This is a genomic window from Tessaracoccus terricola (assembly GCF_054776555.1).
Map to the genome: position 1 here is coordinate 674,263 of NZ_BAAHBS010000005.1, position 55,370 is coordinate 729,632.

Annotated in this window: 53 protein-coding genes, 3 tRNA genes and 1 pseudogene (2 of these 57 only partly in view); 29 read left to right on the forward strand and 28 right to left on the reverse strand. The window is 68.3% G+C overall.

Going from position 1 to position 55,370, the window contains the following annotated elements:
• Positions 1-602: the start of a sugar ABC transporter ATP-binding protein gene (locus ACYU7G_RS13070; RefSeq protein ID WP_461108505.1), read on the reverse strand. It extends 922 nt beyond the left edge of the window; the window shows 602 of its 1,524 coding nt (coding positions 1-602); its start codon is at positions 600-602; its stop codon lies off the left edge, out of view.
• A gap of 131 nt (positions 603-733) precedes the next feature.
• Between ACYU7G_RS13070 and ACYU7G_RS13075 the strand changes: the two genes are divergently transcribed.
• Positions 734-1,927 carry an ROK family protein gene (locus tag ACYU7G_RS13075; RefSeq protein ID WP_461108506.1) on the forward strand — a complete coding sequence of 398 codons (1,194 nt, stop codon included), beginning with the start codon at positions 734-736 and terminating at the stop codon, positions 1,925-1,927.
• Between the two features lie 54 nt (positions 1,928-1,981).
• On the opposite strand, the gene ACYU7G_RS13080 is transcribed toward ACYU7G_RS13075, so the two are convergent.
• Together ACYU7G_RS13080 and ACYU7G_RS13085 are read right to left on the reverse strand one after the other, a co-directional pair.
• A tRNA-Lys gene (locus ACYU7G_RS13080) sits at positions 1,982-2,054 on the reverse strand.
• A gap of 21 nt (positions 2,055-2,075) precedes the next feature.
• A complete protein-coding gene (locus tag ACYU7G_RS13085) occupies positions 2,076-2,816 on the reverse strand; it encodes an NRDE family protein (protein WP_461108508.1) in 741 nt (246 codons plus the stop codon).
• A gap of 49 nt (positions 2,817-2,865) precedes the next feature.
• On the opposite strand from ACYU7G_RS13085, the gene coaBC reads away from it, so the two are divergent.
• Positions 2,866-4,065 carry a bifunctional phosphopantothenoylcysteine decarboxylase/phosphopantothenate--cysteine ligase CoaBC gene (coaBC, locus tag ACYU7G_RS13090; RefSeq protein ID WP_461108510.1) on the forward strand — a complete coding sequence of 400 codons (1,200 nt, stop codon included), beginning with the start codon at positions 2,866-2,868 and terminating at the stop codon, positions 4,063-4,065.
• On the opposite strand, the gene ACYU7G_RS13095 is transcribed toward coaBC, so the two are convergent.
• From ACYU7G_RS13095 to ACYU7G_RS13110, 4 genes are read right to left on the reverse strand one after another with little or no spacing between them, the layout of a single operon-like run.
• The gene (locus ACYU7G_RS13095; protein WP_461108512.1) at positions 4,062-5,675 is read right to left on the reverse strand and encodes an ABC transporter permease; all 1,614 of its coding nucleotides are present in this window, start codon (positions 5,673-5,675) and stop codon (positions 4,062-4,064) included. The genes coaBC and ACYU7G_RS13095 overlap by 4 nt on opposite strands.
• Positions 5,672-6,589, reverse strand: a complete 918-nt coding sequence (locus ACYU7G_RS13100; protein ID WP_461108514.1) for an ABC transporter ATP-binding protein — start codon at positions 6,587-6,589, stop codon at positions 5,672-5,674. The genes ACYU7G_RS13095 and ACYU7G_RS13100 overlap by 4 nt, the downstream gene beginning before the upstream one ends.
• On the reverse strand, positions 6,586-7,233 hold the full coding sequence (locus ACYU7G_RS13105) for a TetR family transcriptional regulator (protein WP_461108516.1): 648 nt from the start codon (positions 7,231-7,233) through the stop codon (positions 6,586-6,588). Before ACYU7G_RS13105 ends, ACYU7G_RS13100 begins: the two co-directional genes overlap by 4 nt.
• Before the next feature lie 30 nt (positions 7,234-7,263).
• Entirely contained in the window at positions 7,264-7,776 is a 513-nt protein-coding gene (locus ACYU7G_RS13110) for a GNAT family N-acetyltransferase (protein ID WP_461108518.1), read from the reverse strand.
• Between the two features lie 32 nt (positions 7,777-7,808).
• Here ACYU7G_RS13110 and ACYU7G_RS13115 point away from each other — a divergent pair, with 32 nt between their 5' ends.
• Positions 7,809-8,429, forward strand: coding sequence for an alpha/beta hydrolase (locus ACYU7G_RS13115; RefSeq protein ID WP_461108520.1), 621 nt, complete (start codon positions 7,809-7,811; stop codon positions 8,427-8,429).
• Between the two features lie 17 nt (positions 8,430-8,446).
• Here the strand turns inward: ACYU7G_RS13115 and ACYU7G_RS13120 are convergent, their stop codons facing one another.
• The 4 genes from ACYU7G_RS13120 to orn form a co-directional block, all read right to left on the reverse strand.
• Positions 8,447-8,902 (reverse strand): ATP-binding cassette domain-containing protein, encoded by a 456-nt coding sequence (locus tag ACYU7G_RS13120; protein ID WP_461108522.1) that lies wholly within the window; start codon positions 8,900-8,902, stop codon positions 8,447-8,449.
• Positions 8,899-9,567, reverse strand: coding sequence for a FadR/GntR family transcriptional regulator (locus ACYU7G_RS13125; RefSeq protein ID WP_461108524.1), 669 nt, complete (start codon positions 9,565-9,567; stop codon positions 8,899-8,901). Before ACYU7G_RS13125 ends, ACYU7G_RS13120 begins: the two co-directional genes overlap by 4 nt.
• A gap of 113 nt (positions 9,568-9,680) precedes the next feature.
• Positions 9,681-9,753, reverse strand: a tRNA-His gene (locus tag ACYU7G_RS13130).
• A 79-nt stretch (positions 9,754-9,832) separates the two neighbouring features.
• Complete coding sequence (gene orn / locus ACYU7G_RS13135; protein WP_461108526.1) at positions 9,833-10,462, reverse strand: oligoribonuclease; 630 nt, start codon at positions 10,460-10,462, stop codon at positions 9,833-9,835.
• 69 nt (positions 10,463-10,531) lie between these two features.
• Between orn and ACYU7G_RS13140 the strand changes: the two genes are divergently transcribed.
• Positions 10,532-10,604: transfer RNA gene (locus ACYU7G_RS13140), tRNA-Arg, on the forward strand.
• A 1-nt stretch (position 10,605) separates the two neighbouring features.
• Positions 10,606-10,962: an arsenate reductase (glutaredoxin) gene (gene arsC / locus ACYU7G_RS13145; RefSeq protein ID WP_461108528.1), complete on the forward strand. Its 357-nt coding sequence runs from the start codon at positions 10,606-10,608 to the stop codon at positions 10,960-10,962.
• A 15-nt stretch (positions 10,963-10,977) separates the two neighbouring features.
• Here arsC and ACYU7G_RS13150 read toward each other — a convergent pair whose 3' ends face one another.
• Positions 10,978-11,577, reverse strand: coding sequence for a 2'-5' RNA ligase family protein (locus ACYU7G_RS13150; RefSeq protein WP_461108530.1), 600 nt, complete (start codon positions 11,575-11,577; stop codon positions 10,978-10,980).
• Positions 11,578-11,721: 144 nt separating this feature from the next.
• Between ACYU7G_RS13150 and ACYU7G_RS13155 the strand changes: the two genes are divergently transcribed.
• The 9 genes from ACYU7G_RS13155 to ACYU7G_RS13195 all read left to right on the forward strand — a co-directional run bounded on the left by ACYU7G_RS13155 (position 11,722) and on the right by ACYU7G_RS13195 (position 21,551).
• Complete coding sequence (locus tag ACYU7G_RS13155; RefSeq protein WP_461108532.1) at positions 11,722-12,387, forward strand: biliverdin-producing heme oxygenase; 666 nt, start codon at positions 11,722-11,724, stop codon at positions 12,385-12,387.
• Positions 12,387-12,896 carry a DedA family protein gene (locus tag ACYU7G_RS13160; protein ID WP_461108534.1) on the forward strand — a complete coding sequence of 170 codons (510 nt, stop codon included), beginning with the start codon at positions 12,387-12,389 and terminating at the stop codon, positions 12,894-12,896. Before ACYU7G_RS13155 ends, ACYU7G_RS13160 begins: the two co-directional genes overlap by 1 nt.
• A 37-nt stretch (positions 12,897-12,933) precedes the next feature.
• Positions 12,934-14,280 (forward strand): PrsW family intramembrane metalloprotease, encoded by a 1,347-nt coding sequence (locus ACYU7G_RS13165; RefSeq protein WP_461108536.1) that lies wholly within the window; start codon positions 12,934-12,936, stop codon positions 14,278-14,280.
• On the forward strand, positions 14,277-16,001 hold the full coding sequence (locus tag ACYU7G_RS13170; protein WP_461108538.1) for an ABC transporter: 1,725 nt from the start codon (positions 14,277-14,279) through the stop codon (positions 15,999-16,001). The genes ACYU7G_RS13165 and ACYU7G_RS13170 overlap by 4 nt, the downstream gene beginning before the upstream one ends.
• Positions 16,001-17,602, forward strand: a complete 1,602-nt coding sequence (locus ACYU7G_RS13175; RefSeq protein WP_461108540.1) for a GTPase — start codon at positions 16,001-16,003, stop codon at positions 17,600-17,602. The genes ACYU7G_RS13170 and ACYU7G_RS13175 overlap by 1 nt, the downstream gene beginning before the upstream one ends.
• Positions 17,603-17,679: 77 nt before the next feature.
• Positions 17,680-19,362, forward strand: a complete 1,683-nt coding sequence (gene ettA / locus ACYU7G_RS13180; RefSeq protein WP_461108542.1) for an energy-dependent translational throttle protein EttA — start codon at positions 17,680-17,682, stop codon at positions 19,360-19,362.
• Between the two features lie 9 nt (positions 19,363-19,371).
• Complete coding sequence (locus ACYU7G_RS13185) at positions 19,372-20,298, forward strand: ion transporter (protein WP_461108544.1); 927 nt, start codon at positions 19,372-19,374, stop codon at positions 20,296-20,298.
• A 26-nt stretch (positions 20,299-20,324) separates the two neighbouring features.
• Positions 20,325-20,786 (forward strand): alternative ribosome rescue aminoacyl-tRNA hydrolase ArfB, encoded by a 462-nt coding sequence (arfB, locus tag ACYU7G_RS13190; RefSeq protein WP_461108546.1) that lies wholly within the window; start codon positions 20,325-20,327, stop codon positions 20,784-20,786.
• A gap of 24 nt (positions 20,787-20,810) precedes the next feature.
• Complete coding sequence (locus tag ACYU7G_RS13195; protein ID WP_461108548.1) at positions 20,811-21,551, forward strand: class I SAM-dependent methyltransferase; 741 nt, start codon at positions 20,811-20,813, stop codon at positions 21,549-21,551.
• Between the two features lie 16 nt (positions 21,552-21,567).
• Here ACYU7G_RS13195 and ACYU7G_RS13200 read toward each other — a convergent pair whose 3' ends face one another.
• Both ACYU7G_RS13200 and ACYU7G_RS13205 read right to left on the reverse strand, forming a co-directional pair.
• The gene (locus ACYU7G_RS13200) at positions 21,568-24,423 is read right to left on the reverse strand and encodes an FAD-binding and (Fe-S)-binding domain-containing protein (protein ID WP_461108550.1); all 2,856 of its coding nucleotides are present in this window, start codon (positions 24,421-24,423) and stop codon (positions 21,568-21,570) included.
• Positions 24,424-24,428: 5 nt separating this feature from the next.
• On the reverse strand, positions 24,429-24,878 hold the full coding sequence (locus tag ACYU7G_RS13205; RefSeq protein ID WP_461108552.1) for a MarR family winged helix-turn-helix transcriptional regulator: 450 nt from the start codon (positions 24,876-24,878) through the stop codon (positions 24,429-24,431).
• Between the two features lie 151 nt (positions 24,879-25,029).
• Here ACYU7G_RS13205 and ACYU7G_RS13210 point away from each other — a divergent pair, with 151 nt between their 5' ends.
• Together ACYU7G_RS13210 and ACYU7G_RS13215 are read left to right on the forward strand one after the other, a co-directional pair.
• Positions 25,030-26,808: an AMP-dependent synthetase/ligase gene (locus ACYU7G_RS13210; protein WP_461109591.1), complete on the forward strand. Its 1,779-nt coding sequence runs from the start codon at positions 25,030-25,032 to the stop codon at positions 26,806-26,808.
• A gap of 2 nt (positions 26,809-26,810) precedes the next feature.
• Positions 26,811-27,659 (forward strand): acyl-CoA thioesterase, encoded by an 849-nt coding sequence (locus ACYU7G_RS13215; RefSeq protein WP_461108554.1) that lies wholly within the window; start codon positions 26,811-26,813, stop codon positions 27,657-27,659.
• On the opposite strand, the gene ACYU7G_RS13220 is transcribed toward ACYU7G_RS13215, so the two are convergent.
• Complete coding sequence (locus ACYU7G_RS13220) at positions 27,656-29,251, reverse strand: xylulokinase (protein WP_461108556.1); 1,596 nt, start codon at positions 29,249-29,251, stop codon at positions 27,656-27,658. The genes ACYU7G_RS13215 and ACYU7G_RS13220 overlap by 4 nt on opposite strands.
• Positions 29,252-29,425: 174 nt before the next feature.
• Between ACYU7G_RS13220 and ACYU7G_RS13225 the strand changes: the two genes are divergently transcribed.
• From ACYU7G_RS13225 to ACYU7G_RS13235, 3 genes are read left to right on the forward strand one after another with little or no spacing between them, the layout of a single operon-like run.
• Positions 29,426-30,154, forward strand: a complete 729-nt coding sequence (locus ACYU7G_RS13225) for an L-ribulose-5-phosphate 4-epimerase (protein WP_461108558.1) — start codon at positions 29,426-29,428, stop codon at positions 30,152-30,154.
• 1 nt (position 30,155) lies between these two features.
• Entirely contained in the window at positions 30,156-31,664 is a 1,509-nt protein-coding gene (araA, locus tag ACYU7G_RS13230) for an L-arabinose isomerase (RefSeq protein WP_461108560.1), read from the forward strand.
• Positions 31,664-32,659, forward strand: a complete 996-nt coding sequence (locus ACYU7G_RS13235; protein WP_461108562.1) for a LacI family DNA-binding transcriptional regulator — start codon at positions 31,664-31,666, stop codon at positions 32,657-32,659. The genes araA and ACYU7G_RS13235 overlap by 1 nt, the downstream gene beginning before the upstream one ends.
• A 14-nt stretch (positions 32,660-32,673) precedes the next feature.
• On the opposite strand, the gene ACYU7G_RS13240 is transcribed toward ACYU7G_RS13235, so the two are convergent.
• The 7 genes and pseudogenes from ACYU7G_RS13240 to ACYU7G_RS13270 all read right to left on the reverse strand — a co-directional run bounded on the left by ACYU7G_RS13240 (position 32,674) and on the right by ACYU7G_RS13270 (position 35,274).
• Positions 32,674-32,871, reverse strand: a complete 198-nt coding sequence (locus ACYU7G_RS13240) for a VOC family protein (RefSeq protein ID WP_461108564.1) — start codon at positions 32,869-32,871, stop codon at positions 32,674-32,676.
• A gap of 52 nt (positions 32,872-32,923) precedes the next feature.
• A pseudogene (locus ACYU7G_RS13245) lies at positions 32,924-33,004 on the reverse strand (VOC family protein); the annotation flags it as partial.
• A 2-nt stretch (positions 33,005-33,006) separates the two neighbouring features.
• The gene (locus ACYU7G_RS13250; protein WP_461108566.1) at positions 33,007-33,159 is read right to left on the reverse strand and encodes a VOC family protein; all 153 of its coding nucleotides are present in this window, start codon (positions 33,157-33,159) and stop codon (positions 33,007-33,009) included.
• 54 nt (positions 33,160-33,213) lie between these two features.
• Positions 33,214-33,522 (reverse strand): DUF5655 domain-containing protein, encoded by a 309-nt coding sequence (locus tag ACYU7G_RS13255; protein ID WP_461108568.1) that lies wholly within the window; start codon positions 33,520-33,522, stop codon positions 33,214-33,216.
• A gap of 263 nt (positions 33,523-33,785) precedes the next feature.
• Complete coding sequence (locus ACYU7G_RS13260) at positions 33,786-34,202, reverse strand: ketopantoate reductase C-terminal domain-containing protein (RefSeq protein ID WP_461108570.1); 417 nt, start codon at positions 34,200-34,202, stop codon at positions 33,786-33,788.
• On the reverse strand, positions 34,199-34,570 hold the full coding sequence (locus ACYU7G_RS13265) for a 2-dehydropantoate 2-reductase N-terminal domain-containing protein (RefSeq protein WP_461108572.1): 372 nt from the start codon (positions 34,568-34,570) through the stop codon (positions 34,199-34,201). The genes ACYU7G_RS13260 and ACYU7G_RS13265 overlap by 4 nt, the downstream gene beginning before the upstream one ends.
• Positions 34,571-34,635: 65 nt before the next feature.
• Entirely contained in the window at positions 34,636-35,274 is a 639-nt protein-coding gene (locus tag ACYU7G_RS13270) for a LysE family translocator (protein ID WP_461108574.1), read from the reverse strand.
• Positions 35,275-35,341: 67 nt separating this feature from the next.
• Here ACYU7G_RS13270 and ACYU7G_RS13275 point away from each other — a divergent pair, with 67 nt between their 5' ends.
• Positions 35,342-35,857, forward strand: coding sequence for an Lrp/AsnC family transcriptional regulator (locus tag ACYU7G_RS13275; protein WP_461108576.1), 516 nt, complete (start codon positions 35,342-35,344; stop codon positions 35,855-35,857).
• Positions 35,858-36,006: 149 nt separating this feature from the next.
• A complete protein-coding gene (locus ACYU7G_RS13280) occupies positions 36,007-36,537 on the forward strand; it encodes a GNAT family N-acetyltransferase (RefSeq protein ID WP_461108578.1) in 531 nt (176 codons plus the stop codon).
• A gap of 449 nt (positions 36,538-36,986) precedes the next feature.
• On the opposite strand, the gene ACYU7G_RS13285 is transcribed toward ACYU7G_RS13280, so the two are convergent.
• Positions 36,987-38,099, reverse strand: a complete 1,113-nt coding sequence (locus ACYU7G_RS13285) for an ROK family transcriptional regulator (RefSeq protein ID WP_461108580.1) — start codon at positions 38,097-38,099, stop codon at positions 36,987-36,989.
• Between the two features lie 64 nt (positions 38,100-38,163).
• Here ACYU7G_RS13285 and ACYU7G_RS13290 point away from each other — a divergent pair, with 64 nt between their 5' ends.
• The 5 genes from ACYU7G_RS13290 to ACYU7G_RS13310 all read left to right on the forward strand — a co-directional run bounded on the left by ACYU7G_RS13290 (position 38,164) and on the right by ACYU7G_RS13310 (position 44,099).
• Positions 38,164-40,335 carry an alpha-galactosidase gene (locus ACYU7G_RS13290; protein WP_461108582.1) on the forward strand — a complete coding sequence of 724 codons (2,172 nt, stop codon included), beginning with the start codon at positions 38,164-38,166 and terminating at the stop codon, positions 40,333-40,335.
• Positions 40,336-40,365: 30 nt separating this feature from the next.
• Entirely contained in the window at positions 40,366-41,652 is a 1,287-nt protein-coding gene (locus ACYU7G_RS13295; protein ID WP_461108584.1) for an ABC transporter substrate-binding protein, read from the forward strand.
• Between the two features lies 1 nt (position 41,653).
• On the forward strand, positions 41,654-42,586 hold the full coding sequence (locus tag ACYU7G_RS13300; protein ID WP_461108586.1) for a carbohydrate ABC transporter permease: 933 nt from the start codon (positions 41,654-41,656) through the stop codon (positions 42,584-42,586).
• Positions 42,586-43,473 (forward strand): carbohydrate ABC transporter permease, encoded by an 888-nt coding sequence (locus ACYU7G_RS13305; RefSeq protein ID WP_461108588.1) that lies wholly within the window; start codon positions 42,586-42,588, stop codon positions 43,471-43,473. The genes ACYU7G_RS13300 and ACYU7G_RS13305 overlap by 1 nt, the downstream gene beginning before the upstream one ends.
• A 254-nt stretch (positions 43,474-43,727) precedes the next feature.
• Entirely contained in the window at positions 43,728-44,099 is a 372-nt protein-coding gene (locus tag ACYU7G_RS13310; protein ID WP_461108590.1) for a hypothetical protein, read from the forward strand.
• Between the two features lie 88 nt (positions 44,100-44,187).
• Here ACYU7G_RS13310 and ACYU7G_RS13315 read toward each other — a convergent pair whose 3' ends face one another.
• From ACYU7G_RS13315 to hrpB, 4 genes are read right to left on the reverse strand one after another with little or no spacing between them, the layout of a single operon-like run.
• A complete protein-coding gene (locus ACYU7G_RS13315; protein ID WP_461108592.1) occupies positions 44,188-45,510 on the reverse strand; it encodes a LamG-like jellyroll fold domain-containing protein in 1,323 nt (440 codons plus the stop codon).
• 30 nt (positions 45,511-45,540) lie between these two features.
• Positions 45,541-46,533: a family 43 glycosylhydrolase gene (locus ACYU7G_RS13320; protein ID WP_461108594.1), complete on the reverse strand. Its 993-nt coding sequence runs from the start codon at positions 46,531-46,533 to the stop codon at positions 45,541-45,543.
• Positions 46,534-46,567: 34 nt separating this feature from the next.
• Positions 46,568-48,097: an alpha-N-arabinofuranosidase gene (locus ACYU7G_RS13325; protein WP_461108596.1), complete on the reverse strand. Its 1,530-nt coding sequence runs from the start codon at positions 48,095-48,097 to the stop codon at positions 46,568-46,570.
• A 45-nt stretch (positions 48,098-48,142) separates the two neighbouring features.
• Positions 48,143-50,794 (reverse strand): ATP-dependent helicase HrpB, encoded by a 2,652-nt coding sequence (gene hrpB / locus ACYU7G_RS13330; RefSeq protein ID WP_461108598.1) that lies wholly within the window; start codon positions 50,792-50,794, stop codon positions 48,143-48,145.
• Positions 50,795-51,170: 376 nt separating this feature from the next.
• Between hrpB and ACYU7G_RS13335 the strand changes: the two genes are divergently transcribed.
• Genes ACYU7G_RS13335 through ACYU7G_RS13345 form a run of 3 tightly spaced genes read left to right on the forward strand, consistent with a single transcriptional unit; the run spans position 51,171 to position 54,375 of the window.
• Positions 51,171-52,064: a carbohydrate ABC transporter permease gene (locus ACYU7G_RS13335; RefSeq protein WP_461108601.1), complete on the forward strand. Its 894-nt coding sequence runs from the start codon at positions 51,171-51,173 to the stop codon at positions 52,062-52,064.
• 1 nt (position 52,065) lies between these two features.
• A complete protein-coding gene (locus tag ACYU7G_RS13340; RefSeq protein WP_461108603.1) occupies positions 52,066-52,959 on the forward strand; it encodes a carbohydrate ABC transporter permease in 894 nt (297 codons plus the stop codon).
• A gap of 45 nt (positions 52,960-53,004) precedes the next feature.
• Positions 53,005-54,375 carry an ABC transporter substrate-binding protein gene (locus tag ACYU7G_RS13345; RefSeq protein WP_461108605.1) on the forward strand — a complete coding sequence of 457 codons (1,371 nt, stop codon included), beginning with the start codon at positions 53,005-53,007 and terminating at the stop codon, positions 54,373-54,375.
• 123 nt (positions 54,376-54,498) lie between these two features.
• Here the strand turns inward: ACYU7G_RS13345 and ACYU7G_RS13350 are convergent, their stop codons facing one another.
• A protein-coding gene (locus ACYU7G_RS13350; RefSeq protein ID WP_461108607.1) for a LacI family DNA-binding transcriptional regulator crosses the window boundary here: on the reverse strand, positions 54,499-55,370 show its 3' portion. It continues 154 nt past the right edge of the window; only the last 872 of its 1,026 coding nucleotides appear in the window; its start codon lies off the right edge, out of view; it ends in the stop codon at positions 54,499-54,501.

The window sequence follows — 55,370 nt, forward strand, 5'->3', positions numbered from 1 at the left end:
ACGGCCACACCGGCGGCGGTGAGTTCCCGGACCACCCCGAACAACTGCTCCACCTCTGCGGAGTCCAGCACGGCCGAGGGCTCGTCCATCACCATGACCTGCACGTCCCTAGAGAGGGCACGGGCCATGCTGACGATCTGCTGGCCGGCGGCGGAGAGGAGGCCGACCTCGGTGTTGGGCCGGATGTCGCTGTGGCCCAGTTGCCGCAGGAGCTCGGCGGTGCGTTCGCGCGTCGCCCGGCGATGCGAGAACCCGAAGGTGCTGAGCTCGTGTCCGAGCATGACGTTCTCGGCCACGGAGAGACCCGGCACCAGGTCCAGTTCCTGGTACATGGTGGCGATGCCGACGTCCATGGCCGCCTGCGGGTGTGCGAACCGCACCTCGTCGCCCCGCCAGAGGATCTCGCCGTCGTCGGGGGAGTGGACGCCCGCGAGCACCTTGATGAGCGTGGACTTGCCCGCACCGTTCTGGCCGAGGAGGCAGTGCACCTCGCCCGCGCGCACGTCCAGGTCCACGCCGCCCAGCGCGACGACGCCGGGGAACCGCTTGACGACCCCTCGCATTTCCAGCAGGGGCGGACCATCTGCTCGACCTTGAGACATGTGTCCCAGCCTGTACGCACTTTTGGTGCCTGTCAAGCATAAGTTGAGATTGAGCAGGCAAAAGCCGTTCGCATGCGACACGTCTTCGTCGTCTATGGCGCGGTAAGTTTCGGTGTGGTTCACTGCTTGCCATGCCAGTCCGGGCCAATGCGCGCACACCTGCCGAAGCGGGGCCGTCCGACCTCACGCTGCAGGCGCGTGAGGCCGCCGACGTGCTCGGCGCCATGTTGGACGCTCGCGCCCGGACCCGCTCGGAGATCGCGCGGGTAACGGGGCTGGCGAGGTCCACTGTCGGGACCCAGATCGACGCGCTGCTGGCGCTGGAACTGCTGACGCCGGTGGGCGAGGCCGTCTCCACCGGCGGCAGGCCTCCCGCCCAGTTCCGGTTCAATCCCTCGGCCAGGGTGGTGCTCTGTGCGGACATCGGCGCGAGCCACGCCACCGTCGCCCTCACCGACCTCGCCGGTCGGCCCCTGGAGCGGGCGACCGGCCCCATCGAGGTGGGAGCGGGACCCCAGGTGGTCCTGCAGTGGGTGCTGGACCAGGGTGAACAGCTGCTGGACAGTAGCGGGCGCCGTGACCAACTCGTGGGGGTGGGGATCGGCGTCCCCGGGCCCGTGGAGCACTCCGTCGGCAGGCCCGTGCGGCCACCGATCATGCCCGGCTGGGACAACTTCGACATCCCCGGGTTTGTGTCCCAGCAGTTGCCGGTTCCGGTGCTCGTGGACAACGACGTGAACCTCATGGCGCTCGGGGAGCACATCCTCGTGCACCGCAACGTGGAGCACCTCCTGTTCGTCAAGGTCGCCACCGGGATCGGGGGAGGCATCATCACCGGTGGCAAGCTGCACCGCGGCGCGAAGGGTGCCGCCGGTGACCTCGGCCACATCTCGACGCCGTCGGGCGGTGACGTGATCTGCCACTGCGGCAACACCGGCTGCCTCGAGGCGGTCGCCGGCGGCCCGGCCATCGCGGCGCGACTGCGCGCGAAGGGGCTCGAGGTCCACAGCCTGGTGGAAATCCTCGAACTCGTCGAGGCGGGCAACGGCGCCGCCGCTGCAGAGCTGCGGGAGGCCGGCCGCATGATCGGCGACACCCTCGCCGCCTGCGTGAGCCTCCTGAACCCGTCGGTGATCGTGCTCGGCGGGGTGCTCAGCCGCGCCGGTGACCACCTGCTCGCCGGAGTTCGGGAGCGCGTCTACACCCGCTCCCTGCCGCTGGCGACGGGTGAGCTCCAGATCCTGACCTCCGGAACCGGACGGGACGCCGCGATCGCCGGCGCCGCGGTGATGGTGACCCAGCACGTGCTGGCGCTGAACAGCTGACCCGCCCGGGAAAAACAAAAAGCCCCGACGCGATGTCGGAGCTTCCTGCTTCGGTACACCACCAGGGACTCGAACCCTGAACCCATTGATTAAGAGTCAATTGCTCTGCCAGTTGAGCTAGTGGTGCTTGCTTGGCCGAGAAACAACTTTACTGGCTCTTCGGCGAAATGTGAAATCGGCTGCTCCAGGACCCCGGTTCGGCGAGTTCGACGTAGTCAGCGGCCACATCGGCAGATGTCACGGTGGCCGTGCACAGGAGCAGGGAGAGGGTAGGAATGCCGTAGGGGCGGTTGTCGCGGATGATGGCCGCGTCGTCGGTGGCGGGCAGTCGGCCGGAGCGCTCCAGGACCTCGGACCAGGGCCCGAACCAGTCCTGCTCCTCGCCGGCGTCGGCCCGCTCGGCGGCCTCCCGGAACTCCGGCAGCCAGCGCGGGACGCGGGTGAAGGACTCGTCGTTGGGGAGTTCGCTGTTGACCAGCATGTGGACGCCGGGTTCGAGGTCGCGCTCGGTCAGGGTGGCGCCGTCGGAAAGGGTCAGGGTCACGCGGCCGCCGGCGACGGTGACCAGGTTGTAGGCCTGGGTGCGGCGCTCGGGATCCGGCTCCCGCTCGGTCACGGCGTCGAGCACCACCTCGCCCCGGGAGGCCAGGCCCGGCTGAGGGGCCGGCCCACCGACGTTGAGCAGCACGGCGAGTCGGCCCTGCGAGGGGAGGGTGGCCAACCAGGCACCCCCGGCGCGGGCGTCCTGCACGCCCAGCACGCCGGGATGGGTGCTGGGCCAGTGCTCACCGAGTGCCCGCCACGGCCTGCCCGGGTCCTCGTCCCGGACGGCCAGGATGCGGGTGGGCAGTTCCGGGTTCTCCGGGACCTTCACGACGACGGTGCACATGCCTCGTTTCTACTCCATCGCGCAACCGCCGGTGTGGAACGATGGGCGCATGTTCGTTGTCGTCGGAGTCACGGGCGGGATCGCCGCCTACAAGAGCGTCCAGCTGGTGCGACTCCTCGTGCTTGAGGGGCACGAGGTCCACGTGGTGCCCACCGAGGACTCGTTGCGGTTCGTCGGCATCACCACCTGGGAGGCCATCAGCCGCAACCCCGTCACCACCTCCGTCCACGACGACGTCGCCCAGGTCCGCCACGTCGCCCTCGGCCAGGCCGCGGACCTCGTGATCGTGGCCCCCGCCACCGCGAACCGGATCGCCAAGATGGCCGCCGGGATCGCCGACGACCTGCTCGGCACCACGCTGCTGGCCACAACCGCTCCCGTCGTCGTTGCTCCGGCCATGCACACCGAGATGTGGAACCACCCCGCCACCCGGGCCAACGTCGCCACCCTGCGGGAGCGTGGCGTGACCATCGTCGGACCGGAGGACGGTCCGCTCACCGGCGGCGACGTCGGCCCGGGACGGATGACCGAGCCCGAGCAACTCTTCGAGCAGGCCCTGGCCGTGGTTTCCGGCAGCGGCGACCTCGACGGACTGCGCGTCGTGGTCTCCACCGGCGGCACCCGGGAGGCCATCGACCCGGTCCGCTTCCTCGGCAACCGCTCCAGCGGCCGGCAGGGCGCAGCCGTCGCCCTGGCCGCCGCCGAGCGCGGCGCGGAGGTCGAACTCGTGGCGGCACACGTCGACGACGGAGTGCTCCCGAGCCATCCACGGATCTCCCTCACCAGGGTGGGCAGCGCCCACGAACTGCAGGAGGCCGTCGTCGGTGTCGCGCGGGAGGCCGACGTGGTGGTCATGGCGGCCGCCGTCGCCGACTACCGCGTGGCCGGAGCCTCCGACACCAAGCTCTCGAAGAAGGGCGACGAGGGCCTCACCCTGGAACTGGTCCAGAACCCGGACATCCTGGCCGGGCTCGTCGCGGACCGCGTCCCCGGCCAGACCGTCGTCGGCTTCGCCGCCGAGACCGCTCCCACCGAGGACGAACTGCTCGAGAAGGGCCGCGCCAAGCGCCGCCGCAAGGGCGTGGACCTGCTCGCGGTCAACGAGGTGGGCTGGGACAAGGGGTTCGAGTCCGGCGAGAACCTGCTCGTGTTCCTCGACGCCTCCGACGCGGAGATCGCCCGCTCCCAGGGCAGCAAGCGCCAGGTGGCCGACGCCCTGTGGGACGCAGTGCTGGCGGTCCGGGGCTAGCGGGACGTGACGTCGCGGCGTCGGAACCCGACCACCGCAACCACTAGCAGCAGCAGGGTGACGGCGCCCATCACCAGCAGGGGAGCGGCCTCGAAGTCGGCCCCCGGCAGCAGCGGCGTGTGGTTGAACGGCGACACGTTGCGCACCCAGTCCGGCAGCCGCAGCAACTCGCCCAGGAACAGCACGAGCACGATCCAGACCACCAGCACCCAGACCAGGCCGGTCAGCCGCGGCAGAGCCCCGTACAGGGCCGCCGCGAACGCGGCGGTCAGCAGGATCGCGGGCAGGAACACCAGCGCCGCCAGCACCATCTCGCCGACCCGCTGCGACTCGCCCGTGCCCGCCCACACCCCGAGGCCGACACCGAGCCCGCTGAGCACGGTGAGCAGCACCGCCTGGGCCCCGACGGTGGCCAGCCAACCGCCGAGGTAGCCGGTGCGGGTGTTGCCGGCCACCAGCAGTTGCTCGGCGCGGCCGGCCTCCTCCTCGGACTTCAGCCGCAGCACCCCGGAGACGGCTGTGACGAGCGGCGCGATCAACACGTAGGTGAGGATGACGGAGGCGAACTCGCCGGTCAGGTCCGTGCCCTCGATCGCGATCCATTCCGCGAGCTGCGGGTTGGAGGCGAGCATGTCGTCGAGTTCGCCGGACAGGGACCCCATCGCCACCGCGAAGAAGAACGCGCCGATGCCCCAGGCGATGACGCCGCCGCGCAGCAACCGGTTGGCCAGTCCCGGGGCGGTTCCCAGCCGGGTCGACGCCGTCGCCGGCCCCGGACGGGTGGGGCGCAGGCCCGCACCCATGTCCCGGCGCTGCGCGAAGGCCACCGCCACGGCGAACAGGGCCACCGTCGCGGCCAGCGAGACCAGCAGGGGCCACCAGCGCAGGTCCACGAACAGCCGCGACTGCTGGGCCCACGCGAACGGCGAGAACCAGCTCAGCCAGGAGCCCGAGTGGTTGATCACGTCGCCGATGCCGCGAACCAGGAAGGCGATCGCCAACGCGGTCATCGCCATTCCGGTGGCGCCCCGGGCATTCTCGGTGAGCTGGGCGAACACAGTCGCCATGCCCGCGAACACCAACCCGGTCACGGCTGCGGCGGCACCGAACGCGACTGCGTCGACGGTGGGCACGGTGTCGAGCCCGGGCAGCAGCAGCCCTGCGGTGGTGGCTGCCCCGGCGAGCACGCAGGCGATCGCGACCGTGACGATTGCCGCGGTGGCGGGTGCGAACCGCCCCACGGGAAGGGACCGGAGCAACTCCAGCCGGCCCGACTCCTCCTCGGCGCGGGTGTGGCGCACGGCGAGGAGGATGGCCATGATGGCCACCGCGATGAACAGGTACAGCCCGAGCTCGTTGGCGAGCATCGCACCGAACGTGTAGTGCTCCATGTCGAAGGCCGGGCCAGTCATCATGATGGTGGCAGGGTTCCCGAGCAGGGCCCCTCTGGCGTCGAGGGACTCCTGGGTGGGGAAGGCCTCGTCGAGGGCCACGACGCTGCCCCAGACGCCCAGGAAGATGGCCACGGTCCAGATCACCAGCCGCAGCCGGTCCAGGCGCAGGTTCAACCTGAGCAGCGCCCCCGTGCCGGTGAAGGGTGAGCCGCTCACCGCGCCCGCGTCCCCTCGGCGACGTCGTCGCCGTAGTGCCGCATGAACAGCTCCTCCAACGAGGGCGGCGCGATGGTCACGTTCTGCACGCCCACGTCGGCCAGCAGCCGCAGGACCTCGTCGCTGTGGGAGTTGTCCACGTCGAAGGAGAAGTGGCCGTTGTCGTGGCTGAGGTCGTGGACGTGCTCGTGGCGGGCGAATCGCTCCGCCGCGTCCGGCGTCGACGTGGTTGCCGTGACCGTGGAGCGGGTCAGGTGCCGCAACTCGGCCAGGGTGCCGCTCTCGACGTCCTTGCCGGCGCGGATGATGGTGACGGTGTCGCAGAGTTTCTCCACCTCGGCGAGGATGTGGCTCGAGAGCAGCACCGTCCGGCCGGCGGCGCGCAGTGCCCGCACCTCGTCGGTGAAGACCGCCTCCATCAGCGGGTCCAGGCCCGAGGTGGGCTCATCCAGGAGGAACAGTTCGGCGTCCGAGGCCAGCGCGGCCACCAGCGCCACCTTCTGGCGGTTGCCCTTCGAGTAGGTGCGGGCCTTCTTGCGCGGGTCCAGTTCGAATCGTTCCAGCAGTTCCTTGCGGCGTGCGTTGTCGGCGCCACCGTGCAGGCGCGTGAGGATGTCGATCGCCTCGCCGCCGGTGAGGTTGGGCCACAGGTTGGTGTCGCCGGGGACGTAGGCCACCAGCCGGTGGATGGCCACGGCGTCGGACCAGGCGTCCCGGCCCAGCACGCGGGCGGTGCCGGCGTCGGCCCGCAGCATCCCCAGCAGCACCCGGATGGCCGTGGACTTGCCCGCACCGTTGGGCCCGAGGAAGCCGGTGACGCTGCCCGTGGGGACGGTCAGGTCGAAGCCGTCCAGGGCCCGCGTGGAGCCGAAGGTCTTCACGAGGCCCGTGGCCTCGATGGCGTGGTCCGTCATGGGTCGCTCCTGTCGGTTGAATCGAGGTAGGCGTCCAGCAGGGAGGAGTCGGTCAGCAGTGGCTCGGTGAACAACTCCAGGAAGGGCAGCAGGATCCGCTCGGTGTAGCGGCGCAGCCAGTGGGGGAGGTCCTCGACGTCGAACGGCTCGTCCTTGGTGGGCAGTTGCAGCAGCAGTGAGCCGAGCGACATCTCCGCCAGCACGCGCGCCCGATCCTCTGGGACCCGGCTGGCCGAGACCGTGCCCGCCGCCACCCCCTCGGCCAGGTAGTCGGCCGCGTCGGCGACGATGCCGTCAACGAACTGCCTCGTCAGCGAGCCCCCTGCCTGCAGGCAGCGCAGCGTGTAGCCGACGATCGGCGCGTACCCCTCCACCTGCGCGAGCTGGGCCAGCATCGCACCCGGCGCGCCGGTGCCCGCCAAGACGCTGGACTTGTTGTGCCGCACGAGTCCCAGCACATGGGCGTCGCAGGACTCGCGCAGCCCGGCGCGGGAGCCGAAGTGGTGCAGGATCAGGCCCGGGCTGACGCCGGCGTCGGAGGCGATGGCGCGCAGCGAGGCGTCCAGGCCGTCGGTGGCGAATCGCAGGATGGCTGCGTCGCGGATCCGAGCCCTGGGTGTCAGGTCCTCGCTGACTGAACGCATGTTCAATAGACTACACGCGTGTTCAGTCCTTCACAATGGCAGGTCCTCAACGGTCAGGGCGAAGCGTTCGTGATCCCGCCAGGCGCCGTCGAGGAACAGCATCCGCGGCGTGAAGCCCTCGTGCCGGAAGCCCAACCGACGCGCCATGGCGATGGAGCGCACGTTCTCCGGGCGGACGTTGACCTCCAGCCGGTGCAGGCCCAGCCCCTCGGGCTCGGGGGCGAGGGCATGGGCGACGACGAGCCCCATTCCCTCGGTCATCAGGCCGGTGCCCGAGTACGGCCGGTAGGACTCGTAGCCGAGGCTGGCGTTCTGGAACCTGCGGCGCACGATGTTGGAGATGTTGACAGTCCCGACGATGCCGCCGTCGTCCTCGCAGATCACAAGGCGGGTGGTGTAGTTCTCCGACTGCCGCGCGAGGATGTCCACCAGCACGTCGGGCTCCGACGGGCTCCAGGGGTTCAGGTCCGCCAGGGAGCGGGCCACGGCTTCGCGATGGGCAGCCAGGTCCGAGGGGACCGGGGGTCGGATCGATACGCGCACCCGACCATCGTGGCACCGGTAGGGTGCGGGACGTGACTGTGAGCATTGATCCAGACGTGGTGCAGTGGCGCGAGGGAACGGCTGGCGAGCTGCTGGTGCTGCTGCACGGCCTCGGGTCCAACGAACTCGACCTCTACGGCCTCGCGCCGCACCTGCCCGAACGCTTCACCGTGGCCTCCCTGCGCGCTCCGCTGCGCTACGGACCCGGGTTCGCCTGGTTCGAGTTCGGTGGCGCCGCCGACCCCGAGGACCACGAACTGATCGACGCTTCTGCCAAGGCCGTGCTGGCCTGGCTGGACCTGCTCGAGCAGGACTTCGACCGCGTCCACCTGCTCGGCTTCTCCCAGGGCGGCGCCGTCGCCGTCCAACTGGCCCGGCTCGCGCCCGAGCGGTTCGCCACCATCTGCCATCTTGCCTCATTCGTCCACCCCGGTAAGCTGCCCGGCGACGCCGCACTGGCCGAGCACGAGCCCCGCACCCGCGTCCTGACCACCCTCGGGGACTTCGACGAGGTGGTCGGCCATGCCCGCGCCGCCCGTTCCGCGTCGTGGCTGGACGAGCACTTCGACGTCGAGCGCCACAACTACCCCCGCGGCCACTCCATCGTCCAGGAGGAACTGACGGACCTGATCGCCTTCCTCGAGAGCGCCTGAACCACCGCGGGGGCCGCCTAGGGTGGTGGCATGAGGCTCCGACCGGGTTTCCTCGCCGCGGCACTGCTCCTCGTCGGGTGCACGGCCGAACCCGCCGAGCCCACGGCGCGGGCGCGCGTTTCGGCCGTCGGCTCCCAGCGGTTCATCAGCTCGATGGTGCCCGTCGCGCCGGTGAGGACCACCTGCTCCACCGTCAGGGCTGACCGAAGGGGATGGCGCGGGTTCACGTGCCCGATGGACTCGCGCAGCCTGCGGATCTCGACGCGTCCGAGCCGGTGGCCCAGCACGTGAACGGAGCCGTGGGTGGGGTGCTTCTCGGCGCCGCACAGGCTGAGGATCGTGCTCTTGCGCGCGCCGTTGGGCCCGATCAGGGCCCAGTGCTCGCCGGCGTGCACCCGCAGGTTGATGTCGCTGAGGATCTCCTTGCCGTCCCGGATGAAGTCGACGCCCTCCAGCCTCAGGATCTCGCTCATGCGATGTCTTCCTTCAGTGCCATCAGATGGGTTCGGCTGAGCTGTCGCGCGAGCTCGGCGTCTCGGGCCGCGACGGCGTCGGCCAGCGAGACGTGGGCGTCGTGGTCCGCGTCGTCGCCGAACTTCGTACGGATCCTGATCATGGCCACCATCGCCTCGCGGACCCGTGGCGTGAGGACGTCGAACAGCTCGAGGGGGACGGGGTTGTGGGCGGCGCTGACCACCGTGCGGTGGAACGCGGTGTCGGCGTCGACGTGGACCTCCGCTTCGTGGCGTTGTTCCTTCCGAGCGGTCAGTGCTTTCCGCATGGCTCGAAGGTCTGCGGGGGTTCGCCGTCTGGCCGCGAGGTCAGCCGCCTCCGTCTCGATCGCGATGCGAGCCTCGATGACGGCGGCGATGTCCGAGCGTCGCAGGACCAGGTCCCAATCGTCGGGGACGTCCAGGGCGGTCACGAACACGCCGGCGCCCTGCCGGGAGGCCAGGACGCCTCGGCCGGCCAGCTGGCGGATGGCCTCGCGGACCGTGGAGCGGCCCACCCCGAGTTGGGGTGCGAGCGTCGTCTCCCCGGGCAGCTTCGCGCCCAGGCCCCACTCGCCGGAACGGACGCGTTCCAGCAGGGCGTCCGCGGCCTGTTCGGCCAGTGGTGCACGCGTGACGCGACTCATCTCAACTTCTCAGCTTGTCTGAGGAGTAAGGCCAAAGTGTAGGACCGCCGTGCGGCAACTGGTGGGTGCAGAAACAACGAGGTCCGAGCCATTTGGCTCGGACCTCGATTCGGGGTGAGTAACGGGACTTGAACCCGCGACATCCTGGACCACAACCAGGTGCTCTACCAGCTGAGCTATACCCACCAAGTTGCCGCCCCAGTGGTGTGGGGCAGCGACGCACAACGATAGCGCATCCGCGCCGGAACAGCGAAACCGGGACTGCTCAGGCGGAGGCGGGTGCTCCGTCGGGGTTGGTCAGCGTGCCCTGGTGCTTCACCGCGATGGCGCGCGCCTCGGCGGAAGTGGGGCCCGGCTGGGGGATGAACACCACCTCGCGGTAGTAGCGCAGTTCCTCGATGGACTCCTGGATGTCGGCCAGCGCTCGGTGGTTCCCCTGCTTCACTGGCGCCTGGTAGACCACCTTGGGGTACCAGCGGCGGGCCAACTCCTTGACCGAGGACACGTCCACGTTGCGGTAGTGCACCCACTGCTCCAGCTCGGGCATGTCCCGGGCCAGGAACGCGCGGTCGGTCCCGATGGTGTTGCCGGCCAGCGGTGCCTTGCGGGCGGTGGGCACGTGCTCCTTGATGTAGGCCAGCGCCTGCGCCTGCGCGTCCTCCATGGTGGTGCCGGACGCGAGCTGGTCCAGCAGCCCGGACTTGGTGTGCATGTCCCGGACGAAGTCGCCCATGTTGGCGAGCTGCTCGTCGGTGGGCTTGATGAGGATGTCCACGCCCTCGCCCAGCACGTTGAGCTCGGCGTCGGTCACCAACACCGCCAGCTCGATGAGGGCATCACCCACCAGGTCGAGGCCGGTCATCTCGCAGTCGATCCACACCAGTTCGTCACTCATGGCCTACAGAGTAGGCGCACGCGCGGACAGTTCGCAGCGCACGTCCGGAGCCAATAGCATTGGTGGCCTGCCCCGGTAGCTCAGCGGATAGAGCAACTGACTTCTAATCAGCAGGTCGCAGGTTCGAGTCCTGCCCGGGGCGCATGGCTGATGTGACTGTGTTCCACAATCCCCGCTGCTCCACCTCCCGTGCCGCGCTCGAGGCCGCCGACGATGCGGGTGTGGCTCCCGACGTCGTGCAGTATCTCAAGGAGCCCCTCGACGAGGCGGGTCTGCGCGCGCTGCTGGTCAAGCTCGAGGACCCCGCCACGGACCTCGTTCGCCGCGACGCCAAGTTCGCCAAGCTCGGACTCACCGACGACGACGTCGCCACGGCGGAGCAGGTGGTCGCGGTGCTGGTGGAGCACCCCGAGCTGATGCAGCGGCCCGTGCTGGTGAAGGGGGAGCGGGCCATCATCGGTCGGCCCAAGAACCGCGTGCCGGAGTTCCTGGCCGACTGAGTTCGAGGGCGTGACCTAACCGGCGAGGCTCCAGTTGGCCAGGTGCGTGAAGTCGAAGATGCCGACCTCGGGGCGGATGGTCACCGAGACCAGGTGTACCTCGGAGACGCGCAGGGTCCCGACTGGGCCGATGGCGGCCAAGCGGGCTGACGCGTCGGCGTCGGGAACGTCGCCGATGGCGTAGGCAAGCGTGACGTGCGGGGCGTGCGGGGCGCTCGGCAACTCGTCGGTCAGCACGGCAGTCACGCCGGAGACCACTGCTGCGTGCAGCGCGTCCCACTCGGCGGACGCGGCGGCGGTGCTCACCACCGCGGTCTCCTCGACGGCCGGCGCACCCAGGGTGAGGTCGAAGGGGGCGACCCGGGCCAGCGCCTCGGTGAGCGTGGCCCCCAGCCGGCTCAGTTCGGCCTGCTTGAGCTCGTCGTCGAACTGCGCCAACCGCTGCAGGGTCAGGTGCAGGTACGGCCGGGGCATGGCAGGCAGTCCTGGGACGTCCTCGAACAGGGACTGGACCTCGGCGAGCCGCTCGCCGACCTCCTCGTCGGGGAGCACGTAGAGGTGTAGCGAGCCGTCGTTGCGTGCCCAGGGTTCCATCTGCTCGAAGAAATTGCGCATCTTGCCTCCTGCGCGGAGCCTACTCGACCCCGCCCGAGCCGCCGCGGCACCGCTGCCATAGGCTTGCGCTCATCGTGAACACCGTTGCGCTACACCATGCTTGCGAAATAGGGTTAGGTGTACCTAAGTGAACAGGAGGTCGCCGTGACCCAGCTCTCTGAGGAACTGCGCGACGCCACCGCCGACGCCCACGCCAGTGCGGAGGGCTCAGACTTCATCACCCGGCTCATGGGCGGCACGCTCGACGTGCGCGCCTTCGTGCTGTTCACCGCCCAACTCCACGTGATCTACGAGGCGTTCGAGGCGACGCTGCACGCCCACTACCTCGAGCACCCCCTCGTCAAGGGCATCGACGACCGCCGCCTGGACCGGCGGGAGGCGCTGCTCGCAGACCTCAACCACTTATACCCCGGGTTCGAGGAGGCCATCGCCGACGGCAGCCTGCCCATCGTTCCCGCCGCCCGCCGCTACGCAGAACTGCTCAACCACGAGCACACTGCGGAGCGCGTCGTCGCCAACCACTACGTCCGCTACCTCGGGGACCTGTCCGGCGGCCAGGCCATCGCCAGCCTCGTTGCCCGGCACTATGACGTCTCACCGGACGGCCTCGGCTTCTACAGCTTCCCCGAGATCGGCAAGCTCAAGGCCTACAAGGACCACTACCGCCAAGCGCTGGACGGACTCGTCCTCGACGACGCCACCCGCTCGGCGCTGCTCGCCGCCGCCGTCGAGGCCTTCACCCTGAACCGCGCGGTCTTCGCGGACCTCGAGGCCGAACTCGCGTCCCGTGACGCGGAAGTGGCCGCCTGATGGAGGAGGCCTTCAGCGGATTCCCCATCGGGATCACGTTCCTGCTGTTCTTCCTCGGGGCCATGGTCCGGGGGCAGGCCACCTACTGGCTCGGGCGCATCGTCACCGAGCAGTCACTCAAGCGCACCCACCCGAAGTCGGGCTGGCGCAAGGGCGTCCACGACTGGCTGCAGGGCGACTCCGTGGCCAGGGGGGCCAAGTTCATCCGCAAGTTCGGGGTGGCCGCGGTCCCGTTCGCGTACGTGACCGTGGGCCTGCAGACCCTGATCATCGCCGCGGCGGGCGTGATGCGGATCAACATCATCGCGTTCACGATCGCCCAGATCCCCGGCTCGCTCGCGTGGGCCACCATCTACACCACCGTCGGCTTCGCCGTCTGGGGTGCGGTATTCGGGGCCATCCAGGGCCACCCGCTGTTCATCGTCCTGCTCGCGCTGTTGGTGGTGGGCGTGGTGGTGGCAATCGTGTTGAAGCGCCGTCGCCGCGCACTGGAGTCGACCGCGGCCTGAACGGGTTGGCAGCCCTGCCCGCTACGCTGTTGCCATCATGAGCACCCTCCAGATCGAGAACCGGGAACGCTGGCTGTCCGGGCTGCCGCCGAAGGCCGGCCCGCAGCGCCCGTGGTACCTGCGGATGTTGCGCAGCCCGAAGTTCTGGCTGGCCCTGGTGCTCATCCCGTTCTACGCGTACTGCCTGTGGGACCAGTACCTGCTGCTCCACCCGGACACCACCTTCCCCGACGGCACGGTGGCGCTGGGGCTGAATCACGACTCGCTGCGCTTCGGCGCGTTCTGGGCCATGTGGACGGCACTGGCCTACTTCCTGCTGTTCCTGTGGCTCGACCGGTTCCGGCCACAACGCCCGCTGATCTGGCTGCTGGCCTTCGGCTGGGGCGCCTGCGCCTCCACCTGGATGAGCATCTACGTCAACACTTGGGCCGGCCAGATGATGGCCACCACCGACGCCAACGCGGACATGGGAACCCGGGCCGCCATCTTCATCGCGCCGTTCGTGGAGGAGGCCACGAAGGCCACCGTCCTGTTCCTGCTGGTGATCCTGTTCCGACGCCGCATCGTCTCGCGCCTGAGCATCGTTTCCCTGGCGGGCCTGTCGGCCATCGGTTTCGCCTTCGTCGAGAACATCATCTACTACGCCCGCTCGCTGGTCTACGCCACCAACACCGTCGGCATCGAGGACCCCTACGGCGAGGTGATGGAACTGGTGATGCTGCGTGGCGTCTACACCTCGTTCGGCCACCCGCTGTTCGGCATCATGACCGCGTTCGGCCTGGCCATCGGACTCGCCGCCCGCAGCAAGATCGTGCGCGTCACCGCCCCGCTGGCCGGTTTCGTCGTCGCGGCCGGCGGCCACATGCTGTTCAACGGGATGGTCTCCACCAACCCCACGTCCGCGCTCAAGACCCAGTGGTACATGGCGCTCGGTCTCGTGGCGGTCATCACGCTGTTCCTCATCCTGGGCGTGGTGGCGCAGGGTCAGCTGGTTCGCCGCCGCCTCGGGGACTACCGCCGCGTCGGCTGGCTCACGGACCGGGACCTCGTCGTCTTCTCCGGCCCGTTCAAGCGCATCAAGCTGCACCTCGCGGGCATCTTCCGCGGACCCCGCAAGTGGCTCGCCACCGCAAGGTTCATGCGCCTGATGACCGAACTCGCCTACCTGCGCGAGGGCCGCACCCGCGGCCTGGTGGCCGAAGCCGGTGACTCCCGCGCCCACGAGATCATCCACGAACTCGAGGAACTGCGCCCGCAGGCGCTCACCGACACCGCGGGCCTCAAGGTCTTCCCGCCGCGCAAGCGCCGCGCCCGCAACGACCTGCCGCCGCCACAGGCTCCCGGCCCTGCGGGCATCGGCGGGAACTGGCCCGCACCGCGATGACCGGTCCGCAGCAACTGGCCACGGCGCTCGAACACCTCGACGCCACGCTGCCCGCTGCCCAGTATCCGTTGCCGCTCGACGGTGCCGCAGACCTGCGCCAACTCGCCTCCGCCCTGGCGAACCAGGTCCGTGACTACCTCCTGCCGCGGGCCGCCAAGCTGGACGCCCCGCTGCTGGCCGTGGTGGGCGGCTCCACGGGAGCGGGCAAGTCCACGCTCGTGAACGCAGTCCTCGGCAAGGCCCTGACCAAGCCCGGCGTGCTGCGCCCCACCACCAAGTCACCCGTGCTGGTCTGCCACCCCGACGATGCCGCCTGGTTCCGCTCCGGCCGGACGCTGCCCGGCCTGGTCCGCAGTGAGACGGAGGTGCACGACTCCCGCGCGCTGCAGATCCTCCCGTACGACGGCCTACCCGCCGGCCTCGCAGTGCTCGACGCCCCTGACATCGACTCCGTCGACGACGACAACCGACGCCTGGCCCGCCAACTCCTGCAGGCCGCTGACCTGTGGCTGTTCGTCACCTCGGCCGCTCGATACGCGGACCTCGTCGGCTGGGAGGTGCTGGCGCAGGCGGCCGCGCGCAACGCCGTCGTCTCCGTCGTGCTCAACCGCTGCCCACCCGAGGCCATGGAGGACCTCAAGTCCCACCTCGGCCAGATGCTGGCCGAACGCGGCGTCCACGCCGCCCGGCTGTTCGCCGTCGCCGAGCACGAGCTCGAGGGCGACGCCATGGTCCCGGCCGCCGAGGTCCAGCCCATCCGCACCTGGCTCGGCTCCCTCGCGGCCGAGAGCGAGGCCCGTGCCGACGTCGCCGTCCAGACCCTCGCCGGCACCATCCAGGCCCTCGACCCCCAACTGCGCACCCTCGCCGACGGCGTCCGCCACCAGGGCGGCGCCGTCGAACAACTCCGCCGGGGCGCCGAGCAGGAGTTCCGCCAGGCCCGCGACGAGATCGCACGCGCCACCAGCGACGGGACGATGCTGCGCGGCGAGGTGCTCAGCCGGTGGCAGGACTTCGTCGGCACCGGCGAGTTCATGCGCGGCGTCGAGAAGCAGATCTCCGCGTGGCGGGACCGCATCACCGGCTGGTTCAGGGGCGAACAGCAGGCCGAGGACGTGCAGGTGGCCATCTCCGACAGCCTCGCCGCCGTCATCGTCGAGCACGGCCAGGCCGCCTGTGAGCAGGCGGTGGCCCGGTGGTCCACCTCGTCGTGGGGACGCGACATCGTCGCCGCCACCCCGGGCCTGGCTCGCCCCACCCGGGACTTCAACGAGACCGCCACCCGCACCATCAGGGAGTGGCAGGCCGGCATCCTGGACCTGGTCTCGGAGCAGGGACGCGGCAAGCGCGTGAAGGCGCGCTTCCTGGCACTGGGCACCAACGCCATCGGCGCCGCCCTGATCATCCTCGTGTTCGCCACCACCGGCGGCCTCACAACGGCCGAGGTCGGTATCGCCGGCGGCACCTCGCTGTTGGCCCAGCGCATCCTCGAGGGCGTCTTCGGGGAGGACGCCGTCCGCCGGCTCGCGCAGCGCGCCAAGCAGGACCTCGACGCCCGCGTGGAGGCGCTGCTGGCCACGCAGTTGGCGCGGTTCGAGGAGGTCGTCGACCAACTCGCGGTGGACCCGGACGCTGCCGCCCGCATCGACGCCGTCGCCGACGAACTACAGGCCGCCAGCCGGGGGGCTTTCGAGGACCTCACCCGTCCGGAGGGGTACTGATGGCGCGCAAGCTCACGGAGCGACTCGAGGTCCTCGAGCGGTTGCGGGAGGCCTGCGAGGGCCGAGTCCCCGACGGGCTCACGGACCGTGCCCGCGCCGTCGTGGAGCGGGCGGGGGAGCGGCTCCGCGTGGGTTCCCAGACCGTGGTGGCGCTCGCCGGCGCGACGGGTTCGGGCAAGTCCTCGCTGTTCAACGCGATCGCCGGACAGCAACTGGCCGTCGAGGGCGCCCGCCGGCCCACGACGTCGGAGACCTTCGCCGTCAGCTTCGGGCCCTCGAACGTCGAGCTGCTCGACTGGCTCGGCATCAAGCGCCGCAGCGAGGTGCCGCCGGTGCACAAGGGCCAGGAGGACCTGGTCCTGCTGGACCTGCCCGACCACGACTCCACCCAGGTGGCCCACCACGCCGAGGTGGACAAGATGGTGCGGCTCGTGGACCAGTTCGTGTGGGTGGTGGACCCGCAGAAGTACGCCGACGCCGCCATCCACCAGCGCTACCTGCGGCCACTCGCGCAGCACCGCGAGGTCATCACCGTGGTGCTCAACCAGGCCGACCGGCTCAGCCGCGACGAACTGGCCGCATGCCTGGCGGACCTGCGCCGCCTCCTCGACGCCGACGGGCTGCACGACGTCCCCCTGCTGGCCACCAGCGCACGGACCGGACAGGGCGTCGACGAACTGCGCACCCGGCTGGCGAAGCTCGCGGCCCGCAAGTCCGCCACCGCGGCCCGGCTCGGCGCCGACGTCGACGTGCTGGCTGCCGAGTTCGAACAGGCCACCGCCGGCGGCAGGCCCGGCTCCCCGGCGGCCGGCACCGTCGCCGCGCTGAACCGCAGCCTGGAGGCCTCCGCGGGCGTGCCCCTGGTCACCGACGCCGTGCGCAGGTCCATGGTGCACCGCGGCACCCTCGCCACCGGCTGGCCGCTGGTGAAGTGGCTGGCCCGCTTCCGCCCGGACCCGTTGAAGCGCCTCAGGATCGGCGGCGGCAAGGTGAAGGGGGAGACCCCGCAGATCACGGAGCGCAGTTCACTCCCCGCACGGGGCAGCGTCGCCGACGCCCAGCTGCGCACCGGACTGCGCACGCTTTCCAACCAGCTGGGCGAGGGCATGCCCGCGCCCTGGCAGCAGAGCGTCCACGACGCCGTCCACACCAACACCGAACTCCTGCCCGACACGCTGGACCGGGCAATCGTCACCGCAGACCTCGGCACCGAACGCACGCCTGTCTGGTGGCAACTCCTGCGCGGGCTGCAGTGGCTGCTGATCGCCGCAGTCGCCGTGGGCCTGCTGTGGCTGACGGCGAACCTGGTGCTCGGCTACTTCGGACTGCCGCCCCTGCCGGGGGTGCCACTGGTGATGCCCAACGGGATCGAGGTGCCGCTGCCGACGGTGCTCGTGTTCGGCGGGCTGCTGGCGGGCCTGGTGCTCTCGGTCGGGTCCCGCGTGTTCGTCGGGCTGGGGGCGCGCTCGGCCCAACGGCGGGCACGGGGCGTGCTGCGCCGTCGCATCGCGCACGTGGCCGAACGCGACGTGCTGGCCCCTGCGCAGGAGGAACTGGAGCGCTACGGGCGGGCCAGGGAACTCGTCGGACGCCTGCGGTAGGTTCTGCGATGAATGGGGATGGTTGCCCTTAGCTGGCATACTGTGCTCCGGTCCCCACAAGAAGGAGAAGCGCCCCCGTGGCTGAGTTCATCTACACCATGTACAAGGTCCGCAAGACCGCCGGCGAGAAGGTCATCCTCGACGACGTCACCTTGTCCTTCTACCCCGGAGCCAAGATCGGCGTGGTCGGCCCCAACGGCGCCGGCAAGTCCACCATGCTCAAGATCATGGCCGGGCTGGAGCAGCCGAACAACGGCGACGCCGCCCTCGCCAAGGGCGCCACCGTCGGCATCCTCCTGCAGGAGCCCCCGCTCACCGAGGGCAAGACCGTGCAGGAGAACGTCGAGGAAGCCGTTGCGGACATCAAGAACAAGATGCGCCGCTTCGACGAGATCGGCCAGGAGATGGCTGAGCCCGACGCCGACTTCGACGCGCTGATGGCCGAGATGGGGGACCTGCAGACCCAGCTCGACGCCGCCAACGCCTGGGACATCGACGCCCGGCTGGACCAGGCGATGGACGCGCTGCAGTGCCCGCCGCCGGAGACCATCGTCGACGTCCTCTCGGGCGGTGAGCGCCGCCGCGTCGCGCTGTGCAAGCTGCTGCTCGAACAGCCGGACCTGCTCCTCCTCGACGAGCCCACCAACCACCTCGACGCCGAGTCCGTGAACTGGCTCGAGGGCCACCTGAAGACCTACCCGGGTGCCGTCCTGGCCGTCACGCACGACCGGTACTTCCTGGACAACGTCGCCGAGTGGATCTGCGAGATCGACCGCGGCAAGCTCCACCCCTACGAGGGCAACTACTCCACCTACCTGGAGACCAAGCGCCAGCGCCTGCAGATCGAGGGCAAGAAGGACGCCAAGCGTGCCAAGATCCTCGAGCGCGAACTCGAGTGGGTGCGCTCCTCCCCGAAGGCCCGCCAGGCCAAGAGCAAGGCCCGCCTCGCCAAGTACGAGGAGATGGCGGCCGAGGCAGAGCGCAACCGCAAGATCGACACGGCCGAGATCAACATCCCCGCCGGGCCCCGGCTGGGATCGGTGGTGCTCGACGTCAAGAACCTCAAGAAGGGCTTCGGCGACAGGGTCCTGATCGACGACCTCTCCTTCACGCTGCCCCGCGCCGGCATCGTCGGCATCATCGGACCCAACGGCGTCGGCAAGACCACCCTGTTCAAGACCATCACCGGCCAGGAGGAGCCCGACGCGGGCACCGTCAAGATCGGCGAGACGGTCAGCTTCAGCTACGTGGACCAGAACCGCTCCGGGATCAACCCCGAGGACAACGTCTGGCAGGTGGTCTCCGACGGGCTGGACTACATCAAGGTCGGCAGCTTCGAGATGCCTTCGCGCGCCTACATCGCCAGCTTCGGCTTCAAGGGGCCGGACCAGCAGAAGAAGGCCGGCGTGCTCTCCGGTGGTGAGCGCAACCGCCTGAACCTGGCGCTCACCCTGAAGCAGGGCGGCAACGTGCTGCTGCTCGACGAGCCCACCAACGACCTCGACGTCGAGACCCTCTCCAGCCTCGAGGACGCACTCCTCGAGTTCCCGGGCTGCGCCGTCGTGATCTCCCACGACCGCTGGTTCCTGGACCGCGTCGCCACCCACATGCTCGCCTGGGAGGGCGAGGACGAGAACGGCGTCCCGCAGTGGTTCTGGTTCGAGGGCAACTTCCAGGACTACGAGGCCAACAAGATCGAGCGCCTCGGCGCCGAGGCGGCGCGCCCGCATCGCACGGCGCACCGTCGACTGACCCGCTGACCAGTTTGGATGGCTCCAACCGCAGCTGACCAGGCCGTGCCACGCAACACGTGGCACGGCCTGGCCGAGCGCATCGCCGAGAGTAGCTGGTTCCGCGGCTTCATCATCTTCGTGATCGTGGTGAACGCCATCTCCATCGGTATCTCCACCTACGACGTCGCCCCGGAGGTGAGGGCGGTGCTGCGGACGGCGGAGGTGGTGTTCCTGTCCATCTTCGTGGTGGAGATGGTGATCAGGCTGGCGGCGTACAAGTTCAACGTGATCGAGTTCTGCCGGGACCCGTTCCGGTGCTTCGAACTGGGCATCGTGGCGGTGTGCTTCCTTCCCGTGGTCACGAGCAGCGTCACACTGCTGCGCCTGGTGCGCATCCTGCGCATCACCCGCCTGATCGGCATCATGCCGGACGCCAAGGTCCTCATCGACGGCATCCGGCGGGCAGGTCCGCCCGCGCTCAGCCTTGGGGCCTTCATCACGCTGCTCTGCTTCCTCTGGGCGGCCATCGGCTGGATGTTCTTCGGCCACCGCACCCCCGACGGCATGCGCGGCTACTTCGACAACATCGGCGAGGGCATGCTCACCCTGTTCGAGCTCCTCACCCTCGAGGGCTGGAACCAGATCCTGCACGACCTGCGCAGCATCACGCCCTGGGCGATCGTCTACGTGATCGTGTTCCTGGTGGTGGGCACCTACGTGGTGGTCAACCTGATGGTGGGCATCATCGTCAACTCGCTCGACGACGCCTACAAGCGCAAGGACCTGGAGCGCGACGACGCCGACCTGCGCAAGACCGTCGCCGAGCTGCACGCCCTGCTGGACCGGATCGAGGCGAAGGCGAACCTGGAGGCCGAGGCGGATGGCTCCGAGGTGCTGAGTCTGCGCCGGATCAAGGAGGGCGGAGACGCTGGACGCGGGGGAGACGGGTCCGACGGCGGCTGAGAACCCCGCATGGGAGTATGGAGACCATGGAAACCTCGCCATACGACCTCTGGTTGGCACCCGGGCCCGGTGTGCCACAGGGTCTGGCGATCCCCGCGGCTGAACTCGTCGAACGATTCTCCCGCTCGTCGGGGCCCGGTGGCCAGGGCGTCAACACCACCGACACCCGCGTCGAGTTGCTGTTCGATCCCGCCGCCTCCGCCACTCTCAGTGAAATCCAGAAGGCCCGGGTGCTCAGCGCGTTGTCCGATCGCCTCGTAGACGGGCAGCTCGTGGTGGCGGCATCCGAGCACCGGTCGCAACTCCGCAACCGGCGGGCCGCGCGGGAGCGGCTGGCGGCGCTGCTGCGCATGGCCGTCGCACCGCCCGGGCCCCAGCGCCGCGCGACGCGCCCGACGGCCGGGTCACGCCGTCGCAGGTTGGACACCAAGAAGCACCGCGGCCGGATCAAGGCTGCCCGGGGCAGGGTCCGCTCCGAGCACGAGTGACTGCAGCCCCGGTAGCTTTCTCCCATGGACAAGACGCTGCTGGCCAAGTCGTTCGAGACGATCGGGACTGACTACGACCGTTACCGCCCCGGCTTCCCGGGGGCGGCCGCAGATTTGCTGGTCCCCGGCCACGTCGGTGCGGTGCTGGACCTGGGGGCGGGCACCGGAAAGTTCACCGAGCTTCTCGTCGGGCTGGCGAACCGGGTGGTGGCCGTCGAGCCGTCGCTGCCGATGCTCGATGTGCTCCGTGCCAAGCTTCCGGGGGTGGAGGCGATGGTCGGCGGCGCCGAGGCGATTCCGCTGCCCGACCACACCATGGACGCGGTGGCGGTGGCGCAGGCCTTCCACTGGTTCGACAGGCAGGCGGCCTGTGCCGAGATCTCACGGGTTCTGGTGCCGGGCGGCAGGCTCGGGCTGCTCTGGAACCGGGGCAACCCGGATTGCACCTGGGATCGGGCGTGCGCCGCGGTGGTCCACCCGGCCGTCACGGGCCAGTCCGACGCCACCGCCGAATCCGCCTCGCACGAACTGCCCGGATTCCAGCTGCTCGAGCACCGGGAGGTGCCGTGTGTAGAGCCGATCAGGCGTGCCGACTACATCGCCCGGTGGCAGACCGTCAGTTCTTTCCTCGTGGCGGACCAGCCGGCGCGCGCGGACATGCTTGCCCAGCTGGACCACATCCTTGACGCCGACCCCGGGACCGCTGGTCGGGACGTTCTCGAGATGCCGCACGTCACGGACGTCTACGTCTACCGCGCAGGCTGACGTGGCAGCGCCGGGATCAGGCGTGGGTGGCAAGCAACTCGGCGAGGCTCATGGACGAGCGGTGCGCCAGTGAGCGCAGCTGGGTCTGGCAGCTGAAGCCGTCGGCCAGGACGATGGCGTCGGGGGCGGCGTCGATTGCGGGTTTCAGGTCATGCTCGAAGACCTTCACGCTCACCTCGTGGTGACCGATCTCGACGCCGAAGTTGCCGGCCAGGCCGCAGCAGCCGCCCACGCGTCGCACGTCAGCGCCGGTGGCTGCGAGCAGCGCGGCGTCGGCCTCCCAGCCGATCACGGAGGCATGGTGGCAGTGGGGCTGGGCGACGATGGTGTGGCCGGACAGGTCGGGCGCCTCGAAGTCGGGGTCATCGGTGAGGAACTCGGCCAGGGTGAGCACCTTGCCGTCGAGGGCCCGGACGTCCGCACTGTCCGGTGCGATCTCGAAGGCGTCGCCACGCCAAACGGCGGTGCACGACGGCTCTACGCCGACGATCGGGATGCCCTTGGCGACGTAGGGGGCCAGTTCGGCGGCGGCGCGCAGGATCTCGCGGCGGGCACCGTCGAGCTGTCCGGTGGAGATCCACGTCAGGCCGCAGCAGGCCGTCTTCTCCAGCACCCGGGGCTGGTAGCCGAGGCGGACCAGCACCTTCACCACCGCCGCGAAGTTGTTGGACTCGAAGCAGTCGGAGAACGAGTCGATCCAGACCAGCACCTCACCCTTGCTGCCGGGCACGATTCGGCCGTCGGGGCCGGGGCGTCCTTCGAGGCTCGCTGCCGCTCGCACCTCAGGAGAACTGGTGGTGGTGTTGGCGACCAGCTTGTCGAGCTGCCCCTTTGCGGCACGGTTGGCGAAGCGGGGGATCTCGCGACGGTGGTCCACGCCCGCGCCCCAGCGCAGGAGGCGGCCGAGCACGGGGGCCTTGCCGACGACGTTGATCAGGGAACCGACGCCGGGCAGTGCCGTGATCAGGCGGCCCCAGCGGGGCAGCCAGCCCAGTGCGTAGTGGTTGCGCGGACGCAGCCGGCCCTTGTAGGTCTCGTGGATGACCCGTGCCTTGTAGGCGGCCATGTCGATGCCGGTGGGGCAGTCGCGGGCGCAACCCTTGCAGGACAGGCACAGGTCCAGGGCCTCGTGCACCTCGGGACTCTTCCAGCCGCCGGTGACGAGGTCCCCGTTGACCATCTCCTGCAGGATGCGGGAGCGGCCACGGGTGGAGTCTTTCTCGTCGCGGGTGGCCTGGTAGCTGGGACACATGACGCCACCGGTGCCGGTGTTGTCCGCGATGCACTTGCCCACGCCGCTGCACTGGTGGACGGCGGCCACGAAGTCGGGATCCGCCGCGTTCAGCGGCGAGCGGGTGGCAGCCACCATGCGGAGGTTGGCGTCGATCGGGTCCGGGTCCACCAGGACGCCGGGGTTCATCAGGTTGTCCGGGTCGAAGACATGCTTGACCGCACCGAACAGTTCGAGCGCCTCGGGGGAGTACATCTTCGGCAGCAGTTCGGAGCGCGCGCGCCCGTCGCCGTGCTCACCGGACATGGAGCCACCGTGGCCCGCCACCATCTCGGCGGCGGCGAGGATGAAGGCACGGAAGCGGGCGGCGCCGTCGGGCAGGTCGAACGGGTAGTCGATGCGGGCGTGGACGCAGCCGTCGCCGAAGTGGCCGTAGGGGAGGGCGTGCATGCCGTGCTCGGTGAGCAGGGCCTCGAAGTCGCGCAGGTAGTCACCCAGCCGCTCCGGTGGGACGGCTGCGTCCTCCCAGCCGCCGTAGGCGGGCTTGTCCAGGCTCACCCCGGCCAGGCCCGCGCCGTCGGCCCGGACGTGCCACAGCGCCGCGGCGTCGCGGGGGTCCTCCACCAGCCAACCAGTCCCGGCCGCCGCCTCCAGCAGGGCGGCGGCGCGGGCGCGCACCTCGTCGCGATCGTGGCCTACCAGCTCGATGAACATCCAGCCGTTGCCCTTGGGCAGCTTCGGGATGGCGTCGGCGCCGCGCTTGCGGATGATGACGTCGACGATGCGCCGGTCCAAGCCCTCGCAGGCCACCGGCTTGAACTGCAGCAGGTTGGAGATGTCATCGCCGGCGTCGGGCATCGTCGGGTAGCCGAGTGCCACCACGACGCGCTCGGGGGCGTCGGAGACCAGCTGCACCTTGGCGCGGGTGATGAAGCCGAGCGTGCCCTCGGTGCCGGCGAAGAACTTGGGCAGGTTGAACTTGTTCTCGGGGAGCAGGTGCTCCAGCGAGTAGCCGGAGACCTGTCTGGTGAAGCGTCCGAACTGGGTGCGGATGGTGCCGAGGTTGGCGGCTACGAGGTCCCGCAGTTCGGCGACGTCGTCGCGGCCGAGGACCAGGAGTTCCCCCTTGCCCGTGACCACCTCGAGTTCGACGACGTTGTCCGCCATTCGGCCGTAGCCGAGGGCGCGGGGACCGCAGGCGTTGTTGCCGATCATGCCGCCGACGGTGCAGCGCGACGACGTGGAGGGGTCCGGTCCGAGGCGCAGCCCGTGCGGCCGGGCGGCCTGCTGGAGGGTGTCCTGCACCACTCCGGGGTCGATGTCTGCGACGCCGGTGTCCGCATCGATGGAGTGGATGCGGGTGAGGTGCTTGCCCACGTCCACCACCAGGCCCGGGCCGACGGCGTTGCCGGCGCAGGAGGTGCCCGAACCTCGGGCGGTGATCGGGATGCCCACCTCGAGGGCGGCGCGCACCACGGCGACCAGTTCCTCGGTGGTGCGGGGGTGTGCCACGGCCAGCGGCGGCACGCGATACAGCGACGCGTCGGAGGAGTAGAGACCCCGCGTCAGCGTGGAGTCGTCGATGACCGAGGCGACCTGACCGAGGGCGGAACGCAGGCGGGTGAGGGCATCGACGAGCATGCGCCCTAGTCTGCCACCGACAGGACGGCCTGCATCGCACGCCCGACGGCTTCGAGATCCTCCGGCGCGACTGGGTCCACCAGGATCTTGCGGACGGCCGCCACGTGCCTGGGAGCGCTCTCGACCAGCAGGTCGAATCCCTTGTCGGTCAGTTCCGCCCAGACCCCGCGGCCGTCTGAAGAACAGGTGACGCGCAGCACGTGGCCGTCGCGCTCGAGCCGGCTCACGGTGTGGGTGAGGCGGGAGCGCGACTGGTGCACGGCGTCGGCCAGTTCGCTCATGCGCATCCGACGGCCATCGGCCTCGGAGAGTGCCACGAGGATCTCGTACTCGGCCAAGTTGAGGCCGAAGCGGCGCAGGTCCGAGTCCAGGAACTGGCTCACGCGCGCGGTTGCGCGCAGGTACTTGCGCCACACCTGCTGTTGCTCCTCGGAGAGCCAGTTCGTCTTGTCCATGGGGTCATTGTACGACAAACTGGTTGATGATTCAATTGGTTTCGCTGTTCCCGCTCCTCACCCCCAGCCGATAGCATGTGCCGGAAACGAGAGGGGATCGACGATGACTCTGCAGAACGAGCTGCTCAGCTTCGCAACGTCCGTAGGCGAGATGTTCACCAACCGCGTTGCGGAGACTCCGCAAGGGGTTGCTTTCATGGAACCCGATCGTTCCGGCAATGGTAACTGGACCAAGTACACCTGGGCGCAGACCAAGGACGAGGTGGACCTCATTGCCGCCGGCTTGCTCGCGCGCGGGCTCACCCATGAACAGCGTGTCGCGATCATCTCCAGCACCCGCCTGGAGTGGATCCACGTGGACCTGGCCATCTCCTGCGCCGCCGGTGCCACCACCACCGTCTACCCCAACACGGCCGCGGGTGACGTCGACTACATCCTGAAGGATTCCGGCTCCGTGGTCGTCGTCGCAGAGGACGCCGAGCAGGCCGCCAAGGTGGACGAGGACCCGGAGGTGGCCGCACAGGTCCACACCATCGTCGTGTTCGACACCGACGGCGTGGAACTGAACGAGCGCACCATCAGCCTCGCGCAGCTCAAGGAGGCCGGCCGGACGCTGCTGGCCGACAATGCGCGCGCCGTCGAGGACGCCATCGCGAGCACGAACCACGACACCCTGTCCACACTTATCTACACGTCCGGGACCACGGGCCGCCCCAAGGGCGTGCGGCTGAGCCACGCCTCCTGGGTCTACGAGGGCGCCGCCACCAAGAGCTGGAACCTGCTCAGCCCGGACGACCTGCAGTACCTTTGGCTCCCGCTGAGCCACGTCTTCGGCAAGGCCCTGATCGCGGTGCAGCTCGCCTACGGCTTCGCCTCCGCCGTGGACGGCCGTCTGGACCAGATCGTTCCCGGCCTCGGTGCGGTCAAGCCCACGTTCATGTGCGGTGCCCCGCGCATCTTCGAGAAGGTGCGCGCCGCGGTCCTGACGGGCAACACCGGGCTCAAGGCGAAGATCGCCCGCTGGGCGTTCGCCACCGGCCGCAAGTCCCACCCCTACCGGCTGGCCGGCAAGGAACTGCCCGGCATGCTGAAGTTCCAGTACAACCTCGCGGACAAGCTGGTGTTCAGCAAGCTCAAGGACAAGCTGGGCGGCCGCCTGCGGTTCATGATCTCCGGCTCGGCCAAGCTCTCCCCGCAGGTCCAGGAGTGGTTCTACTCCGCCGGCATCCTGATCGTCGAGGGCTACGGCGCGACGGAGACCAGCGCCATCGCCTTCCTCAACCTGCCCACCGACCCGCTGTTCGGCAGTGTCGGTCAGGTGCTGCCCGGGTGTGAGGCGAAGATCGCCGACGACGGCGAGGTCCTCATCCGTGGTCCCATCATCACCACCGGCTACCACAACCGTCCCGAGAAGACCGCGGAGGTCATCGACGACGAGGGCTGGTACGCCACCGGCGACATCGGCGAGCTCGACGGCAAGGGCAACCTGCGCATCACCGACCGCAAGAAGGACCTCTTCAAGACCTCCGGCGGCAAGTACGTCGCGCCGCAGAAGGTGGAGGGCGCCATCACCGCCAACATCCCCTACGTCTCGCAGGCAGTGGCCGTGGGCGACGGGCGCAAGTTCGTGTCCGCGCTCGTGGTGATGGACCCGGCCCTGCTGCAGAAGTGGGCCGAGAAGCGCCAGCTCACCCACCTCAGTTACGCGGAACTCACGCAGCTGCCGGACATTCGGGACTCGATCGAGCGCCAGATGGAGAAGGTCAACGAGCGCCTGGAGCGCTGGGAGACGGTGAAGAAGTTCGCCATCCTGGACCACGAGCTCACCGTGGACAACGACTCGGTCACGGCCAACCAGAAGATCCGGCGCAAGCTGGTCATCGACAACAACGCCGAGCTCGTCGAGGACATGTACCCCAAGGAGGACTGAGGTTGTTCCGGTTCCGCTGCCCCCTGCGCTGGTCGGACCTCGACGCGCAGGGGCACGTGAACAACGCCCTGGTGGTGGACTACCTGCAGGAGGCGCGCGTCCACTTCTTCAAGTCCGGCCCCGCGTCGGACCTGCTCGAGTCGGGTATCGTCGTGGTGGCCCACCAGGTGGAGTACCTCGCGCCGCTCGACTACACCACCGACGGGCTCGACATCGAGCTGGTGGTGGCCGCCGTCGGGGGAGCGCGCTTCGAGATCGCCTACGTCCTCAGCCAGGGCGGCCGCGTCGCGGGCAGGGCACGCACCGTGCTGTGTCCGTTCGACTTCGGACAGAACCGTCCGGTGCGCATCCCGCCCGACGTGCGCGAGTTCCTGCTCTCCCATCGGGCCGACGTGGAGCCCCTGCGTGAGCTCACCACGCCGCACATCGAGGGCCGGGGGACCGGCACCGAGCTGTTCGTGCGCTGGAGCGACCACGACTCCTACGGCCACGTCAACAACTCCAAGACCTACGACTACATCCAGCAGGCCCGCGTCACAGCCACCGCCCAGTGGGACCCGACGATGGCCCGGGTGGGGCAGGGCAGCTCGGAATTGCTGTGGCTGGTGGTGCGCCAGGACGTCGACTACGTGGCGCAGCTCACGCACCGGCTGGAGCCGTTCGAGGTCCGCACGGCACCGGTGAAGGTGGGCACGTCGTCGGTCACGTTCGCCTCCGAGATCGTGGACCCGGCCAACGGTGAGGTCTTCAACCGCGGCCGGACCATCCTGGTGTGCGCAGGAGCGGACCTGCGCCCGACGGCGCTGCCCGAGAGCTCGCGTGCGGCCCTCGAGCAGCGGTTGGTGTCCTAGGCGAGGGCCTCGACGGCGGCCCGCTCGATGGCGAGGCCGGCGCGGTAGCGCTCCATGAAGGAGTCGAACCCGGCCACGTCGGAGGGATCCGGCTCGGCGGTCTCCACCTCGGCGCCGGCGAACACCTCGGTGTTCAGCCAGTCGGCCAGCGAGTCCGATCCGGAGCGTAGGAACGCGGCCAGCAGGGCCATGCCCCAGGCGCCGCCCTCGCCCGCGACGTCACCGACGGACACGGGCGTGTTCATCGCGGCGGCGAGGAACCCCTGTGCGACGCCCTTGGTCTTGAACAGGCCGCCGTGGGCGAACATCGAGTCCATCTGCACGCCCTCGTCCTTGATCAGGATGTCCATGCCGACGCGGAGGGCGCCGAAGGTGGAGAACAGGTGCGTGCGCATGAAGTTCGCGAGCGTGAAGTTGCTGTTCGGGGTGCGCACGAACAGCGGCCGGCCCGCTTCCAGGCCGACGACGTGCTCGCCGGCGAGGTAGTTGTAGGCCAGCATGCCGCCGCCGTCGGGGTCGCCGTCGAGGGCGGTGCGATAGAGCGCGCCGAACAGTTCGTTGACGTCGACGCTGGAGCCGACGACCTTCGCGGCCTCGCCGAACAGGCTGACCCAGGACTGCAGGTCCAGCGCGCCGTTGGCGGCGTGGGCCATGGCCACCGGATCGCCCGCCGGGGTGGTGACCAGGTCGATTTCCTCGTGCAGTTCTTCCAGGGCGTCCTCCAGCACCACCATGGCGAAGATGCTGGTGCCGGCCGAGACGTTGGCGGTGCGGCGCGCGACGGAGTTGGTGGCCACCATTCCCGTGCCGGCGTCGCCCTCGGGCGGAGCCATGGGGATGCCCGGGGTCAGCTTGCCGGTGGGGTCGAGCAGGCGGGCGCCGGCCTCGGTCAGGGAGCCGGCCTGCGCGCCGGCGGGCAGCACCTCCGGCAGCAGGTCCGCCAGCTTCCACGCGTAACCGCGGTCTGCGACGAGTTCGTCGAACTTGGCGAGCATGCCCTCATCGAAGGTGCCGGTGCCGGCGGCGATCGGGAACATGCCCGACGCGTCGCCGACGCCCACCTTCCGCTCGCCGGAGAGCTGGGTGTGCACCCAGGAGGCGAGCGTGTCGACGGTGGCGAGCCTCGCGACGTGCTCCTCACCGCCCAGGATGGCCTGCCGCAGGTGCGCGACGCTCCAGCGCTGCGGGATGTTGTGCTGGAACAGCTGGGTCAGTTCGTGCGCGGCCTCACCGGTCATGGTGTTCTGCCAGGTCCGGAACGGCACCAACTGGTTGCCGTCGGCGTCGTGGGCGACGTAGCCGTGCATCATGGCCGAGACTCCGAGGGCGCCGACCGTGGTGAGTTCGACGCCCTGGGCGGCGAGGACGTTGGCCGCGAGGTCCGCGTAGGCCGCCTGCAGTCCGGTGCGGACGAGGCCGAGGTCATAGGTCCACACGCCGTCGGCGAGGGTGGACTTCCACTCGAACCCGCCGGTGGCCAGCGGCTGCTGGTCCGGGCCGATCAGCACGGCCTTGATCCTGGTGGAGCCGAGCTCGATGCCGAGCGCCGTGTTGCCGTCGGTGATCGCCTCGCGCGCTGCGGAGTCCTGCATTTGTCCAACCTCTCCTTCGAGATCCGGGCCACGTAGCTCGTGGTGTTCCCGCTCAATCTAGCCGCCACAAGTGGTCCCGGACAGCCCGGGGTCCCTGCAGCACAACTTCTTGCCGGGCACTGTTGCGTGCCCTGCCCCAATGGTAATGTGAGCGTTCACATCCTAGGAGGAGAAGTGACGATCGTCTTGTCAGAGCTGACTGCCGACGTGCAGTCCGCCGTCGCAGCCACCCGCGAGAAGGTGGCCGCGCTGCACGCCGAACTGCCGCGCAATGAGCTGGTGGTCTGGACCGCCGGGAACGTCTCGGAGCGCGTGCCCGGAACCGAACTGTTCGTGATCAAGCCCTCCGGCGTGTCCTACGACGAGCTCTCGGCCGACGTGATGGTGGTCTGCACCCTCGACGGCCGCAAGATCGTCGACGGCACCCCGGACAGCCTCAGCCCGTCCTCGGACACCGCCGCCCACGCCTACGTCTACAGCCACATGCCGGAGGTAGGTGGCGTCGTCCACACCCACTCCACCTACGCCACCGCCTGGGCCGCCCGTCGCGAGCCCATCCCGTGCGTGCTGACGATGATGGCCGACGAGTTCGGTGGGGACATCCCCATCGGCCCGTTCGCGCTGATCGGCGACGACTCCATCGGCCGCGGCATCGTCGAGACCCTCCGGGGCTGCAACAGCCCGGCAGTGCTCATGGCCAACCACGGACCCTTCACCATCGGCAAGGACGCCCGCGCCGCTGTCAAGGCCGCCGTCATGGTGGAGGAGGTGGCCCGGACCATCCACATCTCGCGCCAGCTCGGCGAGCCGCTGCGCATCGACGAGGCCGACGTCGCCCGCCTGTACGACCGCTACCAGAACGTCTACGGCCAGCCGGCCGGAGAACTCGACGAGGAGAACTGAATTGCAGAACCCATTCGAAGGCAAGAAGATCTGGTTCCTGACCGGATCACAGGACCTGTACGGGCCGGAGACGCTCGAGCAGGTGGCCAGCCAGTCGCAGGAGGTGGTCTCCCACCTCAACGCCGCCGATGCCATCCCGGTGGAGATCGAGTGGCGCCCCACCCTGAAGGACCGTGACTCCATCCGCGCGGAGATGCTCGCCGCCAACGCCGACGAGGCGGTCATCGGCGTTATCTGCTGGATGCACACCTTCTCCCCGGCCAAGATGTGGATTCTGGGCATCGGGGCCCTCACCAAGCCGATGCTGCACCTGCACACGCAGGCCGCCCAGGAGCTGCCGTGGGCCACCATCGACATGGACTACATGAACCTGAACCAGGCCGCCCACGGCGACCGTGAGTTCGCCTACATCGTCTCCCGCCTCGGCAAGGCCCGCCGCACCGTCGTCGGCCACGCCTCGAACGCCGACACGCAGGCCAAGGTGGGCACCTGGGCCCGCTCCGCCGCCGGTTGGTACGAACTGCACCACCTCAAGCTCGCCCGCTTCGGGGACAACATGCGCAACGTCGCCGTCACCGAGGGGGACAAGACCGAGGCCGAGGTCAAGCTCGGCGTCTCCGTCAACACCTGGGGCGTCAACGACCTGGTGGCCGTGGTGGACGCCGTCGACGACGCTGCACTGGACGCCCTCGTCGCCGAGTACGAGGAGCTCTACGACGTCGTCCCCGAACTCCGCAAGGGCGGGGAGCGCCACGAGTCCCTGCGCTACGGCGCCCGCCAGGAGATCGGCCTGCGCAAGTTCCTGACCGACGGCGGCTTCGGCGCCTTCACGTCGAACTTCGAGGACCTCGGTGGGCTCAAGCAGCTCCCCGGCCTGGCCGTGCAGCGCCTGATGGCCGACGGCTACGGCTTCGGTGGCGAGGGTGACTGGAAGACCGCCATCCTCGTGCGCGCCGCCAAGGTGATGGGCTACGGGCTCGACGGTGGTGCCTCCCTGATGGAGGACTACTGCTACCACATGGTCCCCGGCCAGGAGAAGATCCTCGGCGCCCACATGCTGGAGATCTGCCCGTCGCTGACCACCTCGAAGCCGAAGCTGGAGATCCACCCGCTGGGCATCGGGGACCGCGAGGACCCGGTGCGCCTGGTCTTCGACGCGGACCCGGGACCGGCGCTCGTCATCGCGATGAGCGACATGCGCGAGCGCTTCCGCCTGACGATGAACGTCGTCACCAACGTGGAGCCCGATGCGCCGCTGCCCAACCTGCCCGTCGCGCGGGCGGTGTGGGAGCCCCAGCCGGACTTCGCCACCTCCGCGGAGTGCTGGCTGATCTCCGGTGCGGCGCACCACACCTGCATGACCACCTCCACCACGCGTGAGATGTGGGAGGACCTCGCGGACATGGCAGGCATGGAGCTCGCGGTCATCGACGACTCCACCACCACCCGCGGGTTCGCGCAGGAGCGTCGTCTGGAGCTGGCCTACCACCGGTTGACGCAGGGCATCTGATGCGGGAGCGGCCACCGGGCATGATGGCGGTGGCGCGGCTCGCAGGCGTCTCCCACCAGACGGTCTCGCGCGTGTTGAACACGCCCGAGGCCGTCCGGCCCGCCACCCGCGACCGCGTCGTCGCCGCGATGCGGGAACTCGGCTACAGCCGCAACCTCGCCGCCCGGGCGCTGGTCACGCAGCAGACCGCGCTGCTGGGCGTGGTCTGGACCGGTGCGGCCTACTTCGGCCCGTCGAGCACCGTCGGCGGGATCGAGGTGGCTGCCCGCGCCGCCGGCTACTCCACGCTGGTCGGGGCCCTCGAGACCTACGACGAGGGCGAGGTGAAGGCGCTGTTCCGCACCTTCCGGGACCGCGGCGTGGAGGGCATCGCCGTGGTGGCCCCGCGCGAGCGGGTCGCGCAACTGGCCCGCGAGTACGCCGCCGGCATCCCCGTGGTGCTGGTGGCCGACGACGGCTCGGACCCATCCCTGTCCACGGTGGCGGTTGACCAGGAACTGGGCGGCAGGTTGGCCACCGAACACATGCTCGAGCGCGGCTGCCGCCGTGTCCTGCACCTTGCCGGTCCCCGAGACTGGTTCGACGCCCGCGCGCGTGCTCGTGGGTGGCGGGCCGCCCTGCTCTCCGCCGGTCTGGAGGTGCCGGAGATGGTCGAGGGGGACTGGAGTCCGGAGAGCGGGTACGAGGCCGGGCGCGCGCTGGCCGAGTCGGGTGACCTGCCCGACGGCGTCTTCTGCGGGAACGACGCCATGGCCGTCGGCCTGGTCGCCGCACTGCGGGACGCCAGGGTGGACGTGCCGGGGCGGGTCAGCGTCGTCGGTTTCGACGACCTTGCCGGCGTGGCCTTCTTCGCGCCGCCGCTGACCACCGTCGCCCAGCCGTTCGCGGAGCTCGGCGCCAAGGCGCTGGAGGTGCTGGTCGACGCGATCGCCGGTGCCGAGGCCGTCGCGCAGCGGCTGGAGCCGGAGTTGAGGGTCCGCAGCTCCGTCCGATGAGCCCGTGCGGCGGATCAATTCCCCGCGACCGCCTGCTCGGTCCTGGCGACGTCGATCTTGGTCATGGTCAGCATGGCTGTGAACGCGCGCTCGGCCACACCCGGGTCGTCGGAGGCCGCTGCCTCCGTGAGTGCTCGCGGGGTGATCTGCCAGGACAGGCCCCACCTGTCCTTGCACCAACCGCAGGCGCTCTCCTGCCCACCGTTGCCCAACGATTGCGTCCCAGTAGCGGTCGGTCTCCTCCTGGTCGTCGGTCGCGATCTGGAAGGAGAAAGCGTCGCTGTGTGTGAACTCCGGCCCGCCGTTCAGCCCGATGCACTCGACGCCGCAGACCGTGAACTCCACCGTCAGGACGTCGCTGCCCTCCCGCCGGGGAAGTCCGCGGGCGCACGGGACACCCGCCCGACGCGACTGTCGGGGAACACCGAGGCGTAGAACTCGGCCGCCGCCTCGGCGTCCTTGTCGAACCCCAAGCAGATCGTGTTCTTCGGGATTGTCATCACCATCTCCTTCGACGTGGAGGGTCACTATGACTCCGCTCCGCTTGGCCGGGGTCAGACTGCGTTGTCGTGTGCGGCGACCAGCCAGGCGCGGACCTCGTCGTCGACCTCCTCGACCCGGCGTAGCTCCAGGTGGTGCATCCAGACCCTCGGGGACGGGTGTGCGATCTCCTTGAACCGGGTCGAGGTGACCTCGTGTGGAAGGGCGACGGACAGCACTGCCGGCACGTCGCTGCGCAGGTACAGGTCCGGGCGCCAAACGTAGGCGAAGCCCTTCCGGCGGCGGAACGCGATCTGGCTCTTCGTCACCCTCACCGACGCGTCGCCGACGGCTCGGACCGCCTGCTCGACCTCGCGGTACAAGCGCAACCCGCCGGGGAGCCGTCGAAGAACTCCTCAGGCGTCCGCCCGCCTTCTGCCGCTGGCATGCAATCACCGTAGCGCTCAGAACCAGTTGCTGCGTCCTGACGATCACCTGGAGCGCTGTCCAAGGTGCCGAGGGCTACAACATCTATCGCCGGGACGCCAAGGTCAGCACCGGTGAACTGATCGGCACGGTGGACGGTGTCGGCTACGTCGACTGCTGAACGCAGCGCTGCTCCAGCTGCGCACCCACCATCAGGCGCTCATCGGTGCTGTCCCGGATCGCACTGGGGTTCCGGTAGCCATGTCAACCGAGCGTCCCCGCGGCCGAGGGACTGTGCGTGCCCGGCCACGCTCACTGGATGGCCGGCGGCTTCCGCGATCTGCTGGCACTCCATGATCGCCTGGAGGATCTGCGCTTCGCCCCCGGCGGCGAGAATGTCGCCGACGGTGCCGCGGAACAGGCAGGTGATGACACCGGCGGTGGCGATGAAGGTCCATTTCTCCCACAACTGCGAGGCGATGTCGTCCACGACCTCCAGTGCGATGCCGTCGACGTCGGGCGTCCGGCGGATCTCGACGGGCACGGCCTCGCCATGCAGTCCGCCGACAGCCAGGCTGCATAGCGGGAGCATCTGCACGACGGTCGCGTCTTCGTCCAGGGTTGCGACGATCTTCACGATGCCTCCGAGGACTCGTCCCGGAAGGCACGCTCCAGCAGTTCGATGTGGGCCATGCCGTTGAGCAGTGGGATGCTGCGGGTCTCGGGTCGTATCGCAGGAGCGAGCGTTGGGATGATCGCTTCCAGTGCTGGTGCCTTGACTGCGACGATCACGAGGTCGAACGGATCTGCGTGCTCCAGAGTGGTGACGGCGCGCGCCGTGTGCACGCCGTCCACGTCGGGTGCGCGGAGGCGCAGGCCGTCGGCGGCGAGCTGCGCGGCGCGGCGTTCTCGGACGAGGAATGTCACGTCCCGTCCGGCGGTGATGAGTCGTGCTCCGAGTGCGCCGCCGGTGGCTCCTGCTCCGACGATGAGAGTCCGTGTCATGTGTCGAGTTTCCTTTGGTGGGTCTGCGGGACGGAGCCAGTCGATGAGTCCACCGCCCGTCGTGTTCACGCCCCCGGGCTGATGAGGCCGTAGGTGGTGCTGACAAGCAGTCCAGCACCGATGATCAGCAGCGCGATGCTGCCCAGGAGAGTGATGAGCCGGTCCGCGGCCGGGGACCGGTGGAAGCCGAACAGCCGGATCAGAGCGATCGTCACCGTCCACCATAATCCTGCGCCGAGCACGACGGCGGCGCACAGCGCGACGGTCCGCATCTCCGCTCCGTCGCCACGTCCGATGAACTGGGGAAGGATTGCCGCGAAGAAGAGCAGCGCCTTCGGGTTGGTCGCGTTCGTGACGAATCCGCGTGCGTAACCGCCCTGTGTCCGGTGCCCGATGTCCTCGGTGGCGTCAGGTTCGGCGCTGGGGGTGGCCCGAAGCATGCTCGTGCCCATCCACAGCAGCACTCCAGCTCCGAGCAGCTGTACGATGGTCAGCGCCCCTGGCGCGGACACCAGCAGGGCGGTCGCACCGGCGGCAGCGAGTAGCGCGTGCAGCATCAGGCCGGCGACGATCCCCACTGCAGTGGACGCGCCTTCTCGGACGCCGCGGGTCGCCGCGTGCACGACGAGCACGAGGTCCGGGCCGGGCACCGCCAGCGCTACCAGCAGCGCGAGGGCGAACGCCGTCCAGGCTTCTGCTCCCACCTGCGCCTCCGATCTGTAGGCTGTTCCGGACACCAGGTTATGGGCAGAATTCGCTACTCTGTATTTCATGTATGAACCTCAGAGGAAATCAGCTCGACCGCCCGAACTCGATTCGGTGGACTGGGCGATCCTCGAACTGCTGCAGGTGGATGCGACCATGCCGAACAAGGACATCGCCGCCAAGGTCGGCGTGGCTCCGAGCACCTGCCTGGAGCGCATCCGGCGGATGCGCCGCAACGGCACCATCGTCGCCACCCGCGCGCATGTGGCCCCGAGCCTGCTCGGCAAGGGCGAGCAGGCGTTCCTCGGCATCCAGATCCGCCCGCACGCCCGCGACACGGCCAACGACTTCGTGCAGAAGGCGCTGGCACTGCCGGAGACGCTTGCCCTCTACAACGTCAGCGGCAGCGATGACTACCTAGTCCACGTCGCAGTCGCCAACAGCACCGAGTTGCAGACCCTCATCATCGACAAGCTTCTGGCGCTGCCGCAGGTCGCGCACTGTCGGACGCAGTTGATCTTCGGCGAGCCCTGGGCGGCTCCTTTGCGGCACCGCCCCTCGGCGGGCGCGTCACACGGCTGAGGCCAGCATCTCCGCCGTTGCGTCATCACCAGGAGCTGGTATGCGGCGGAACGCGTTCGGGCGCAGATCGGCGCGGTACGGTCGGGCCGACATCAGGATGGGTTTCTCTCACGGCAATGGTCGGAGAGGAGGATAGAAGGACACTGAGGATGACTCTGACCTTTCGACGAGCGGGGGCGACTGACACCGCCGCCGCTCAGCAGGCGTACCGGCTGATCATCGATCACCTGGCCGAGACCGTGGACTTCCCGCACTGGCACACCGAGAACCACCCCACCCCCGAGGAGGTCGCCGGCTGGGTCGAGGCCGGCGAGCTCTATCTCGCGCTCGATGAGGGCGGCGAGACCGCTGGGGTCACAGTGTTCAACCACGACGCCGTGGACGCCTACCGAGACGCCGCGTGGACCATCGAGGCGGAGCCGCATGAAGTCCTCGTCGTGCACGCTCTGGGCGTCGTGCCCGACCACCTGGGCACGGGAGTGTCGCGCTACCTCGTGGATGCGACGCTCCAGGTCGCCCGCGAGCAGGGCTGCAAGGCCGTCCGCCTGGATACCTACGTCGAGAACATCCCCGCGCGAAAGCTCTATGAGCGCCACGGCTTCACAGACCTGGGCTGCCACACGGTGGCCTACGAGGGCACGGACCTGAGCCAGTTCCACCTGTTCGAGTACGCACTCTGAACGCAGCGCCAGACAGAAGCACGCAGACCCCGCACGGACGTTTGCTCCAGCACTTCTGCATCGGTGACATGCCCAGGCGGAGGCTCGCATGTACCGGAATGCGGTGCGTCAGCGACTTCAGGAGCGTCAATGAACTGCCCCCGCTTCTTGTCGAGGACGCCGGTGTCAGCGTCGGCGTCGAACCGCATATCGAATTGACCTCCACCCCGACCAGAAGGTCGGGGATTCCTACGCCTTGCCCCGGCTGAACTGTTGCGGGTCCTGCGGCAGCACCCAGAAAGGTCCGGCGGGTTCTGACTTCACCGTCAACCTCCTCACTGGCTGATGCTGGTGCCCGTCTCACGTGGAGGCGTTCGCCTGAGTGGTCGCTCGCGCTTGGGCAGTGCTGGCCGTCGATGATCTCGATTGACCTGGGCAATGGTCATAGCACACGGCGGCGATGGGGCTGGTCAACGCAGTTCAAACCGCTTCAAGGACGACTGGATCGCTACTACGGCCGCCCCCCGCGCCCAGCCGTCGAAGCCGGAGTCATCCACGTGCAGGGTCACGTGGCTGGCTAGCGGGTCGCGGTGGTCGACGATCGTGGCACGTACGGTTTCCTCCACGAGTTCGAGGAGGCCGATGCCTTCGCCGGCAAGGATCACGTCAGATTGCAGCGACAAGTTTGCTGCGAGTGCGATGAGTCGACCCAGCGCCTGACCACTGTCCTCAAGCACGGCCCGTACCGCTGGCTCGTGATGTGCAAGTGCGAGCGCCTCGTCCCGATCAACGGTACGGGCCAGTGCGGTTGATGCGGCTGACGCAATGAACTCGTCTGTCAGCATGGCTTGGGCGCACCCGGTATGGCCTTCGTGACATCGCGGACCGCCCGCCGACAACGGTACGTGAGCAGCCAAGCCCAGTCCCGCGTCGTGGGAGCGGGTCACCGTGTTGTTCGCCACTAGCGCATACCCGACGCCAGCGCCGATCGTGATGACCGCAAACCCGGACAGCCCTTTCCCCATTCCGTACCACCGTTGCGCCTCGGCTAGCGCCACCAGATCGTTTTCGACGGAGACCGGCACATCGAGAGACTCTTCCAGCATCATTCTGAGGGGAACGTCTCTCCATTCGAGGAACGGTGCACGTCCGATGACTCCGTTTGAAACTGAGCCACCCAGACTCACTCCGACCCCGGCCATGTAGGGCACGTCCAGTTCAGCGACGGATTCCACGATCGCGGAGACGACGGCGTCAGGGGCATGGCTGCGCAGCGCCACGTTGTGACGGGCAAGCTGGTTGGCGCGCACATCGGTGGCGACGCTGTGGACACTTTGGCCGGTGATCTTCACCCCGGCGTAGCCGGGGAGGCCATGGCCGATGTCCAAGGGTTTGACGGGGCGACCCACCAGACCGTCTGGCATCTCTTCCACCTCCACCAGAAGCCCGCGGGCCAGGAATGGTTTGGCCAGGCGCGTCAGGCTCCCAGCGGACAGCCCCAACCGATCGCTCAAGGCCTGCCGGGTGATCGGGCCATGCAGCAGCACCGCTTCAGCCAGGGCGGCTTCACTGTCAGTCAACATGCTGTCCCTCTCAGGATCACTAGGAGGCCTTGCTATCTGATTTTTTCCGTGATAAAAGTATTTCATGTCAACGGAGATTCCTCAGGCCACGCACTTGCTGCCAACCATATTGCCTCCAACCGAATCCTTGATTCATCTCCGCCGTGGCGGGACCAGCGTCGTGGTGCACGTCAGCGCGCTGGATGGTCCAGTCATTGTGCACTGGGGCCCCGAACTCAGTGATTCCCCGGAGCAGTTGGCTGCCCTCGTGGTTGCACACATTCCACAGCGGATCTCGGGTGGGTTGGACCGAACTGCTCGATTGGGACTGCTTTCCTCACCGGCACACGGCTGGTTGGGGACCCCGGGGATCGAAGGCCACGGTCCACGGGGATCGGGGCTGCGCTTCAATGTCACGGACGTCACCGCAGACGACCACGGAGCGACTCTACTGCTGACGGACGAGGAGACCGGACTCACCGCAAACCTCGAGCTTCGTCTCGGCATCTCCGGCCTGTTCCAGCAGCGCATTACTGTGAGCAACGTTTCCGAGCACGAGTTCACACTCACATCGCTGCACACCGCATTCCCCGTTCCGTGGGACGCCAAAGAACTGCTGGAAACCACCGGACGGCATCTGCGGGAACGCTCCGCGCAGCGCCACGCCTTCACGTTCGGGACCCATCTGCGGGAGAGCCGACGAGGACGCCCGGGGGCTGATGCGACGCTGATTCTTGCGGCAGGACGCCCCGGTTTCGGTTTCGAGCGCGGGAGGGTCCACGGGATCCACGTGGCCTGGAGCGGGAACCACCGCGTCATGGCCGAGCGGGTGACCACCGGCGACGCATTCTTGGCGGGTGGTGAACTGCTGTTGCCGGGGGAGGGCATCCTGGCGCCCGGAGAGACGATGACCACGCCTTGGGTCGTGGGTTCATGGGGCGATGGTCTCAGCGAGCTCTCGCATCGATTCCACGACGACTGGCGCGATCGCCCCCAGCATCCCCGCCGACCCCGCCCCATCACCCTCAACACGTGGGAAGCAGTCTATTTCGACCACGACCTCGCAAAGCTCAGCGAATTGGCCGATGTCGCCGCCTCCGTGGGGGTCGAGCGTTTCGTTCTGGACGATGGCTGGTTCAAGGGGCGTCGCGACGACACGGCTGGGCTCGGGGACTGGTTCGTGGACGAGCAGGTTTGGCCTGACGGTCTCCACCCACTGGTGGAGCACGTGCGTTCGGCCGGGATGGAGTTTGGGCTGTGGGTGGAACCGGAGATGGTGAATCCCGACAGCGACTTGGCGCGCAGCAACCCGGATTGGATGTTGCAGGCCAGGCGCGAGCTTCCACCCTCGGCCCGCCAGCAGCAGGTGCTCAACCTGGCAAACCCTGACGCTCGTGCGTTTATTGCGAATCGGCTCCACGCCCTCCTCAAGGAATACCCGATCAGCTATCTGAAGTGGGACCACAACAGGGACCTCGTCGATGCCGGATCCGGCGCCGGTGGGGGGAACATGGTCCGCGCCCACACCCTGGCGCTGTATGGCCTGCTGGATGAGCTCAAACAGGCTCATCCCGGGCTGGAGATCGAGAGCTGCGCATCCGGTGGGGCACGGGTGGACCTGGGCATCCTGGATCGCACCGACCGGATTTGGACCAGTGACTGCCTGGATCCGTTGGAGCGGCTGGAGAACCAGAAGTACACCAGCCTCGTTGTACCTCCCGAGATGATGGGGATGCACCTGACCAGCCCCGTTGTGCACTCCACGGGACGTACCGTCTCGCTGAATCTGAGCGCGGCCGTGGCCTTGTTCGGGCACTTCGGTATCGAATGGGACCTCACCCAGACCGACAACGACACCCGCGCCAGGGTCGCCGGCTGGGTCACTTTTGCCAAGGGCATCCGCGACCTCGTCGCCACCGGCCGCACCGTTTTCGGCGACGGCACCGACACCGGCCTCGACGTGCGAGGCATGGTCGCAGCTGACGGTTCACACGCCCTCTACACCGTGACGCAGGTAACCACCACCATCACCTATCCCCCTGCCCCCATCACCCTGCCGGGACTCGAGCCGAACATGACCTACCGTGTGCGAATCGTGAACCCGGGTGGGCAGGACCCTCAACCCGGCCAGTCGCCTCTCGGCTGGGCCCAACAGGAGAGCGTCCTGAGCGGACACACCCTCTCCACCATCGGGCTGCGCCCACCGGTGCAGTTCCCCCAGCAGGCCACGATAATCGAGGTCCTGCCCACCAGTTGAATCACATCCCTGAGCGCAAGGAGGCGCAATATGAGATCAAGTTTAAAGAAGAGGAATCGAGCCGTCGCCGTCTTGGTGGCATCCGCCGTGGCCATCGCCCTGGCGGGTTGTTCACCGGACAACGATGAGGGCGTGGTGACGCTGAGCTTCCTTCAGTTCAAGGGCGAAGCGCAGCAACAGTTCGCGACCATCATCGACGAGTTCGAGGCCGCCAACCCGGACATTCGCGTCGTCCAGAACCAGGTGGCCGACGCCGACACCACGATCCGCACACTGCTGGTCAAGGACCGGGCGCCCGACGTCATGACGCTGAACGCCAACGGGGGGTTCGGGAAGCTGGCCGCGGCTGGCGTCTTCCACGACTTCACAGGTGACCCAGTGTTGGAAACCATCAACCCCGCAGTGCAGGAGATCTTGGCTGACCTTGGCAACAAGGAGGGCGAGGTGAATTCGCTGGGCTACATCAACAACGCCAACGGCATCCTCTACAACACCAAAATTTTCGAGGAACAGGGGCTGGAGATCCCTGAGACTTGGGAGGAGTTGTTCGCCGTCTGCGATCAGCTGAAGGCCGCCGGGATCACACCGTTCTACGGCACCTTGGCTGACTCATGGACGGTGCTGCCGTCCTTCAACGCCATCGGCGCCTACGCCGCCCAGGACGGGTTCTTCGACAAGATGAGAGCACAAGGCAGCGACATCGGCCCCGACTCCGCCGTGTCCTTCCAGAAGAACTTCCCCGAGGTACTCCAGCGACAAGCCGCGCTGTACGACTACGCCCAGGAAGGGTACCGGGGCAAGACCTACGATGACGGCAACGCCGCCTTCGCACGTGGGGAAGTAGCCATGTACATGCAGGGCATCTGGGCGCTGGCACCCATCCAGGCCATCAACCCGGACATTCAAGCGGCGATCTTCCCGTACCCAGCACTCAGCGACGTCCCCGAGGACCGTCTCCTGGTCACGGGCGTCGATGTCACCGTGACCATCGCCAAGGACACTCCACACCTCGAGGAGGCGCTGCGGTTCGTGCACTTCATGTTCGAGAAGGACGTGATCGCCGAGTTGGCAGCGTCACAGAACATGGTGCCCTCCGTCATCGGGGCCGAACTCGGCGACAGTGCGGCACTGCAGTCGGTGAAACCGTACTTTGATGACGGCCGCATCGCAGGGTTCATCGACCACCAGGTTCCCTCCAGCATCCCGCTCGACGCGACCGTGCAACAGGCACTATTCACCGGAGACATCCCATCAGCCCTTGCCACTCTCGACAACGAGTGGCGCAAGGTGGCCGCGCGCACGATTAAGGGAGACTGACATGACCACCACGCAAGTCACGCAGCGACCACCCGTCGCCGCCGCCCAACCCCGCAAGAAGTCTTCGTTCGGTATCGGTGGCGCACCCATTACCGCCTTCTACTGGATGGTCGTGCCAGCCGTTGTGGCATTCGCCTTCTTCCATACCCTTCCGGTACTCGCCGGTGTGTTCTTCAGCTTCACGAACTACGCAGGCTACGGCGACTGGAAGTTCATCGGCCTTTCCAACTTCGCCAACCTTTTCCGCGACGACCGTGCCATCCACGCGTATCTCTTCTCATTCGGGTTTGCGGTCGTGGCCACCATCCTCACCAACGTCATCGCCCTGCTGATTGCCATGGGGCTGAACGCCAAGATCGTGGGCAGGAACTTCTTCCGCGGAGTGTTCTTCATCCCGTACGTGCTCGCGATCCTCATCGTCGGCTACGTGTTCCAGTACATGTTCTCCAACTCGTTGCCCAAGATCCTCTCCAGCATCCCGGTGTTTCGGGACAACATTCTGACCAACCCCGACTGGGCATGGACGGCCATCGTGGTGCTGGCAGTGTGGCAGGCCTGCGCCTTCGCCATCATCATCTACCTGGCGGGGCTGCAGACGATCCCCCAGGAACTCTACGAGGCGGCCTCACTCGATGGTGCTTCGGCGTGGCACCAGTTCCGCTCCATCACCTTTCCCCTCATCGGAGCGTTCTTCACCATCAACATGGTGTTGAGCCTGAAGGGCTTCCTGCAAGTGTTCGACCATATCGTCGCACTCACCAATGGGGGCCCGGGCACCGCGACCGAGTCCGTCACACTACTGATCTTCAAGGGTGGCTTCTCTGGCGGAGAATTTGCCTACCAGACCGCGAACGCTGTGATCTTCTTCATCGTTATCACCGTGATCTCGCTGGTTCAGTTCCGATTCCTCCAGAGCCGAGAGGCGGACTTCTGATGAGCACCTCAACACAGAACCCCACCACCCACCGCCGCCCCCGCAAGGCCAAGGAGGGCGACGATGACACCCGCCGCACCAACTGGTGGGTCACCGCCTTCATCGCCGTCTGCTCCCTCACGGTGCTGGTACCGCTGTACCTGGCCGTGGTGGTCGCGCTGAAGACCCCGGACCAGCTGACCACCGGTACCGGATTCGAGTGGCCCACCGCCGTGCGTTGGGAGAACTTCGCCGATGCTTGGGAGCGCACCAACTTCCCGCAGGCACTGACCAACACCGGAATAATCACTGTGTTCGCCGTCGTGTTCACACTCCTGACGAACTCTCTGGTGGCCTACGCCTTGGCCAGGAACATGCACCGGCGGTTCTTCAAGGGCGTCTACTTCTACCTCTTGGCGGCCCTGTTCATCCCGTTCCCCATCATCATGCTGCCTGTGGTCAAGCAGACAGGCATGCTCCACCTCGACAACCAGGTGGGGATGATCATCCTCTACACGGTGTTTGGCCTCAGCCTCAACGTGTTCATCTACACCGCCTACATCCGCTCCATCCCCATCGAACTGGAAGAGGCCGCACGGATGGACGGCGCCTCCACCTGGGGGGTGTTCTGGAAGGTGATCTTCCCGCTCCTTTCCCCTATGAACGCCACCGTCGGCATCCTGACTTGCGTCTGGGCCTGGAACGACTTCATCCTGCCCCTGGTGATCCTCACCGACCCTTCGGCGCGCACACTGCCCTTGGCCAACTACGTATTCCAGGGACAGTTCAACACCGACTACACGGTCGCCTTCGCTTCCTACTTGATGGCAATGGCCCCCCTGATGCTGGTCTACGTGTTCTCACAGCGTTGGGTGATCTCCGGTGTGACACGCGGCTCCGTGAAGTGAGTCATCGCGGGTGGTGCGCCAGCACGTCGCGCCACCCGCACGGTAGTTTCTCCCCCGAGCGTTCGAACCCATGGAGACCCCATGACTGCCACACACGGCCAAGTTGAGTCCCTCGGGTCTGCTGCACGAGTAGGTGACATCTGATCTGGCTTGCCCCCAACCGTGGGGTGGGTCTGGAAGGATGCCATCGTGCCCAACCCGTCAGGACGACCGTTTGATGCTCGCCCCTCGCCCCTGCGTGCTAGCGTCCGCGCATGAGTGACGCCAAGACGGCCGCGAGCCCTGCAGCCGGTGGGCTGGCGTTGACACCTCGGGTCGTCCGCGCAGTGACTTGGGTGGGCCTTTCGTCAGCCATCATCGGCCTCATCACAGGCCTTGCGATGCTGCTGCAGCGGAGGGTCGTGGATTGCCTCGACGGCACGTTCTTCCCCAACGGGACCACCGATTTCCGGTGTTTCGAGCATCCCCTCGCGCTCGAGGGCGCAGCCGTCTCCGCCCTCGCGATCTCAGTTGGCGCTCTCATGCTCCTGACGAGCTCCGCGGTCACGACATCTGACATCCGTGCGAAGGCAGAGCCACCTCAGGCTGCCACTGAGGGCGGTCGTGTCCTGGGCCATGGTGGTTAGGCCACTCAAGACGCACCTCCGGACATCGCGTTGCCCCTGACGTCGGCCCGGCGCAGTACAGGACTCTCATCCTCCCGTCCGGGTCCATTCACCTCCCGGCCAACCCCGCGACGTCTGCGTCGGTCAGGACGACGTCGAAGACCCGCAGGTCGTCCAACAGTCCTTGGTACGGGACGTCCCACCAGTTCACGCCGAGAGCGAACACCGCGGAGGGATCCTTGAGGACGTCGGGGAACCCGCTGCTTTCATGCACACGCTCGCCGTCGATCCACGCGACGATGTCGCCGGCGTCAACCGTGAACGCGACGTGGGTCCACTCACCGGTGGGGATCTGGCGGCCGAAGCTCGCGTCGTACCACTGGGTCCCCGACCACACCATCGAGTCCATGCTTCCCGGCCCTCGTGGCACGAGGCTCACCCACGACGTAGCGCTCTGGGCCGCGAAGAAGGTGGTGGTGTGCTGCGTTGCCGCACTCGGGTTCAGCCACAGCGACACCGACCACGTCGGTCCGTGCACCGTTCCGTCCGGCAGTCGCACGCCGGAGGCGCCATCGAACACTGCGGCTTGCCCTGCGACTCCCTCGGCGTAGCTGATCTGGCCGCCGGGGGCGTCGATCAGAGGGCCCGTGACCGTGCCGGATGCCGTCTGTGGGCTCGTCAGGTCACCGTCGAAGGCGTAGTGGGCCACGAGACCGGTGCCGGCGCGGGCGGGCACGGTGACCGCGAACGCCACCTCGGCGGTGGCGTCCCCGTTGGCGATTGTGGCACTCAGCGTGACGACGGCGTCGGGCTCGCCCCGCTCGGGTCGGGTGACCTCGCCGTCGGGGGAGATCACCTCGGGCAGGGTGCTCGCCCAGGTGATCACCGATTCCTGCGAGCCCAGACGGGGCAGGTCCAGGTCGGTGGCCGTGGTCTGCGGAACGGAAAGGTCGGCGGCCACCCGGTCGACAGCCTCCTGCGGGCTGACCTGCTCGGTGCGAACCCCCCAGAGTGCCGCACCGTCGGACTGCAGGCCGGTGAAGGTCCATACCCATTCGCCTCGGTTCGGGTCGAACTGGCGCGAGAGTTCCGCCGTGACCTTGTCGCCGTCGAGGTCCAGCACGATGCGGTCAGTGCCGTCGCGCTCCCACGTCCCGGTCAGGGCGCCAGTGACGAGGCCCTGCTGGGTGAGGGTGACCTCGAGGGCGCCGTGGACGTCGATGTCGATGTCCTTGGGGGCGTGGTCCACGACCGCCCACGTGCCGACGACGTCGTGTCGCTTGGAGGTGCGGTGCGAGTCCCCGCCGTAGCGCAGCGGCGCGACCACCGGCCAGCCGTCGGCGTCGAGGAACATCTCGTGGACCCGGACCTGGTGGATTTCACCCTGACCGGGGAAACGGGTGTGGAAGACCAGGTAGTCCCGCCCGTCCACGCTGATGGGGGAGCTGCCGCCGGGGGAGACCTAGCCGATGCCGTGACCCTCGCCCGGGTCTCCGGGCAGGCGCGTGAACTCGTGGTTGCCCATCAGCTTCACGGCGCTCTCGGCGATGCTCGCGTCGTCGAACAGCGGCTTGCTCGGGTCCGCCGCAACGTCGGCCATGCTGCGGCCGGCCATGTCCAGGTACGGTCCGTCGGGCTCGGTGGAGCGGGCGACGCGCACGTTGTAGCCGCCGTTGGCGTCGAGGCCGCCGTAGGTGACGAACAGGTAGTAGTAGCCCTGCTCGGGGTCGTAGTGAACTGCGGGGCCCTCGATGCGGGCGTGGTTGCCGCCCCACAGGTGGTTGCCGTAGCCTTGGTCGCGCAGCGGGAAGCCGGTGACAGGGTCCAGCTCGAGGATGAAGATGCCGCCGGAGAAACTGCCGTAGACCATCCACCAGCGACCGTCGGTGTCGGTGAACACGTCGGGGTCGACGACGTTGGGGTGGACCCGGGCGTCGTAGACAGTGCCGTCCTCGCTCTCCTGGTCCCACATCCCCGACTTCAGGAAGATGCCCTGGTCCTCGTAGGGACCCGTCACGTCGTCGGCGACGGCGAGTCCCATCGCGGAGCGCGGTGAGTCTCCCCGGCAGGCGTTGTAGTACATGGCGAAGCGCCCGTCTGGAAGTTGCGTGACGTCGGGCGCCCAAAGGGAGTCGGTCTCCGCCCACTCGAGGGCCTCGGACAACTCCTCGGTGACGTCCTCGAAGATCGGGTTGGCGGCGTTGACGCCCGCGGCCACCTGTTCCCAGGCGACGAGGTCGTCGCTCCGAGCCACCTGTAGGTGCGAGCCGAAGACGTAGTGGACGCCGTCGACCGCGATGTGGTCGGGATCGTGCACCGTCGCATCGGAGACCTCCGGTGCAGGGGGTTGGGGCGGCACGGGCGGGCGGGCATCGGCGGGGGTGGCCCCGACGAGGGAGACCCCGACTGCCAGGGCCACCAGGGCCCTGGTCCGACGTGAGGCAGGCGACATCATTGTTGCTCCTAGGGGGATTGAGAAGGGTGGGTGGTCAGCCCAGCGTCAGCTCCAGGGTGACAAGGCTGTGGGCGGGCAATTCGATGGCGAGTCGTCCGTCGGTGATATTGGCGACGTCGAAGCTTCTTGGGACGACGGCGTCGGGCTGGTCTGCGGTGTTGTGTGCGTGGACGGCGCCTGCGGTGAGGATGCGGCCGGCCACGTCGGTGACGCGGTGGCCACGCAGGTCGACGATGACCTCGTGGCTGGCTTCGAGGTCGAGGTTGCTCAACGAGATCAGCGCTCGGCCAGCCTTCGTGGAGGCGGACCCCGAGACCAGCGGGATCTCGCGGTTGCCTACGGTCCGGGTGGGCAGGGCCCCGCCGATCCAGCTCAGCCGGAGCAGTTGCGCATCCTGGTGGCCCTTGTTCATCTCGAACACGTGGTAGGTGGGAGTCTTGATGAGCGTGTCCCCGTCGGTGAGGAGGACGGCCTGCAGGACGTTGACAGTCTGGGCGATATTGGCCATGACCAAGCGGTCCGCGTGTCGGTGGAACGAGTCGAAGTGGACCGACGCCACCAGCGCGTCGCGCATCGTGTTCTGCTGGTACAGGAAGCCGGGGTTTGTGCCGGGCTCGACGGCGAACCAGGTGCCCCACTCGTCGAGCACCAGGCCGATGCGCTTGCTCGGGTCATAGACGTCCATCACGTTGCCATGTCGGGTCAGCAGCTCGTCGACTTGCCAAGCGGAGCGCATGGTGTCGTAGTAGGTCTCGGCATCGAAGTCGGTGGCGCTCTGCTTTGGCTCCCACTCACCGGGGTAGGTGTAGTAGTGCAGCGAGATGGCGTCGAAGAAGTGGTGCGGGTTGCAGCCGCAGCCCAGGTCCCCGACCGTCTTCATGAGCGTCTCGGTCCAGTGGTAGTCGTCGATGTTGGCGCCACCGGCGATCTTGTACAGCTTGTTGCCGTCGTGCTCACGGCAGTAGGTGGAGTACTGGCGCGCGAGGTCCGCGTAGTACTCGGCGCGCATGTTGCCGCCGCAGCCCCAGGACTCGTTCCCGATCCCCCAGAACGGCACCTTCCAGGGCTCGTCGCGGCCGTTGGCGCGGCGGAGCTCGGACATCGGCGCCGAGCCGGAGCGGGTGAGGTACTCCACCCAGTCGGCCATCTCGCGCACGGTGCCGGAGCCGACGTTGCCGCAGATGTAGGGGTCGGTGCCGAGCTGTTCGCACAGGTCCATGAACTCGTGGGTGCCGAACGAGTTGTCCTCGACGACGTCGCCCCAGTGGGTGTTGACCACGGTGGGACGCTCCGAGCGGGGGCCGACGCCGTCACGCCAGTGGTACTCGTCGGCGAAGCAGCCGCCCGGCCACCGCAGGTTGGGGATGTCGATGGCCCGCAGCGCCTCCACGACGTCGGTGCGGATGCCGCGGACGTTCGGGACCGTGGAGTCCTCGCCGACGAAGATCCCGTCGTAGATGCAGTGCCCCAGGTGCTCGGCGAAGTGGCCGTAGACGTGCCGGCTGATCCTGGGGCCGGGGACGTCGAGGTTGACCACGGCGGTGCTGGGGGTGGGATTGCTCATCGGAGTCCTTCACTTCTGCGTTTGGGCTGCACTGAAACAATTCTGTCATGCTTGCCCGGAGTCTGCCGCCCGCCGCTTCGTGCGTGCGGTTGCGGGGGCCGTCCACGGGTCCTCGGGCCAGGGGTGCTTGGGGTAGCGGCCGCGCATCTCGGAGCGCACCTGGCGGTAGGGGCCGTTCCAGAACGACTCCAGGTCCGCGGTCACGGCCAGCGGGCGGTGTGCGGGGGAGAGCAGGTGGAACAGCACCGGGACGCGTCCGTCCACCAGCCGCGGTGTGGTGGCCAGGCCGAAGACCTCCTGCAGTTTGACCGCCACCACCGGAGGGCCGTCGCCGTCCGCGGGGTAGTCGATCCGCACGTTCGTGCCGGAGGGAACCGCGAGGCGCTCGGGCACGAGTTCGGCCAGCCGACTCGCCTCGGGCCATGGCAGCAGGCGGCGCAGTGCGGTGGTGACGTCGATGCCGCGCAGCGACGACGTGGGGCCGAGCCCCGCCAGGTCCGGCCCGAGCCACTCGTCCAGCGTGCTGAGCAGGGAGTCGTCGTCCATCGCGGGCCAGGGTGGGCCGAGTTCGCGGTGCACCAGCGCCAACCGCGCCCGCAGCGACTCGGCGGAGGCCCGCCAGTCCAGGACGCCGACGCTGTGCTCGCGGAGGTGGGTGGCGAACGCCGGGGCGACGTCGCGGGGCTCCGGCGAGACCGGGGTGGAGGCCAGGATGATCTGGCCAAGTCGTCGCTCCGAGCGGACCCGCACCCTGCCCTCCACCATCCGGGCGGAGCGCACCTCCGTCAAGAGGCCGGCGCCGATGTCCAGGGCCTCGTCCTGGGTGAGCGGTGCGGCCATGCGGATCACCGCACCCGTCCCATCGGCGACGCGACCCTCCGCGCGCTGCACCTCGTGCACCGCCAGCCACTGCGAGTTCCGCAGCCCACTGCCCTCCGGGAGCGCGGCGCGGGTGCCGCTGGCCAGCAGGTAGGTGCGGGAGTGGTCGGCTGTGCGGCGGGCGATCCACTCCGGTCGGCCCAACGCAACCACGAGGCCCGCCGATTCCCCCGTGGTGGAGCCCGCCTGCGGGTGCCGGGTGGTTTCGACGACGCCCTGGCTCGTTCCTCGCCGGGGCTGCTCACCCGGGGGTTGGGGGTGCGGCTGGGAGGCTGCGATCCGGGTGAGGCGCTTCACCTCTCGTCGCCAGCGGGACGTGCCCGGCGCTCGGCCGGCGCGGAGGTCCCGGAGTAGGCGGGGGAGGTCGGCGTCGGGGTCGCGGTGGTCGTCGGAGATGGCGGCCACCACCTCGGCCGCGGCCCGGGGGTCGCCCAGCATCTCGGCGCCCGCCAGGAGGGCGCGGGTCTCGCGCGCACCGATCGGGAGTCCGGCCACCCGTCGCCCCAGCGGGGTGGGCCGCCCGTCGCCGTCGGTCAGGTCCAGGGAGCGCAGCACCTCGACGGCGCGTCGCACGGAGTCCTCCGGCGGGGGAGTGAGCAGTTCGAGGCCGGCGCCGGCGGGTGCGCCCCAGACGCCCATCAGCAGGGTGGTGTCCACCAGGTCAGCAGACGAGATCTCGGGCGGGGCGGATGCGTTCAGCCGCGCGTACTCGTCCTCGGTGAACAGGCGGACGGCCCGGCCCGGGCCCTGCCTGGCCGCGCGCCCGGCCCGTTGGTCGACGCTGTGCCGGGAGGCGCTGACGGTGACCAGGCCGGTCATGTCCCGGGCCCGATCCCGCCTCACCTCGCGGGACAGGCCGGCGTCGACGACGAGGTGGACGCCGGGGACGGTGAGGGAGCTCTCCGCGAGGGCGGTGCTGACCACGATGCGCGGCGCCTCGGTGGCGGACGTGCGGCCCTGCGTGGCCCGGTCCTGCTCCCGGGCGGGGAGCCGCCCGTGCAGAGGCAGCACCTCGGCCGTGCCGGTGCGTTCGCGCAGCTCGCGGACCACCGCGTCCACGTCGCGGGCCGACGGCAGGAACACCAGCGCGTCCACGCCGTCGGCGGCCTGGGCGGTGGCGGCGACCTCAGCCACGTGGGCGATGAACTCCCGGGTGAGGCCCCGGGCGTCCAGGCGCGGGGCGGCGGCGGGACGGTACTCCAGGGCGAGAGGGTGGAGGGCCGCGGGGACGTCGACCACCGGGGTGGGCGTGCCGCCACCGAGGAGCGTGGCCACCGCCGCTGCGTCCAGCGTGGCGGACATGGCCACGAGCAGGAGGTCCTCGCGCAGCGTCCGGACCTCGGCCAGCATTCCGAGCAGGAGGTCGCCGTCGAGGGAGCGCTCGTGCACCTCGTCGAGGACCACGGCGTCGACACCCTCGAGCGCGGGGTCCGACAGCAGGCGACGCAGCAGCACCCCCGGCGTCAGCACCTCGATCCGGGTGTCCGGGCCCACCGTGCGCTCGCCGCGGACCGTGAAGCCGACCGGTCCGCCGAGCGGGATCCCGTCGAGCTGGGCGATGCGGCGCGCTGCCGCCCGAACCGCCACCCGGCGGGGCTGGGTGACCAAGACCTTCCCTGTGCTCGCCACGTGGTTCGCGAGCAGGGGCGGGACGTAGGTGCTCTTGCCCGTTCCCGGAGGGGCCGTCACGACGAACGCCCCGGCGGCTGCGGCTCGGACGAGTTCGTCGTGGGCCTGCGGCACCACGAGCCCGTCGCCGATGCGCCGCAGGTCGAAGCGGTGCCCGTGCGCGCCGGGGGAGGGGGTGGACGGTCTCACGCCCAGCATTCTCCCAGACCGGGACGCGGGGGTTCGGGGGTGGGCGTGACAGGCCGCCGCATCACGCCTGAAGAGCGGCTCTCAAGGGCATCGAGAACCGCTTGCATTCGAGGGCTGGTCACCGGGCCCTCTGCCAACCGGGCCGCACCCGGCCGAGAGTTCCCACGATGGAACTGTCGCCAAATGTTGTCCGGGTCTCGATTTCGTTGCGATCTTCCAAGAGTGGTTGACCGGGAACATCGGGCCAGCTATCGTTTCGTTTCGTAGTCGAACCATTAGAGAATTTACAACGATTACCAAGAGCACGTCGACGTGGTTCTTGAACAACGATCGCTGACACGGGAGTCAGTGACCCGGCAACGGAGGAGGCCACCACATGACGAGGCTCCTGTATTCGAAACGCCTCGCCCCGTACCTCTTCATCGCGCCATTCATGGTGACGCTGGTGGTCTTCTGGCTGTATCCGGTGGCGCAGTCGGTCGTGATGAGCTTCCAGGAGGTGCTCTACGGTCAGGCCACCTTCATCGGTACGAGGAACTACGAGAAGCTCTGGGGGGACCGGGTCTTCTGGACCGCGATGTTCAACAGCATCCGCTACATGGTGCTGACCCTCCTGCTGCTGGTCCCCATCCCGATGCTGCTGGCGGTGGTCATCAACACCAAGATCGGCAGCCCGAAACTGAAGAACTTCTTCAAGTCGTCGCTGTTCGTCCCGGCCCTGACCTCCGTCGTCGTGGCGGGCATCATCTTCCGGCTCATGTTCGCCGAGAGCTCGACGGGCATGATGAACCAGATCGCCGACTTCTTCGGGTTCGGTCCGGTCCGGTGGCTTCGGCACGACCTGACGGGCCTCGCCGCGTTGCTGCTGCTGGCCCTGTGGCGCTGGACCGGTGTGAACACCATGTACTTCCTGGCCGGCCTGCAGGCCATCCCCGAGGAGCACTACGAGGCGGCATCGATCGACGGTGCCAACGCCGTCCAGAAGTTCTTCTTCGTGACCCTTCCCGGGCTCAAGCCGACCATCGTCTACGTGTTCACGATCAGCATCTACGGCGGCCTGGCGATGTTCCTCGAGAGCTTCATGCTCTACGCCGGAAACCTGTCGCCGAACAACCAGGGCCTCACCATCGTCGGCTACCTGTACCGCAAGGGGATCCAGGAGAACGACCTGGGCTTCGCGTCCGCGGTGGGAGTCGTGCTCCTCGTGCTCGTGCTGGCGATCAACCTGACCCAACTGACAGCCTCCGGCACCTTCAAGAAGGAGGCCTGACATGCAGACCGAAGTGAAGTCGAGTCGGATTCCCGACGGGGCGGAAGAGGTGACCCGGAAGGCTCCGCGCCACCGACTCGCTGCTTTCATCCAGGGCACGTTCCTCGTGGTCATCGCGCTGATCTCCCTGGTTCCCATCGCAGCCATCGTCATCGGCACCTTCCAGGACGGCGGCGAGATCATCCGCAACGGCATCTCGTTCGTCGTGGACCCAACCGAGTTGAGCTTCGACAACTACGTGATGCTCTTCACCAACTCGGGGCTGTACTTCCGGTGGTTCTGGAACAGCCTGGTGCTGACGGTGGTGCAGGTGGCGGGCACCCTGCTCGTCAGCTCATTCGTCGCCTACGGCTTCGCGATGTACGACTTCCGCGGCAAGAACCTCAGCTTCATCCTGGTGCTGGTCATGATGACCATCCCGTTCGAGATGCTCATGCTCCCGCTCTACGTGCAGGTGAACACGTTCGGCGCCGCGGACCAGTACTGGATCGTGGTGCTTCCCTTCCTCGCCGCAGCGATCACCATCTTCTTCTTCCGCCAGTACTTCATCGGCATCCCGCGTGAACTCCTGGAGGCCGGCCGCATGGACGGCGTGTCCGAGTTCGGCATCTTCTTCCGGATCGTCGTCCCCATCTCGAAGCCCGCCTTCGCCGCCATGGGGATCCTGAACGGAATGATGGTGTGGAACAACTTCCTGTGGCCTCTCCTGGTCCTGCGCTCCGCCGAGAAGTTCACCCTCCCGATCGGCCTCAACACCCTGCTGACGCCCTACGGGAACAACTACGAACTGCTCATCATCGGATCCTTCTTCTCGCTGGTCCCGATCTTGCTGCTGTTCCTCGCATTCCAGAGGTTCTTCATCCAAGGAATGACAGCCGGCTCCCTCAAGGGCTAGGCACCACCAGCCACCACAAACCACAAACACAAAGGAGTGGACCAAATGAGAATCAAGAGATTCGCAGCTGCAATGGCTGCACTCGGCCTATCCATCACCGCGTTGGCGGCATGCGGAAGCGGCGGAACTGGCACCGGGGGCGAGACGTCCCCCGCCGAGGGGGAAGTCGTGACCGGCGCCCCGGCGCCCGAGGACGCCACGAAGCTGAGCATGTGGGTCTTCGCGGAGCTGCACGCCGCCGTCTACGACGAGATGGCCGTCCAGTGGAACGAGGAGAACCCGGACAAGGCGATCGACCTCGAGATCACCGTTTACCCGTACCAGGACATGCACGACAAGCTGCTCCTGGCGGCCAACTCGGGCGAGGGCATGCCCGACCTGGTGGACATCGAGGTCAACAAGTTCTCCAACTTCGTCAAGGGTGACAACCCGCCACTGGCTGACCTCAGTGCAGCGGCGGCGCCGTACCTCGACGAGGTCGTCCAGGCCCGGCTCGACCTCTACAGCAGGAACGACAAGATCTACGGGTTCCCGACGCACGTGGGCGCGTTCGTCGCCTTCTACAACGAAGAGCTGCTCGAGGCGCAGGGCATCGACTACACCACGATCGAGACCTGGAGTGACTTCAAGGAGGCGGGCGTCAAGTACCACGATGCGACCGGCAAGGCCTTCGGCACGGCCAACACTGGTGTCTGGTTCGTCGAGCCGCTGGTGATCGCCCAGAGCGGCGGACAGGTGTTCACCGACAACGGCATGGGTGACGTCTCGGTGAACAACCCCACCGCCGTGGAGGCGATGGAGATCCTCGCCGACATGGAGCAGGCGGGGGCCATCACGCCGATCGCCGGCGGAAGCCCGGACGACGAGGAGGCATTCGGCGTCATCAACAACGGCGACGTCGCGGCCGTCGTCTACCCGGCCTGGTACACCTCCAGGTTCGTCGACTACATGCCGGACCTGGCAGGTAAGATCGCGATCGCGCCGGCCCCCCAGGTCGAGGGCTCGGACATCCTCACCATCGGTGGCGGTGGAACGGGGACCGCGGTGGCGGCGTCGTCCCCGAACCTCGAGCTGGCCTCCGAGTTCCTGGCCTTCGCCAAGCTCTCGCTGCCGGCCAACGTCGCAGTCTGGGAGGTGCTCGGGTTCGATCCCGTGAACATGTCCGTCTGGGAGGATGAGGCCGTCACGCACAACCCCGACAACAAGTTCAACCAGTACTTCACCACGAACCTGTTCGACGTCCTGAACTCCGTGAAGGACGGAATCGGGCACTTCGAGTCCTTCTCGAACCCGAACCTGCCCGCGGTGGACAACTGGTTCCGGACCGTGACGCTGAACGAGATCTACGAGAACGGGGTCCCCGTGCAGGAGGCCCTCGACCAGGCGCAGAGTGACCTGGAGAACGAGATCGGCTGAGTTCGGGCAGTAACCGGGCCCAACCGAATTCATCGGGCGGTCGGGATGCAGTCGTATTTCCGGCCGCCCGATTGCGTCGCCGCCGCGAGGGGAGCCTCTCGCAGCGGCCGCGTGGAGGCTGCCCTACGTGACCGGGGCCGTCGACTCCCTCTCGACGATCTGGAACGAGGAACGAATGGTGCGAGGGGGCGTGTCCCCGCTCTTGCCGGAGATCCGCTCCACCAGCAGCGCGACTGCGGTCGCGGCGATCGAGCTGCGGCCGGGGTCCACCGTGGTCATGGAGGGTACCGAGTAGCGAGTCTCGTCGATGTTGTCGAAGCCGATGAGGGAGACGTCCCCGGGCACGGAGATCCCGGCGGTCGCGAGCGCACGCAGCGCCCCGAGGCCCAGGGTGTCGTTGAGCGTGAACACCGCGTCGAACTCCACCCCGTCGCTGACCAGCTGGGCCACGGTCGCTGCGCCCGCCTCCCGGTTCCAGGGGCCACTGGGCCGGACCAGGTCGGGGTCCAGCGGGATTCCGGCTTCCTTCAGCGCCTGGCAGTAACCCTGGAGGCGCAGGCCCGCAGACCCCATCTCGTCGAGCCCGTCCAGGCTCGCCCCCACCACGGCCACCCGGCTTCGCCCGGCCCGGATCAGGTGCTCGACGGCTGCCTTCGCGGCGCTGATGTTCTCGATGGCGACGTGGTCCGTCGGTCCGCCGAAGATCCGCTCGCCGAGGAGCACCATGGGGACACTGCGGTCGAAGGAGCCGACGTCGGACGGGTTCAGCCCAACCGGGTTGAACAGGATGCCGTCGACGAAGTGTGGGCGTCCGGTCCCGGAGACGGCCTGCAACTCCGCGTGGCGCTCCCCGCCGGTCTCCTCCACCACGACCCATATCCCGTGCTTGTCGGCCTCGCGGATGACGGCGTGGGCCAGTTCCGCGAAGTAGTTCTCGCGGATGGCCGGGATGACCAGGCTGATGAACCCGGTGCGCCCGGACCTCAGTCCGCGGG

What these genes read in the sequence shown, in the direction of transcription:
- ACYU7G_RS13325 (WP_461108596.1), bottom strand. Translation starts at nt 48,097, where the DNA reads ATGAGCAATCCCACCCCCAGCACCGCCGTGGTCAACCTCGACGTCCCC.
- ACYU7G_RS13125 (WP_461108524.1), bottom strand. Translation starts at nt 9,567, where the DNA reads ATGAGTCGCGTCACGCGTGCACCACTGGCCGAACAGGCCGCGGACGCC.
- ACYU7G_RS13340 (WP_461108603.1), top strand. Translation starts at nt 52,066, where the DNA reads ATGCAGACCGAAGTGAAGTCGAGTCGGATTCCCGACGGGGCGGAAGAG.
- ACYU7G_RS13305 (WP_461108588.1), top strand. Translation starts at nt 42,586, where the DNA reads ATGAGCACCTCAACACAGAACCCCACCACCCACCGCCGCCCCCGCAAG.
- ACYU7G_RS13320 (WP_461108594.1), bottom strand. Translation starts at nt 46,533, where the DNA reads ATGATGTCGCCTGCCTCACGTCGGACCAGGGCCCTGGTGGCCCTGGCA.
- ACYU7G_RS13280 (WP_461108578.1), top strand. Translation starts at nt 36,007, where the DNA reads ATGACTCTGACCTTTCGACGAGCGGGGGCGACTGACACCGCCGCCGCT.
- ACYU7G_RS13205 (WP_461108552.1), bottom strand. Translation starts at nt 24,878, where the DNA reads ATGGACAAGACGAACTGGCTCTCCGAGGAGCAACAGCAGGTGTGGCGC.
- ACYU7G_RS13235 (WP_461108562.1), top strand. Translation starts at nt 31,664, where the DNA reads ATGCGGGAGCGGCCACCGGGCATGATGGCGGTGGCGCGGCTCGCAGGC.
- ACYU7G_RS13300 (WP_461108586.1), top strand. Translation starts at nt 41,654, where the DNA reads ATGACCACCACGCAAGTCACGCAGCGACCACCCGTCGCCGCCGCCCAA.
- ACYU7G_RS13075 (WP_461108506.1), top strand. Translation starts at nt 734, where the DNA reads ATGCCAGTCCGGGCCAATGCGCGCACACCTGCCGAAGCGGGGCCGTCC.
- ACYU7G_RS13185 (WP_461108544.1), top strand. Translation starts at nt 19,372, where the DNA reads ATGGCTCCAACCGCAGCTGACCAGGCCGTGCCACGCAACACGTGGCAC.
- ACYU7G_RS13285 (WP_461108580.1), bottom strand. Translation starts at nt 38,099, where the DNA reads ATGTTGACTGACAGTGAAGCCGCCCTGGCTGAAGCGGTGCTGCTGCAT.
- orn (WP_461108526.1), bottom strand. Translation starts at nt 10,462, where the DNA reads ATGAGTGACGAACTGGTGTGGATCGACTGCGAGATGACCGGCCTCGAC.
- ACYU7G_RS13105 (WP_461108516.1), bottom strand. Translation starts at nt 7,233, where the DNA reads ATGCGTTCAGTCAGCGAGGACCTGACACCCAGGGCTCGGATCCGCGAC.
- coaBC (WP_461108510.1), top strand. Translation starts at nt 2,866, where the DNA reads ATGTTCGTTGTCGTCGGAGTCACGGGCGGGATCGCCGCCTACAAGAGC.
- ACYU7G_RS13120 (WP_461108522.1), bottom strand. Translation starts at nt 8,902, where the DNA reads ATGAGCGAGATCCTGAGGCTGGAGGGCGTCGACTTCATCCGGGACGGC.
- ACYU7G_RS13310 (WP_461108590.1), top strand. Translation starts at nt 43,728, where the DNA reads ATGAGTGACGCCAAGACGGCCGCGAGCCCTGCAGCCGGTGGGCTGGCG.
- ACYU7G_RS13165 (WP_461108536.1), top strand. Translation starts at nt 12,934, where the DNA reads ATGAGCACCCTCCAGATCGAGAACCGGGAACGCTGGCTGTCCGGGCTG.
- ACYU7G_RS13160 (WP_461108534.1), top strand. Translation starts at nt 12,387, where the DNA reads ATGGAGGAGGCCTTCAGCGGATTCCCCATCGGGATCACGTTCCTGCTG.
- ACYU7G_RS13100 (WP_461108514.1), bottom strand. Translation starts at nt 6,589, where the DNA reads ATGACGGACCACGCCATCGAGGCCACGGGCCTCGTGAAGACCTTCGGC.
- ACYU7G_RS13335 (WP_461108601.1), top strand. Translation starts at nt 51,171, where the DNA reads ATGACGAGGCTCCTGTATTCGAAACGCCTCGCCCCGTACCTCTTCATC.
- ACYU7G_RS13200 (WP_461108550.1), bottom strand. Translation starts at nt 24,423, where the DNA reads ATGCTCGTCGATGCCCTCACCCGCCTGCGTTCCGCCCTCGGTCAGGTC.
- ACYU7G_RS13175 (WP_461108540.1), top strand. Translation starts at nt 16,001, where the DNA reads ATGGCGCGCAAGCTCACGGAGCGACTCGAGGTCCTCGAGCGGTTGCGG.
- arfB (WP_461108546.1), top strand. Translation starts at nt 20,325, where the DNA reads ATGGAAACCTCGCCATACGACCTCTGGTTGGCACCCGGGCCCGGTGTG.
- ACYU7G_RS13250 (WP_461108566.1), bottom strand. Translation starts at nt 33,159, where the DNA reads ATGACAATCCCGAAGAACACGATCTGCTTGGGGTTCGACAAGGACGCC.
- ACYU7G_RS13085 (WP_461108508.1), bottom strand. Translation starts at nt 2,816, where the DNA reads ATGTGCACCGTCGTCGTGAAGGTCCCGGAGAACCCGGAACTGCCCACC.
- arsC (WP_461108528.1), top strand. Translation starts at nt 10,606, where the DNA reads ATGGCTGATGTGACTGTGTTCCACAATCCCCGCTGCTCCACCTCCCGT.
- ACYU7G_RS13195 (WP_461108548.1), top strand. Translation starts at nt 20,811, where the DNA reads ATGGACAAGACGCTGCTGGCCAAGTCGTTCGAGACGATCGGGACTGAC.
- ACYU7G_RS13150 (WP_461108530.1), bottom strand. Translation starts at nt 11,577, where the DNA reads ATGCGCAATTTCTTCGAGCAGATGGAACCCTGGGCACGCAACGACGGC.
- ACYU7G_RS13295 (WP_461108584.1), top strand. Translation starts at nt 40,366, where the DNA reads ATGAGATCAAGTTTAAAGAAGAGGAATCGAGCCGTCGCCGTCTTGGTG.
- ACYU7G_RS13290 (WP_461108582.1), top strand. Translation starts at nt 38,164, where the DNA reads ATGTCAACGGAGATTCCTCAGGCCACGCACTTGCTGCCAACCATATTG.
- ACYU7G_RS13265 (WP_461108572.1), bottom strand. Translation starts at nt 34,570, where the DNA reads ATGACACGGACTCTCATCGTCGGAGCAGGAGCCACCGGCGGCGCACTC.
- ACYU7G_RS13275 (WP_461108576.1), top strand. Translation starts at nt 35,342, where the DNA reads ATGTATGAACCTCAGAGGAAATCAGCTCGACCGCCCGAACTCGATTCG.
- ACYU7G_RS13210 (WP_461109591.1), top strand. Translation starts at nt 25,030, where the DNA reads ATGTTCACCAACCGCGTTGCGGAGACTCCGCAAGGGGTTGCTTTCATG.
- ACYU7G_RS13170 (WP_461108538.1), top strand. Translation starts at nt 14,277, where the DNA reads ATGACCGGTCCGCAGCAACTGGCCACGGCGCTCGAACACCTCGACGCC.
- ACYU7G_RS13220 (WP_461108556.1), bottom strand. Translation starts at nt 29,251, where the DNA reads ATGCAGGACTCCGCAGCGCGCGAGGCGATCACCGACGGCAACACGGCG.
- ACYU7G_RS13345 (WP_461108605.1), top strand. Translation starts at nt 53,005, where the DNA reads ATGAGAATCAAGAGATTCGCAGCTGCAATGGCTGCACTCGGCCTATCC.